Annotated in this window: 51 protein-coding genes (2 of these 51 cut by a window edge); 31 read left to right on the forward strand and 20 right to left on the reverse strand. The window is 46.1% G+C overall.

Annotated features, from left to right (window positions below; genetic code table 11):
• Both bioC and bioD read left to right on the forward strand, forming a co-directional pair.
• Positions 1 to 614 carry the 3' portion of a malonyl-ACP O-methyltransferase BioC gene (bioC, locus tag BMX44_RS08035; protein ID WP_090630950.1) on the forward strand. The gene continues 265 nt to the left of window position 1, outside the view, so the window shows 614 of its 879 coding nt (coding positions 266–879); the start codon falls outside the window, past its left edge; it ends in the stop codon at positions 612 to 614.
• Positions 615 to 1,280, forward strand: a complete 666-nt coding sequence (gene bioD, locus BMX44_RS08040; RefSeq protein WP_090630954.1) for a dethiobiotin synthase — start codon at positions 615 to 617, stop codon at positions 1,278 to 1,280.
• A gap of 31 nt (positions 1,281 to 1,311) precedes the next feature.
• Here bioD and nudB read toward each other — a convergent pair whose 3' ends face one another.
• The 5 genes from nudB to wecB all read right to left on the reverse strand — a co-directional run bounded on the left by nudB (position 1,312) and on the right by wecB (position 7,000).
• The gene (gene nudB, locus BMX44_RS08045; RefSeq protein ID WP_090630957.1) at positions 1,312 to 1,779 is read right to left on the reverse strand and encodes a dihydroneopterin triphosphate diphosphatase; all 468 of its coding nucleotides are present in this window, start codon (positions 1,777 to 1,779) and stop codon (positions 1,312 to 1,314) included.
• Between the two features lie 40 nt (positions 1,780 to 1,819).
• Positions 1,820 to 3,601, reverse strand: a complete 1,782-nt coding sequence (aspS, locus tag BMX44_RS08050; protein ID WP_090630960.1) for an aspartate--tRNA ligase — start codon at positions 3,599 to 3,601, stop codon at positions 1,820 to 1,822.
• An 80-nt stretch (positions 3,602 to 3,681) separates the two neighbouring features.
• Positions 3,682 to 4,020, reverse strand: coding sequence for an FmdB family zinc ribbon protein (locus tag BMX44_RS08055; RefSeq protein WP_090630963.1), 339 nt, complete (start codon positions 4,018 to 4,020; stop codon positions 3,682 to 3,684).
• A gap of 313 nt (positions 4,021 to 4,333) precedes the next feature.
• Positions 4,334 to 5,785 (reverse strand): mannose-1-phosphate guanylyltransferase/mannose-6-phosphate isomerase, encoded by a 1,452-nt coding sequence (locus BMX44_RS08060; RefSeq protein WP_090630966.1) that lies wholly within the window; start codon positions 5,783 to 5,785, stop codon positions 4,334 to 4,336.
• A gap of 45 nt (positions 5,786 to 5,830) precedes the next feature.
• Positions 5,831 to 7,000: a non-hydrolyzing UDP-N-acetylglucosamine 2-epimerase gene (gene wecB / locus BMX44_RS08065; protein ID WP_090630969.1), complete on the reverse strand. Its 1,170-nt coding sequence runs from the start codon at positions 6,998 to 7,000 to the stop codon at positions 5,831 to 5,833.
• Between the two features lie 307 nt (positions 7,001 to 7,307).
• Between wecB and BMX44_RS08070 the strand changes: the two genes are divergently transcribed.
• From BMX44_RS08070 to BMX44_RS08105, 6 genes are all read left to right on the forward strand, one after another.
• The gene (locus BMX44_RS08070; RefSeq protein ID WP_090630972.1) at positions 7,308 to 7,610 is read left to right on the forward strand and encodes a bacterioferritin-associated ferredoxin; all 303 of its coding nucleotides are present in this window, start codon (positions 7,308 to 7,310) and stop codon (positions 7,608 to 7,610) included.
• Positions 7,558 to 8,022 carry a bacterioferritin gene (bfr, locus tag BMX44_RS08075; protein ID WP_090630975.1) on the forward strand — a complete coding sequence of 155 codons (465 nt, stop codon included), beginning with the start codon at positions 7,558 to 7,560 and terminating at the stop codon, positions 8,020 to 8,022. Before BMX44_RS08070 ends, bfr begins: the two co-directional genes overlap by 53 nt.
• 400 nt (positions 8,023 to 8,422) lie before the next feature.
• A complete protein-coding gene (locus BMX44_RS08080) occupies positions 8,423 to 10,765 on the forward strand; it encodes a TonB-dependent siderophore receptor (protein ID WP_245738871.1) in 2,343 nt (780 codons plus the stop codon).
• A 161-nt stretch (positions 10,766 to 10,926) separates the two neighbouring features.
• Positions 10,927 to 13,194, forward strand: coding sequence for a hypothetical protein (locus tag BMX44_RS08085; RefSeq protein ID WP_090630981.1), 2,268 nt, complete (start codon positions 10,927 to 10,929; stop codon positions 13,192 to 13,194).
• Positions 13,195 to 14,298: 1,104 nt separating this feature from the next.
• Entirely contained in the window at positions 14,299 to 16,359 is a 2,061-nt protein-coding gene (locus BMX44_RS08100) for a TonB-dependent receptor (RefSeq protein WP_090630987.1), read from the forward strand.
• Between the two features lie 786 nt (positions 16,360 to 17,145).
• Positions 17,146 to 18,072, forward strand: a complete 927-nt coding sequence (locus BMX44_RS08105; RefSeq protein ID WP_245738872.1) for a sensor domain-containing protein — start codon at positions 17,146 to 17,148, stop codon at positions 18,070 to 18,072.
• A gap of 121 nt (positions 18,073 to 18,193) precedes the next feature.
• Here BMX44_RS08105 and sugE read toward each other — a convergent pair whose 3' ends face one another.
• The 5 genes from sugE to BMX44_RS08130 all read right to left on the reverse strand — a co-directional run bounded on the left by sugE (position 18,194) and on the right by BMX44_RS08130 (position 21,171).
• Positions 18,194 to 18,520: a quaternary ammonium compound efflux SMR transporter SugE gene (gene sugE, locus BMX44_RS08110; RefSeq protein WP_090630994.1), complete on the reverse strand. Its 327-nt coding sequence runs from the start codon at positions 18,518 to 18,520 to the stop codon at positions 18,194 to 18,196.
• 162 nt (positions 18,521 to 18,682) lie between these two features.
• On the reverse strand, positions 18,683 to 19,123 hold the full coding sequence (locus tag BMX44_RS08115) for a hypothetical protein (RefSeq protein WP_090630996.1): 441 nt from the start codon (positions 19,121 to 19,123) through the stop codon (positions 18,683 to 18,685).
• Between the two features lie 110 nt (positions 19,124 to 19,233).
• Positions 19,234 to 19,656: a DoxX family protein gene (locus tag BMX44_RS08120; RefSeq protein WP_090631113.1), complete on the reverse strand. Its 423-nt coding sequence runs from the start codon at positions 19,654 to 19,656 to the stop codon at positions 19,234 to 19,236.
• A gap of 203 nt (positions 19,657 to 19,859) precedes the next feature.
• A complete protein-coding gene (locus BMX44_RS08125; RefSeq protein WP_090630999.1) occupies positions 19,860 to 20,699 on the reverse strand; it encodes a sulfite exporter TauE/SafE family protein in 840 nt (279 codons plus the stop codon).
• 10 nt (positions 20,700 to 20,709) lie between these two features.
• On the reverse strand, positions 20,710 to 21,171 hold the full coding sequence (locus BMX44_RS08130; protein ID WP_090631002.1) for an EVE domain-containing protein: 462 nt from the start codon (positions 21,169 to 21,171) through the stop codon (positions 20,710 to 20,712).
• Between the two features lie 215 nt (positions 21,172 to 21,386).
• Here BMX44_RS08130 and BMX44_RS08135 point away from each other — a divergent pair, with 215 nt between their 5' ends.
• The 8 genes from BMX44_RS08135 (at position 21,387) to BMX44_RS08170 (ending at position 31,522) form a co-directional block, all read left to right on the forward strand.
• Entirely contained in the window at positions 21,387 to 22,337 is a 951-nt protein-coding gene (locus BMX44_RS08135; RefSeq protein ID WP_090631004.1) for a S49 family peptidase, read from the forward strand.
• 419 nt (positions 22,338 to 22,756) lie between these two features.
• Positions 22,757 to 23,215 (forward strand): type II 3-dehydroquinate dehydratase, encoded by a 459-nt coding sequence (gene aroQ / locus BMX44_RS08140; RefSeq protein WP_245738873.1) that lies wholly within the window; start codon positions 22,757 to 22,759, stop codon positions 23,213 to 23,215.
• A gap of 192 nt (positions 23,216 to 23,407) precedes the next feature.
• The gene (gene accB, locus BMX44_RS08145; protein WP_090631116.1) at positions 23,408 to 23,899 is read left to right on the forward strand and encodes an acetyl-CoA carboxylase biotin carboxyl carrier protein; all 492 of its coding nucleotides are present in this window, start codon (positions 23,408 to 23,410) and stop codon (positions 23,897 to 23,899) included.
• Positions 23,900 to 23,971: 72 nt separating this feature from the next.
• On the forward strand, positions 23,972 to 25,330 hold the full coding sequence (gene accC, locus BMX44_RS08150) for an acetyl-CoA carboxylase biotin carboxylase subunit (protein ID WP_090631010.1): 1,359 nt from the start codon (positions 23,972 to 23,974) through the stop codon (positions 25,328 to 25,330).
• 56 nt (positions 25,331 to 25,386) lie between these two features.
• Entirely contained in the window at positions 25,387 to 26,313 is a 927-nt protein-coding gene (prmA, locus tag BMX44_RS08155) for a 50S ribosomal protein L11 methyltransferase (protein ID WP_090631013.1), read from the forward strand.
• 91 nt (positions 26,314 to 26,404) lie between these two features.
• On the forward strand, positions 26,405 to 27,319 hold the full coding sequence (locus BMX44_RS08160; protein ID WP_090631016.1) for a zinc-ribbon and DUF3426 domain-containing protein: 915 nt from the start codon (positions 26,405 to 26,407) through the stop codon (positions 27,317 to 27,319).
• 116 nt (positions 27,320 to 27,435) lie between these two features.
• The gene (gene metH / locus BMX44_RS08165; RefSeq protein ID WP_090631019.1) at positions 27,436 to 31,146 is read left to right on the forward strand and encodes a methionine synthase; all 3,711 of its coding nucleotides are present in this window, start codon (positions 27,436 to 27,438) and stop codon (positions 31,144 to 31,146) included.
• A gap of 85 nt (positions 31,147 to 31,231) precedes the next feature.
• On the forward strand, positions 31,232 to 31,522 hold the full coding sequence (locus BMX44_RS08170; RefSeq protein WP_090631022.1) for a hypothetical protein: 291 nt from the start codon (positions 31,232 to 31,234) through the stop codon (positions 31,520 to 31,522).
• 187 nt (positions 31,523 to 31,709) lie between these two features.
• On the opposite strand, the gene trpC is transcribed toward BMX44_RS08170, so the two are convergent.
• From trpC to BMX44_RS08185, 3 genes are read right to left on the reverse strand one after another with little or no spacing between them, the layout of a single operon-like run.
• Positions 31,710 to 32,585: an indole-3-glycerol phosphate synthase TrpC gene (gene trpC / locus BMX44_RS08175; RefSeq protein WP_090631025.1), complete on the reverse strand. Its 876-nt coding sequence runs from the start codon at positions 32,583 to 32,585 to the stop codon at positions 31,710 to 31,712.
• Between the two features lie 18 nt (positions 32,586 to 32,603).
• Positions 32,604 to 33,629 carry an anthranilate phosphoribosyltransferase gene (gene trpD / locus BMX44_RS08180; RefSeq protein WP_090631119.1) on the reverse strand — a complete coding sequence of 342 codons (1,026 nt, stop codon included), beginning with the start codon at positions 33,627 to 33,629 and terminating at the stop codon, positions 32,604 to 32,606.
• A gap of 11 nt (positions 33,630 to 33,640) precedes the next feature.
• Positions 33,641 to 34,213, reverse strand: a complete 573-nt coding sequence (locus BMX44_RS08185) for an anthranilate synthase component II (protein ID WP_090631029.1) — start codon at positions 34,211 to 34,213, stop codon at positions 33,641 to 33,643.
• A gap of 377 nt (positions 34,214 to 34,590) precedes the next feature.
• On the opposite strand from BMX44_RS08185, the gene rpsF reads away from it, so the two are divergent.
• The 8 genes from rpsF (at position 34,591) to flhC (ending at position 42,528) form a co-directional block, all read left to right on the forward strand.
• Positions 34,591 to 35,064 carry a 30S ribosomal protein S6 gene (gene rpsF / locus BMX44_RS08190; RefSeq protein ID WP_090631122.1) on the forward strand — a complete coding sequence of 158 codons (474 nt, stop codon included), beginning with the start codon at positions 34,591 to 34,593 and terminating at the stop codon, positions 35,062 to 35,064.
• Between the two features lie 7 nt (positions 35,065 to 35,071).
• Entirely contained in the window at positions 35,072 to 35,368 is a 297-nt protein-coding gene (gene priB, locus BMX44_RS08195) for a primosomal replication protein N (RefSeq protein ID WP_090631032.1), read from the forward strand.
• Positions 35,369 to 35,386: 18 nt separating this feature from the next.
• A complete protein-coding gene (gene rpsR / locus BMX44_RS08200) occupies positions 35,387 to 35,668 on the forward strand; it encodes a 30S ribosomal protein S18 (protein ID WP_090631035.1) in 282 nt (93 codons plus the stop codon).
• Positions 35,669 to 35,680: 12 nt separating this feature from the next.
• Positions 35,681 to 36,136, forward strand: coding sequence for a 50S ribosomal protein L9 (gene rplI, locus BMX44_RS08205; RefSeq protein WP_090631039.1), 456 nt, complete (start codon positions 35,681 to 35,683; stop codon positions 36,134 to 36,136).
• Positions 36,137 to 36,314: 178 nt separating this feature from the next.
• Complete coding sequence (putA, locus tag BMX44_RS08210) at positions 36,315 to 39,497, forward strand: bifunctional proline dehydrogenase/L-glutamate gamma-semialdehyde dehydrogenase PutA (protein WP_090631042.1); 3,183 nt, start codon at positions 36,315 to 36,317, stop codon at positions 39,495 to 39,497.
• A gap of 128 nt (positions 39,498 to 39,625) precedes the next feature.
• Positions 39,626 to 41,344: a putative bifunctional diguanylate cyclase/phosphodiesterase gene (locus tag BMX44_RS08215; RefSeq protein ID WP_090631045.1), complete on the forward strand. Its 1,719-nt coding sequence runs from the start codon at positions 39,626 to 39,628 to the stop codon at positions 41,342 to 41,344.
• A 289-nt stretch (positions 41,345 to 41,633) separates the two neighbouring features.
• Positions 41,634 to 41,957, forward strand: coding sequence for a flagellar transcriptional regulator FlhD (gene flhD, locus BMX44_RS08220; protein WP_090631047.1), 324 nt, complete (start codon positions 41,634 to 41,636; stop codon positions 41,955 to 41,957).
• 31 nt (positions 41,958 to 41,988) lie between these two features.
• The gene (gene flhC / locus BMX44_RS08225) at positions 41,989 to 42,528 is read left to right on the forward strand and encodes a flagellar transcriptional regulator FlhC (protein ID WP_090631050.1); all 540 of its coding nucleotides are present in this window, start codon (positions 41,989 to 41,991) and stop codon (positions 42,526 to 42,528) included.
• Positions 42,529 to 42,539: 11 nt separating this feature from the next.
• Here the strand turns inward: flhC and BMX44_RS08230 are convergent, their stop codons facing one another.
• Entirely contained in the window at positions 42,540 to 43,736 is a 1,197-nt protein-coding gene (locus BMX44_RS08230; RefSeq protein ID WP_090631053.1) for a pyridoxal phosphate-dependent aminotransferase, read from the reverse strand.
• A gap of 83 nt (positions 43,737 to 43,819) precedes the next feature.
• Here BMX44_RS08230 and uvrB point away from each other — a divergent pair, with 83 nt between their 5' ends.
• The gene (gene uvrB / locus BMX44_RS08235; RefSeq protein ID WP_090631056.1) at positions 43,820 to 45,850 is read left to right on the forward strand and encodes an excinuclease ABC subunit UvrB; all 2,031 of its coding nucleotides are present in this window, start codon (positions 43,820 to 43,822) and stop codon (positions 45,848 to 45,850) included.
• Positions 45,851 to 45,852: 2 nt separating this feature from the next.
• On the opposite strand, the gene BMX44_RS08240 is transcribed toward uvrB, so the two are convergent.
• The 6 genes from BMX44_RS08240 to BMX44_RS08265 form a co-directional block, all read right to left on the reverse strand.
• Positions 45,853 to 46,200: a hypothetical protein gene (locus tag BMX44_RS08240; protein ID WP_090631058.1), complete on the reverse strand. Its 348-nt coding sequence runs from the start codon at positions 46,198 to 46,200 to the stop codon at positions 45,853 to 45,855.
• A 62-nt stretch (positions 46,201 to 46,262) separates the two neighbouring features.
• Positions 46,263 to 47,084 (reverse strand): TrmH family RNA methyltransferase, encoded by an 822-nt coding sequence (locus tag BMX44_RS08245; protein WP_090631060.1) that lies wholly within the window; start codon positions 47,082 to 47,084, stop codon positions 46,263 to 46,265.
• 66 nt (positions 47,085 to 47,150) lie between these two features.
• Positions 47,151 to 48,452 carry a histidinol dehydrogenase gene (gene hisD / locus BMX44_RS08250; RefSeq protein WP_090631063.1) on the reverse strand — a complete coding sequence of 434 codons (1,302 nt, stop codon included), beginning with the start codon at positions 48,450 to 48,452 and terminating at the stop codon, positions 47,151 to 47,153.
• Between the two features lie 38 nt (positions 48,453 to 48,490).
• The gene (hisG, locus tag BMX44_RS08255) at positions 48,491 to 49,135 is read right to left on the reverse strand and encodes an ATP phosphoribosyltransferase (RefSeq protein ID WP_090631065.1); all 645 of its coding nucleotides are present in this window, start codon (positions 49,133 to 49,135) and stop codon (positions 48,491 to 48,493) included.
• Positions 49,136 to 49,161: 26 nt separating this feature from the next.
• Complete coding sequence (locus tag BMX44_RS08260) at positions 49,162 to 49,800, reverse strand: superoxide dismutase (RefSeq protein WP_090631068.1); 639 nt, start codon at positions 49,798 to 49,800, stop codon at positions 49,162 to 49,164.
• Positions 49,801 to 49,887: 87 nt separating this feature from the next.
• Complete coding sequence (locus BMX44_RS08265) at positions 49,888 to 50,319, reverse strand: ExbD/TolR family protein (RefSeq protein WP_090631072.1); 432 nt, start codon at positions 50,317 to 50,319, stop codon at positions 49,888 to 49,890.
• 174 nt (positions 50,320 to 50,493) lie between these two features.
• On the opposite strand from BMX44_RS08265, the gene purE reads away from it, so the two are divergent.
• The 6 genes from purE to BMX44_RS08295 form a co-directional block, all read left to right on the forward strand.
• Complete coding sequence (purE, locus tag BMX44_RS08270; protein WP_090631075.1) at positions 50,494 to 50,991, forward strand: 5-(carboxyamino)imidazole ribonucleotide mutase; 498 nt, start codon at positions 50,494 to 50,496, stop codon at positions 50,989 to 50,991.
• 27 nt (positions 50,992 to 51,018) lie between these two features.
• On the forward strand, positions 51,019 to 52,149 hold the full coding sequence (locus BMX44_RS08275) for a 5-(carboxyamino)imidazole ribonucleotide synthase (protein ID WP_090631078.1): 1,131 nt from the start codon (positions 51,019 to 51,021) through the stop codon (positions 52,147 to 52,149).
• 4 nt (positions 52,150 to 52,153) lie between these two features.
• Positions 52,154 to 53,062: a phosphoribosylaminoimidazolesuccinocarboxamide synthase gene (locus BMX44_RS08280; protein WP_090631081.1), complete on the forward strand. Its 909-nt coding sequence runs from the start codon at positions 52,154 to 52,156 to the stop codon at positions 53,060 to 53,062.
• Positions 53,063 to 53,176: 114 nt separating this feature from the next.
• Positions 53,177 to 53,500, forward strand: a complete 324-nt coding sequence (gene fdxA / locus BMX44_RS08285) for a ferredoxin FdxA (RefSeq protein WP_090631084.1) — start codon at positions 53,177 to 53,179, stop codon at positions 53,498 to 53,500.
• A 26-nt stretch (positions 53,501 to 53,526) separates the two neighbouring features.
• Positions 53,527 to 56,313, forward strand: a complete 2,787-nt coding sequence (locus BMX44_RS08290; protein WP_090631087.1) for a PD-(D/E)XK nuclease family protein — start codon at positions 53,527 to 53,529, stop codon at positions 56,311 to 56,313.
• A gap of 10 nt (positions 56,314 to 56,323) precedes the next feature.
• Positions 56,324 to 57,671, forward strand: the 5' end (the start) of a protein-coding gene (locus BMX44_RS08295; protein WP_090631090.1) for a UvrD-helicase domain-containing protein. The gene runs 2,207 nt beyond the window's last position; the window shows 1,348 of its 3,555 coding nt (coding positions 1–1,348); its start codon is at positions 56,324 to 56,326; its stop codon lies off the right edge, out of view.

Genomic DNA, 57,671 nt, shown 5'->3' on the forward strand with positions numbered 1-57,671 from the left:
CTGAAACAGGTTGGCGGCAGTATTGGCCATTTAATCGCAGACAAGAGCACTATGTGTGCGCGGATGTTGAACAACTGCCGCTTCGTGAAGACGGTATGGATATGATTTGGTCGAATCTGGCGTTACAATGGTGTAATGATCTGGATCTGACGTTTCGTGAAATGAATCGCGTACTAAAACCGGACGGTTTGTTGATGTTCAGCACATTTGGACCAGATACATTGCAGGAGCTCAGGCAGGCATTTAGTCAGGTAGACGATTTTGTGCATGTCAATCAGTTTATCGATATGCATGATATCGGTGATTTGTTGGTACACAATCGATTTGCAACACCTGTGATGGACATGGAATATATCACCCTGACATATGGGGATGTCGTCAGTGTGATGCGTGACCTCAAAGCGATTGGAGCACATAATGTGGCGCAAGGTAGACGGCAGGGGTTGATGGGAAAAACAAAATGGCAGAAGGTGATCGACAGTTATGAATGCTTGCGTAGGAATGGGAAGTTACCAGCCACTTACGAGGTGGTTTACGGCCATGCCTGGAAGCTGCCGCCCAAGGAAACGGTATTGACGCCAGAAATACGAAAACAAATAATGATGGGTGGATAGGTGCCACCTGGTTTTTTTATTACTGGAACAGATACGGGCGTTGGCAAAACACTGATCAGCTGCATGGTGTTGCATGCATTGTCTATGAACCACAACAAAGTTGTCGGCATGAAACCGATAGCCGCTGGCAAAGAGAGTGGTAAATGGGTAGATGTTGAATTACTTCGAACAGCGGGGAGTGTGCAGGTAGCGGATGAACTGTTAAACCCGTATGCGCTGGAACAGGCAATCGCGCCGCATATTGCGGCACAGTATCAGGGAATCGAGATAAGCATGTCAACCATCGGAAGTGCGTTTCAGGAGCTCAAAGAGGTTGCAGATTATGTGATCGTCGAAGGTGCAGGAGGATTTATGGTGCCTGTCAATACCACTCAGGATACTTCGGATATGGCACGGCTATTTGATTTGCCGGTGATTCTGGTGGTCGGTATGCGTCTGGGATGTATAAACCATGCCTTGTTGACAGTACAGGCAATCCGCAGTGCGGGATTGCGGTTGTTTGGCTGGGTGGCCAATTGTATTGAACCCGAGATGCGGGCGGTTGAAGAAAATATAGCTGCGCTCCGCTTTCGGATCAAGCAGCCGCTGCTGGGAACAGTGCCGTATGATTCCGCACCTGATTTTCGTGCGTTAAGCCGTTTAATCGATTTGTCCCCGGGTAGATAACCAGCGTCGAGCGTCACGCTGAGATGCTTCATTAAGTTGGCGACAGAGAAAAATTGTCTGTCTCGGTCAAATGTCGTGGGAGATTGCGAATCGCTTCGGCGTTACTCCATGAGAAAACTCTGTCTGCAGCCTGGTTCCAGGGCAGCCAGAGATAATTGAGATGTTCCTTTGGGGCAGTGACGATTTGCTTTTTTTCGGGCAGGCAAAGGCTGAAAACATGTTCGGTATTATGAGTGATGTCTGGTGAATAACGCCAGCGCCATTCTTTGAATATCTCGAAACGGTATTCGGTTTCCCAGTCCGATAGCGGATAATCGTAAGGATTCAGACCAGTTTCTTCCTGAATTTCACGCTGCGCCGTTTGTCGTAGCGTTTCACCTTTGTGTTGGCTGCCAGTCACGGATTGCCAGTACCCCGGATGATCTGCACGTTCAAGTAATAAAACATCCAGTACCGATGTATGAATCACAACCAGAACGGATACAGGCAATTTATACATAGTAATAGTAATGTGTTGTTGACAGTGAAATAAACGGCAGCTAGTTTTTTGGTTGATCAACCTTGCGCAGGCGTATGTTTAATTCCCTGAGTTGTTTTTCGTCAACGGTATCCGGTGCGTGTGTTAATAAACACTGTGCACGTTGTGTTTTTGGAAATGCGATTACGTCACGAATTGATTCAGAACCGGCCATCAGCGTAACAATGCGATCTAATCCAAAAGCGATACCGCCATGTGGCGGCGCGCCATATTGTAGTGCTTCCAGCAAAAAGCTGAACTTCTCCCTGGCTTCCTCTTCCGAAATGTTCAATGCCCGGAATACTTTCTTTTGGACATTCTCGCGATGAATACGAACGGAACCCCCACCGATTTCTGAGCCATTCAGAACCATGTCATAGGCTTTTGACAACGCTTGCCCTGGGTTTTCAAGCAGTAGATCTTCATGGCCGTCAGCTGGAGAAGTAAACGGATGGTGCAGCGCCTGCCAGCGGTTTTCTTCCTCGTCCCATTCAAACATGGGAAAATCGACAATCCATACAGGGCACCAGTCTGAAGTTGCTTGGCCATGTTGATGCCCGATTTTCACTCGCAATGCACCAAGTGATTCGTTGACAATGCTGGCTTTGTCCGCGCCAAAGAAAATCAGATCACCATTCTGCGCTCCGGTCCGTTCCAGAATGGTGAACACTGTTTTTTCGGGCAGGAACTTCAAAATCGGTGATTGCAGGCCTTCCAGTCCGTCTTCGCGTTTGTTGATTTTGATATAAGCCAGTCCTTTGGCTCCGTATATACTGACGAATTGTGTGTAATCGTCAATTTCCTTGCGGGTCAGCTGGTTGCCGTTGGGTACCCGCAAAGCAGCGACACGGCCATTGGGTTTGTCTGCCGCGTCTTTGAATACCTTAAATGGGACATCCTGCATAATGTCGGTCAATTCTGTCAGTTCCAGCGTAACACGAAGATCAGGTTTGTCGCTGCCGTATTTGTGCATGGCCTGCGCATAGGTCAATCGCGGAAAAGGATCGGGTAAATCAACATTGCCTGCTGCTTTGAACAAATGACGGATCATTTTCTCCATCAGCGTCATGATTTCTTCCGCAGTAAGGAACGAGGTTTCTATGTCGATCTGGGTAAATTCCGGTTGCCGGTCAGCACGCAAATCCTCGTCACGGAAGCAGCGCGCAATCTGATAATAGCGGTCAAACCCTGACACCATGAGCAACTGTTTGAACAGTTGTGGTGATTGCGGCAGCGCAAAAAAATGGTTGACATTGACGCGCGACGGTACCAGATAATCTCGAGCGCCTTCGGGCGTTGATTTGGTCAGGATAGGTGTTTCGATATCGAGAAAGCCCTGCTGATCGAGAAAAACGCGTACAGCCATGGTAACTTTGTGTCGCAAACGCAGATTGGATTGCATGACCGGCCGACGCAAGTCGAGATAACGATGTTCCAGGCGGACAAATTCGCTGATATGTTCATCATCCATCAAAAATGGTGGTGTTAACGATGTATTCAATATCTCCATGTTAACAACCAGCACTTCAATTTCGCCGCTATGCAGCGATGGATTAACAGTACCCTCGGGGCGTCTCCTGACTTTTCCGACGATCATGAGTACAAATTCGTTACGTATTTTCTCCGCAAGCTCGAATGTTTCAATGTTATCGGGATCGCAGACTATTTGAACCAAACCTTCGCGATCACGCAAATCGATAAAAATTACACCACCATGGTCACGCCTTCTGTGTACCCAGCCATACAGGGTAACGATTTCATCGAGATAATGTGTGTTGATGGCGCCGCAGTAATTTGTTCGCATGGTTCAGAATGTGTTTGACGAATGTCGTGATCAGGATATAGGAATATTAATAACGTGTTGAATATGGTCGGTTCTTCATGTCAGTTGGCAGCTGCAGTCGTGGTTGAACCGGATTTGTCAGAGGTTTGCACGGATGGGGTTTCCGTTTTGGATCCGCTTTCTTTTGCGTTTGTTTGACTGTCTGTTTGTCTTGGTGATGTGTCGTCTTTTTCTTTTTTGGCTGCCGGTTGAGAAGATTTGTTCTTGAAATCCGTTACATACCAGCCGCTTCCTTTCAATTGAAACCCGGCGGCGGAAATCTGTTTGACATAGTTCTCACTGCCGCATTCAGGGCAGGTCTTGATTGGTGCATCGCTCATTTTCTGGATATGCTCTTTTTTTGTGCCACATGAATTGCAAAGATATTCATAAATGGGCATTAAAACCTCCAACAATTCAAAATTTAATAAACCCAATATTATACCTTAACCTGATGATTGCACCAGTATGTTGGCTACCTAAAAAATTAATTCTAAAATGTCTGGATCAAGAATTTGGAAGCGTCTGTTACTTCTCAACCATTTTCAGCATCGTGGGTATCCGGTCGAGGTGATCTATGGGCTGATATCAGTCGATAAAAGTGAGCGGCAAGTATTCTGCAAACGTATTCTGGATGCTTTTTGTACTTGCGGGATAAATTGTTTTAGCGAGTCGGATCTGTTATGTAGTGCACTGGCTGGGATGGCTGTCGGATCAGGATTTGTCCCGCCCGTATACATCTTCAAAACGCACAATGTCATCTTCGCCAAGGTAAGAGCCGGACTGTACCTCAATCATTTCGAGCGGGACACGGCCCGGGTTTTCCAAGCGGTGGCGTGTGCCAACCGGAATGTATGTCGATTCGTTTTCAGTGACCAGAAAGCTTTCATCGTCACGCGTTACACGGGCCGTTCCACGTACAACAATCCAGTGTTCGGCACGGTGATGGTGCATTTGCAGCGACAATGCGGCACCGGGTTTGACGACGATGCGTTTGACCTGGAAGCGTTCACCGGAATCAACGCCGTCATACCAGCCCCATGGACGGAACACCTTGCGGTGCAAATGACTTTCAGATCTACCGGTTTCCTTGAGGCTGTCGACGATTTTTTTTACGTCCTGGGTCTGATCTTTATGTGCAACCAATATGGCATCGGGAGTTTCAACAACTATCGTGTCTTCAATTCCGATGCATGTGACAAGCCGGCTTTCCGAGATGGCCAGGGTGTTTTTGCATTCATGCATGAGAACATCGCCCTGGGTAACGTTGCCGCCGCTATCTTTGGGCAGGACATGCCACAGTGAATCCCACGCGCCGACATCTGACCAGCCGGCAGCAAGCGGAATGACTGCGCCGGCAGGCAATTGCGGATTCTGACCCAGAGCAATGTGTTCCATGACGGCATAATCAATTGACTTGCTGATGCACTGCTCAAATGCTGTTTTCTCGACACGGATGAAATCACCATCGGTACTGCCGCCGTGCCATGCGGTGCGGCATGCAGACAAGATTTTCGGATGACAGAGTTCTATGGCCTGCAGCCAAATCGATGCGTGCATCAAAAAAAGTCCGCTATTCCACAAAAATGATCCGGCCTCGAGATAGGCTTGTGCGGTGGCGGTGTCTGGTTTTTCGACAAAACGCGCGATGTTGTATGCATCGGCACCGGTCAGTTTATCGCCTGTCTGAATATAACCATATCCCGTTTCCGGCTTGTCGGGCGTGACACCAAAGGTAACAATGAAACCTTTGAGTGCGAGCTGAATGCCTTGTTGAACGGATTGCTTGAAGGCGTCCGTGTCGACTATGACATGATCGGAGGGCATGATTAGCAGAATCGGGTCATCGTTTTGATGAAGTGCCGAGAGTGCCGCAATGGTCAGCGCGGGCGCCGTATTTCGCCCGCTGGGTTCCAGCAGTATGGTGCTCTTGCGCCCCATCATGCGCAGTTGTTCGGCAATGACAAAGCGGTATTCTTCGTTACAGACAACGATAGGGTCTGCAATATTGATGTCATCGAGGCCATCCATGCGACGTACTGTAGCCTGAAGCAGTGAATCGTCACTGACCAGTGTCAACAGCTGTTTCGGATGTTTTTCTCGCGAAAGCGGCCACAGGCGCGTGCCTGATCCGCCTGAAAGGATAACAGGTATCAATGTATGCATATCGACTTTCCTTGAGATGTGTAGCGAACGGTGCGTGGCATAGATCTATGATTTTGCTGGTTGAATCCGTTTAGGCGTGGTTTTTTCGCCGTGGTCAGATAAGTTTTCAAGTACCCTCGCCAGAATGGCGACGATTCTCTCGGCAGCTTTGCCGTCCCAGAGTTCAGGTCTGCGGCATACTGCCTGTGGACTGCGCAATACGTCAAGTGTTTCATGAATAATGGTGGCCGGATCAGTCCCCGCCAGCTTATTGGAACCTTCGTCAACGGTGATGGGTCTTTCGGTGTTTTCGCGAATTGTGATGCATGGTACCCCCAGGGCCGTTGTTTCTTCCTGCAAACCGCCACTGTCCGTGAGCACCACTGCAGCATCTTTCCATAAATGAAGAAATGACATATAAGACTGTGGTCCTGTCAAGGTAATATCAGCCCCGAGGTCAATTGCAAATTTCTCCAGATTCTGGCGCGTGCGTGGGTGTACTGGAAAAATGAGCGGTAATTCCTGTGCGATCGTTTTGAGTGCGTGACTGATCTTTGTGAATGTGTCTGCATCATCGACATTGCTTGGGCGGTGCAGTGTGACGACACCATATCGTTTTCCGGCCGCAGCCTGTGCCTTTTTATACGCTGTAGTAGCCAGGTTGCGGGTGTCCATGCGTGAGAGCTTGTCAGCCTGATAGAGCAGATTGTCAACCATTACATGCCCGACGTTAAATATGGCGTCATCGGATTTGCCTTCATGTTGCAAGTGGTGCATGCCGCTGGGTTCGGTCACAAAAAACCAATCGGAAATGCTGTCCGTGACCAGCCGGTTTATTTCTTCAGGCATGCCCATATCGCCGCTACGCAGTCCAGCTTCGACATGAGCCACTGGTATCTGCAGCTTTTTGGCGACAATAGAGCAGGCGAGTGTTGAGTTGACATCACCAACGACGAGAACAGCATCCGGTATGGTTTTTTGACAGTATTCCTCAAAAGCAACCATGATCCGTGCTGTCTGTTGCGCATGTGAGCCACCACCAACACCCATAAAAAAATCGGGTTGAGGAATACCCAGTTCTTCAAAAAATACTGCGTTCATTTCCGGATCGTAGTGTTGGCCTGTGTGAATGATTTTGTAAGTCAGCGTTGGGTGTGCATTTAGCGCACGCACGATTGGCGCGATTTTCATAAAATTGGGTCGCGCACCAGCTACGAGATAAATTACTTTTGGCATAAATTTGTACGAATGGAATGCGGTTCCGATTACGTTCGAAGCAGCGTTAAAAAAGAATAGAGGGGTAACTATTTTAGTTGATTTCATTCAATGGTTAAGTTGAATTTATATTCTTTTTTCGGGTCTTATTTGAAAGATAAGTAATTATGTTGATTATTTTTGTGATAGTACTTGCAATCTTTGTAAACTGGAATATAATTACGAATCATTCTCATTAATGTCATTATTTTTGATCTGATTTGTCTGATTTTATCAGGTGGTTTGCTTAATAGAATATATAAAAACGCTTAAGGTTAAGCCATTCATCATGTATATTTGTGTATGTAAAGGAGTTACGGACGGTGCGATTCGCGAGGCTGTCGATAAAGGTGCCGAGCGTATGCGTGACTTGAAAAACTGTCTGGGTGTTACTGAGCAGTGTGGTGTCTGCGCCTGTCATGCAAAGGAAATTCTTGAACAGGCGCGCCAGCAAAAGGCTCAGGTACAGGCTTCTGTACCGGAAGTGGCATACAAACCGGGTCCTATATATATGAAACAACTGCCTGAGGAGACAGACGATGAAAGGGAATACCGAAATCATTCAGTGGCTGAATCGCCAATTACTGCATGAGTTGACTGCAATTAATCAGTATTTTTTACATGCTCGTATGTACAAGAACTGGGGATTTGACAGTCTTGCGAAGCATGAATACGATGAGTCGATTGAAGAAATGAAGCATGCAGACGATTTGATAGAGCGTATATTATTGCTGGAAGGACTGCCCAATCTACAGGAACTGGGCAAGTTATTGATCGGAGAAAAGGTGGAGGAGTGTGTGGCTTGTGATCTGAAGCTGGAACAGAATTCACATGAAACACTGACGGCAGCCATAGCCGCTTGTGAAGCACAAAAAGATTATGTGTCACGTGAGATTCTGGAGCGTATTCTGGATGACACGGAAGAACATATTGACTGGCTGGAAACGCAGCTGGATGTGATGCAGAAAGTAGGTATTCAGAACTGGCTGCAAAGCCAGATCTAAAAGTGAATTTTTTGCTGTGACTGCCCCAAAAATCATGATGTCGTTACTAGCGGGTGATTTGAAGGCGGAATAAAGTTCCGCGTGAAATTTCAAATCACCCGAAGAAACAGGATTTGTACTCGGAAATTTAGCGTCTGGCTGTAACGATGGATGTTGTTATCATGGGGATGCGACTTACCCGGTATCGCGTCAGCGCATAACGCGAATAAGTCTCAGAATAAGTCTCAAAGTATTTCTTGAAAAACCTATCGTGCATCAATAATGGATCAAGTGGTCGGGATGATTCAGAAAGATACAGAATTTAATAATAAAAATGAGCGGTATATTCAAAAAGAATCAACAAAGATCCAGATTTTGTCTGCATGTATTTTCAAGTTGTTTAGCGTTACTGTGTTGCCTATTGCTGAATCCAGCGACTGCTGAATCCAGCGGAAATCAGCAAACTGCAGCTACGGAGCGTGTCTATAGCATACCATCTGGTTCGTTGCTAGATGCGCTAGAAAAGTTCTCGCTACAGGCCGGTGTCGAGCTGATTTACAATTCCGAGTTGCTGGAAGGTTTAAAAACACAGGGCCTTGACGGTAGATATGATGCAGCGTCAGGGCTAAATTTATTATTAATCGGCACCGGATATCGGTTTGTGCAGCAACCGAGCGGGTTTGAGATAGTAAGCGCTCAACCTTCAGGCGGCCTTGAAGTTTCGGGGTCCAAATCCGATGAGAAAGTTACCGTATTACCCACAATACAAATTTCTGCCAGTAATACAGGAAGTTATGCTGCAACCAGTAGTGTGACCGCGACCAAAACAAATACCTTATTGCGCGATGTGCCGCAGTCCATAACTGTCGTAACCGAAGAGCTAATCAAAGATCAGGCGATTCAAAGTCTTGGCGATGCCGTGCGCTATGTGCCGGGAGTAGGTGTTTCTCAGGGAGAAGGTAATCGCGATGCATTGATTTTTCGCGGTAACCGCTCAACCGGTGATTTTTTCGTTGATGGTGTTCGTGATGACGTCGCTTTTTTTCGTGATTTGTATAATATCGAGCGCGTTGAGGTTCTGAAAGGCGCCAATGGAATGATTTTCGGCCGTGGTGGATCGGGGGGCGTCGTAAACCGTGTGACTAAACAAGCCAACTGGAATCCGGTACGCGAATTCTCATTCCAGGGCGGATCATTCAACCGAAAACGAATGACGGGCGATTTCGGTCATGTATTCAATGATAAAGTAGCTTTTCGGGTGAATGGGCTGTTTGAAGACTCAGACAGTTTTCGTGACGATGTTGTAATGCGGCGGCGCGGTGTATCACCAACCGTTACCATTAAACCCACAAATCGCACCAAGGTTGTGCTGAACATGGAACGTTTTCATGACGACAGGACGGCTGACAGGGGAATTCCATCATTCATGGGCCGGCCTCTGGATGTCAAACGCTCTCAGTTTTTCGGTGATCCGCATCGCAGTCATGCAGACGCCGAAGTGTTGTCTTTTAATGCTTTAATCGAGCATCATTTTGATTTCGGTGGAACCCTGCGCAACCGGACGAACTATGCGCAGTATGATAAGTTTTACCAAAATATATTCGCCAACAGTCCTGTTTTCGCTGACCGCGTATCGCTGGGGGCCTATAATGATACGACTGATCGCGAAAATGTTTTCAATCAAACAGATTTTCTGTACTCAGTTGACACGGGGCCGATCAGTCATACATTGCTGGCGGGTGTTGAAATTGGTCGGCAGATTACCAGCAATGTCCGTCAGACTGGTTTTTTTAATAATGATCCACGAGGCACAAGTTTTCGCGTGCCAGTGAGTAATCCAGTAACAAATGTCCCCATTGCGTTTGTCACGCAGGATACCGATGCGGACAACCGCAGTGTAGTCGATATCACGTCCTTGTATATTCAGGACCAGATTGAACTGCTGCCACAATTGCAGGCCATCGCCGGGGTACGCTATGATTTGTTCGAGGTCGATTTTCGCAAAAGAAATGGTGATGCCGCTCAAATAAGTACCACTGATCATCTGATATCACCGCGTTTTGGCCTGATTTATAAGCCGATAGAGCCGCTGTCAATTTATGCAAGCTACAGCCAGGCGTTTGTGCCCAGGGCTGGTGAACAATTAACAGGGATTATTGTTACCAGGGCGACGCTTAAGCCTGAAAAATTTACCACTTACGAGGCAGGCATTAAATGGGACATTTATCCTGATCTTGCCCTGACCGGTGCTGTATTCAGACTGGACCGTACCAACGTGATTACTGTTGATCCCAACGATTCGACGCGTACGTTTCTTGCCAAAGGTCAGCGCACAGAAGGTATAGAAATCGGTTTGAGCGGAAGAATCACGCAGAACCTGAGTGTTATGGGCGGTTACGCCTACCAGGAAGGAGAGCTCACCAGTACGCAATCGGCTGACGCGCAAAAGGGTGCAACAATAGGCGAATTGCCTCGTAACACCTTTTCGATGTGGAGTCGGTATGATTTCACGCCGCGGATTGGCGCTGCATTTGGTGTTATTTATCGCAGTTCAATGTTTGCAGCAGTGGATAATACAGTGCGAATACCCGATTTTACGCGAGTTGATGCAGCCTTGTTTGCACAATTTACCCGTCAGGTTCGCGGGCAGATTAATATCGAAAATATTTTTGATACCAATTACTTTGCTTCAGTGCATAACAATAACAACATATCACCTGGTTCACCAATTGCTGTACGCGCCACGCTTGTGGCCAATTTTTAGTAAACACATTGTTCGCAAGGTAAGGTCAGAGAAAATAAATATCTTAACAATAACTATTATTATTAATATTTGTGTTCTTTTTATTGAACAATAACTATTATTATTAATATTATCGTAAAAATATTTTTTTTGTCTCAAATAGAAAAAAGGAGAGAGAGAGTATGATTGCAAATACAAAAGCACTGATCCTGGTCGGTGCGGTAATGGCATTAATGAGCGGTTATTTCATTTTTGGCCCCGACAGGATGGTGGTACATGCCGCCACGCTGGAAACTACATCTAATGCCGAAGCGGTTGATACAGCCGTTGCGGCATTTCAGGAGATCGGTGCGCTCAGGCGGGAAGATCCGATTGATGCGAATGCTATTCGTAACGTTTATTTAAATTCGTTGCAGGCGCTGACGCAGCAAGTCGATACGGATAACGGCCTGACACTGGACAGCGACGTGCTTGTGGCGATTGATGAAATCAGTACCGGCAACGAGCCCACACTGGCTGCTCAGGTGATTGATAAAACACTGCAGCGCGTATTTTATTTGACTATTCTGGATCGTATTACAGCCGTCCGCGATGATTTCGAGACCGCATCGACAGAGGCATTGAATGCTACTTGGAATGAGGCTGTAGCAGCATTTGAGGCGATCAAGGGTACGGCTGCACGAGAAAACAAGATCATTTCTGCTGATCGGCAGTCAATAGAAACTGGTGATAATCCTGCGCTGGATGTCCAGGTTGCTCTGGCGTTTGAACGGGGAAGAACAGCATTAAACAAGCAGAACCCGACTGAGGATCTGATTGAGGTCAAGATTGTACGACAAATTATTCGCTTGTCTCTGGTACGCGCATACTATATTGGCGTGCTGCGTGAAGTTGAGGGCGTGGTGTCCAATCGTGACCGCGATATCGAAGAAGCCAGGGAAAAACAGAAGGAAGGCGAAATTTTCTATCGCCTCATTGAAGAGTTTATTACCCGTGAAAATGCGACCGGTAGCGAACTTATCAAAGCCCAGTTTACCGGAAATATTGCATCCGTAGATGCGGATGCAATCGTCAGCGAGTTGAGCAAAGGATTTATCGGCCGTGTGCGCGCAGAACTGGATGCGAATGAAAGCAGCATACTGGATGATCGCGGTCGTGCTATGGAAGTGGCCGAAGAGGCGCTGTTGTATGCCAACACGTTTCTGGCTGACCTTGAAATACGCCTGGATTCGAACGCACGAAGCGAAATTGAAACCGCGTTAAGCAATCTTATAGGCGCCAGTAACGCCTCGGATGCGACCGGTGCCGAACAGGCGCGCCAGGAAATAGACAACGTACTGATGGCATATGAACAAACACTGGCAATTACAGAATATGAGCAGACAGTGGAAACACCATTCGTCGATACAGCAGTCACGGCTTTTCAGACTATCGGTTCACTGCGGCGACAGGATCCGGTCGATGCACAGGCTATCCTGGATGCATATGCCGGCGAACTGCAGCAGTTAACGCAAATTATAGACAGCATTTACCGGTCGTCAATGGACAGCGATGTTCTCGCAGCAATAGACGATATCAGTAATGCCCAGCAGGTACCGCTTGCTGTCCAGGCAATCGACAAAACACTGCAACGAGTTTTTGCGCTGACAATTTATAACCGGTTAACCTACGTACTTGATTTTTTCGATGATCAAACCATAGGTGAGCTTGAACTGGAATGGGATAGAGCGTATTCGGCATTTCAGGCGATAAAAGGCACGGTCGCCAGAGAAAACAAAGTGCTGACCGCGGACCGGCAGTCTATCGAAAGCGGCAGCAATCCGTTTCTTGATAGCCGGGTTACACTGGCGCTAATCGATGGTAAAACGGCAATCGGCAGCTCGGCCTCAAATAGCATGGAACAACTAATCATCGCACGCGAACAGGTGATATTTCCTGTGGTACGTGCGTTTCTGATAGGGGTGTTGCGCGAAGTTGAAGGTATTGTCGAAAACCGGGATCGAGATATTGACGAAGCGCTTGAAAAGCAGGTTGAAGGTATTTATTTCTATCGAATTGTTGAACCTGTGATTGCGGCAGGAAACACCAATAGCAACGCACGGATTAAAGCACAGCTGGCGGGTGATTTGGCGGCAGTCAATGCTGATCAGATTGTCAGTGACATCAGTCGTGGAGTTATTGGCCAGGTCAATAGTAGTTTGGGAGTATATGAGCAGTCGTTCGATTCTGATAGGGCGCAGGCCAGGTGGGCCGCGGAGGTTATAGCGCTGTATACGCAGATTCTGCTTCCCGATCTTGAACTTCGTCTGGATGCAACAAGGCGCGTCAAAATCGAGAATGCTTTACAGGATTTGATTGAAGCTGCTGCGCAAAGTGATTCAACGAAAGCAGAGTCCGCTCAGCAAACAATTACAGGATTTATTCTGGAATACGAGAATGAATTAAACTAATCGTCAATGCGCCCATCAGCAAATTGCTGATGGGCGCTTCTGGCATATTTTCTGTTAGACCTGTATTTGCCACACGTATAATGACAAGTGTCGGGGTTCAATGAAAACCACTAATAACTCGACCAGATCGAAAGAGCGCTGCATTTGTTTCAACCTTCATTTGACATAATCCGTTTTTTTTGACATTGCTTCAAAATAGACGCAACTGCACCCTGTGTAAAATGATGCCTGCTATTTTATTATGTTAAAGCTGGTGTCGATTAAAACCGAAAAGTACAGACTTTAGCACGCCGCACTATATCTTGTGCAGTCAATCAATCCTTAAAATCTGTACAATCTTTCTCTAAAAAGTGTATAGCTGGCGTTGGACGAACTCAAACTGTTCACATACTGCATGTATGACTATTTTGTTCGGTCTGGCCGTGAGCATTGCATCTCTAGAATGAGATTCCGAACTGGGTTAAAGCGTTTCCTGGAAATTGTTTGGAAAAGTTCGTTGCCGCCGATGCAGAACCGATTACAATCCAAAAATGTAACTTAGTTGCGATAATTGTTTTGTATGTATAGCGTATTCGCTATATGTTGATACCAAGCACATATGATGACCGGGTATGGCGGTTTCATGTCAAATCATGATGTCCATAGCATCAGCATGCGCACTATAAATGCACGCGTTGCACCAAGGTTGACTGCCTGTATGATTTGCCATCAAAGCGTCATTTAAACCTGCCGGCAGGGTATCGATTCCAGGCAATGGAATGAACCGTAAAGGGATTATGCGCACAATGTGTTTAAGTTTTTATTGTTTTCCAGTAGAAACGAAGGATTTAACAGAAGTATCAGATTGATTAAAGGCGCTGTAAACCAGTGACAGACATCATCATTGATCTTTCGTGTCTGCGTGTTTCAACACCTGTTATTGGAGGATAATAGCATGTGACGCTCTCGCTGGAGCCGGCTGTTGTTAGGGTCTGCCAATCTGAAGCAGGATTGTTGTTGAAACGAATTAAAATGTGCGTATTTGTTTCCGAGTATGCTATGTAATACAAATGCAGCAAGATTGCCTTATAGCAGCTTCTTTGCCAGTCAATCATTATATTGTCAATGTATTCAGTTACTTTCCCAACAATCAATGCGCAAAAATGCCGTTGTTGTGCGCTTTGGCCGGCAGTATGGGCGATTGCGATTGCCTTATATGATATACCGGCAGCACTGGCGCAAAAGTCTGAAGATGTAGCGGAAATGCCGGGCATAATCGTTACCGCACCTGTCAATCTGGGATCTGAGCCTCACTGGGTTAGGCCGGAAAGAGTGCTGCAGGACGATGAATTACGGCGTAAACGAGAGGCGGGTCTGGGTGATATGCTGTCTCGCGAACTGGGTGTTTCATCGAGCAGTTTCGGTCCGGGTGCTAGCCGTCCGATTATCAGAGGGCAGGACAGTTCCCGTGTCCAGGTTCTGGAAAGCGGTGTCGGCATGGGTGATCTTTCTGTCATCAGTCCGGATCATGCCGTTGCATCAGATACCCTAAATGCTTCCAGAATCGAAATTTTACGCGGGCCGGCGACGCTGCTATACGGCAGCGGCACTTCGGGTGGTGTCGTCAACGTGCTCAGCGATCGAATTCCTGATCGCATGTATAAATCGGTACTGGGCCATTTTGAGGGCCGTTTTAATTCAGCACTGGAGGAACGTTCGGGTGTGTTCAGCGCCTCGGGTGGCCACGGCAAGTTTGCGTGGCATGTCGACGGTGCAAAGCGAAAAACAAATGATGTAAAAATTCCCGGTCGTGCAGACCGAAACGATCCTGGCAGCGAGAAGGGAATGATCAGGAATAGTGCAATCGATTCCAGCAACATATCTGCCGGCGGTTCATACATCGGAGAGCGTGGGTATGTTGGTGTTTCCGTATCTCGACTGGACAATTTTTACGGCATACCTGGGCCGGAGTCTGCAAAAATCGACATGGGTCAGACGCGCTATGGTCTGGCGGGTGAACTGGACAGTCCTGTAAGTGGCTTTCAGAAATTAAAAATGCGCGTCAACTATAATGATTACCGGCACGATGAGCTCGAAGACACTGGCGAGATTGGAACACGGATGAATAATAACGAAGTGGATGGCCGTTTTGAACTCATGCATTTGCCGGTGGCAAGTTGGCAGGGCGTGCTCGGTATGCAGTTTCAGCATCAGGATTTTACTGCCCGCGGCGAGGAGGCATTCCTTCCTTCAACACACTCTCACTCTGTGGGTGTTTTCGTGCTGGAGCAGTATCAATGGCGGCGCTGGCTATTCGAAATCGGCGGCCGGGTCGAGCATGCAAACCGGAATCCGGCCGATGTTTCGCTTTCAGCAAAGGACTTTAATCTTTACAGCGTATCGGCTGGCAGTGCATGGAAGTTCGTGGACGGTTATCAGATCGATCTGACGGCGACCCGAGGCCAGCGTGCGCCGATTATCAATGCCCTGTATGCCAATGGCGTTCATGTGGCAACCAATACCTTTGATGTCGGCGATTCTAACTTGTCCAAGGAAACTTCCAACAATATCGATCTTTCGCTACAAAAAACGGACGGTGCAGTGACCGGGCGTGTCAATTTGTTTTATAACCTTATCCATGACTATATTTTTCAGCGTGCGCGTGACAGCAATGGGGATGGACTGGCCGATTTTGTCAACGATGAAGGCGAGCTTGATCTGAACGGCACCTTTCTGGTCCAGGATTTCGCGCAGACGCGTGCGCATTTTTACGGCCTGGAAGCAGAAACTCGCGTTGCAGTGCTGCCAGACAGGCTCAATATGCGCCTGTTTACCGATATTGTTTACGGTAAACTGAAAAACGACGGCAATATTCCACGCCTGACGCCTTTTCGTTTCGGTCTGGTGTTCGATTATTTTCAGGGAAACTGGCAGGGTAATTTCAATGTTACCCGAGTGACGCGACAGGAGCGCACCGCTGCACTGGAAACGGGAACACCGGGTTACACACTGATGAATGCCGAACTTGGCTATCGTTTCAAACGCGGCGAGTTATCCTATCATACGTTGTTTCTGCAGGGACGCAATCTGCTCAACGAGGATATGCGCGTGCATACATCGTTCTTGAAAGATGTTGCACCGCTGCCGGGCAGGGCGGTTGTTGTCGGTATCAGGGGAACATTCTAATTGACCGATGATTGAAATGAGGCGGCTAAGACGCCATCTGCCAGTTATCCGGTTTTTTATGTGAATGTTTGTCTGTGCAGTCAGTTGTTCAAATCGTGTAGTTCATGTTTTATGCTCACGCCGATTATTTACCCGAGAGAGAGGCTTTGTTTATGACGCTAAGTTATTTTATAACTTTTATTTTTTTGCCGTTGTTATATGAAAAGACAATCGCAGGAAATATTGCAGCACCAGGACAAGGCAAAGGCTGTCCAGAATGACGCCGGAGGAATTTGATGGGTAAATCTTCAAACAATGGATAATGTCGATATGGGATAAAAATAATAGGTTACAGACAAGTTGATATCTGGTTATGGATTCGAAACAGGAAAAATGTAGTTGACTGGTCTTGTTTGGGGCGATAATTGATTGGAGAAGAGATGGGACCGCTGTTGATCCAGCTTCGAGGAAACGAAGTGGTTATTGTAAGTGAAATTCAAAGCCATATTCATCCAAAAAACTGTTCACATAGAACCGGAATATGCATTTGTTTTTACATTATCCAATTCAATTGCCCAAGCGGGCTACTGCATCCAAGATTGTGTACGTTATATATTGCGTGAATAAATTTGTTTTTCGAAAATTCTTTGCCGAGCAGCATTCTGGAGTTATTCTATTAAGTGGACAGAAAATGTATCACTACAGTGTGAACAATTGATATCAGCTACCGACAGGTCTTAAATCATTCTTTGTCAGTATAAAAGTAGTGACAACATAAGCTGCTATTTTTTAACAAGTGTTATGGCTATGAATTTACATTTTCTTCTTCTTGAGGATGCACTTAAATTTCAGAAATTCATTGATATACTGCCTTTGGCTGTTTTCATAAAAGATGCCGAGAGTAAAATTCTGGCAATGAATAAAGCATGTGAATTACAGTGGGGGCTTTGTTTTGAAGATCTGTATGGAACTGATGCCCATCAGTATTTCCCGCTCGAGCAGATGAAAATTTTTCTTGCCAAGGATCGGGAAGTATTTGCAAATGGCAGTCAAATTGATTTTGAGGAAACGGTCTGGAATAGTTCACTGAAAGAGAATCGAATTGTGCATACGTTCAAAAAGCCTTTTTGTGATTGTTCTGGAAAACCGTTGTATCTGGTTGGCATGTCCATTGATATTACTGAGCGTAAAAAAGCGGAACAGCATATCATAGAGATAGCGACTCACGATTTGTTGACTGGTTTACCAAATCGGATATTATTGAATGACCGGATAGAACTAGCGCTTGAGCACGCTCGTCGCAATCAGCAAAAAGCAGCCGTGCTGTTTATCGATCTGGATAATTTTAAAGTAATCAATGACTCTATGGGGCACGACGTAGGTGACCTGCTGCTACAAAAAGTAGCGGAAAGATTTGAGGCGGCCGTGCGTAGTGAAGACACTGTTGCACGCCATGGTGGAGATGAATTTATTGTGCTGTTATCGAGTCTTTCCTATGCGCAGGATGCGCAGAAAGTGGCCCAAAAAATACTTGATTCATTATTGTCACCCTTTTGTATCAATGAGACAAAGCTTCATCTTGGTTGCAGTATTGGCATTTCACTGTTCCCTGACGATGGAGAAGAGGCTCAGGAATTGCTGAAAAAAAGTGATGCAGCCATGTATTGCGCAAAAAGCAGAGGCGGTAACAATTGGCAACTCTTTAAATCGCACAAGAGCAAACCGGCAAACTGAACCGGTTGGGTGGCTTGATGTGAAGTAAATGGCAGTCCCTCCTCGAAATAATTAAAATTGCTCGATAGTATTCAGTTCTGGTTTGATAGTTTGCTGTGAGAGTCACAAGATTTAATCCACTTTAAGTGGATATTCCAAACTTGAGTCCAATAACACCTGCTACGATCAAACCAAGACAAAGCAGCCGATAGATATTGGCTGGCTCGTCAAATAAAACGATGCCAAATATTGCTGTACCAACTATACCTACGCCAACCCAGACCGCATAGGCAGTTCCCACGGGCAATGATTTCATTGCAACACCAAGCAGGCTGACACTGATGACAATGGCTAGAACTGTCCAGACTGTCGGCCACAATCGGGTAAAGCCATCGGTATACTTGAGTCCGATTGCCCATCCTATTTCGAATAACCCTGCCAATATTAGAATCGTCCAATTAGTACTCATTGAAACCTCTCTGATTTTATGAGGCCGTCCCCGTTCGAATAGAGAGGTGGGGCCGTCCCCACTTCGAATAAAATCAATGGATGATAACCGGCTTGCCCTGCCTGTTGTTAGTATCTAAACAGTAATACATTCCGTTTTTTACGCTGGTCTGATTGTTGAAATTTATTCCGCCTGTTCCTTAAGCCGCCTGCCTTCAGTCTCAAGCGTTTTTCTTTCTTTTTCCAGTTCAGCAATGGCTTTTGTGATTGCTTCTTTATCCATGACGTCTGGATTGGCGTCGATTAATTGTTGCAGCTCATGCTTTTTCTGGTCCCATTCGTTCTTTTTTTGATTCCAGTTATCAATTTCTTCGAGTAATTCATCGCCTTGTTCATTAAGCATACCCAATAAATGACTGATATTGTCAAGCGCCTGATCATACTTGCCATCCTGATATTTTTGATATTCCGATTTCAACAGATCAGCGCCAGCTCCGACAACTTCTGTACCCTTGGTGAAAATTTCCTGTGCCTGTTTTTTTTCTTCGGCGGTACCAAAGAAGTAGTTATAACTCAGCAGTGCAATCACCACAAAGAACGCGGTAGTAATAATGAATCTGATCATGATAAAGACGTATCAGGTAAAAAAGTTGACAGTAATTTTTTAGTCGTATTGACCGTTGCTGACGTGTGAGCAGGCGTGACGAGCCTGTTTAAGGCCGAATATTGCTGTTTCTAGTCCGGTTTCATTGCGATTTTGCCGCTGCCAAGTAAGAAAACCGCAAGTCCGGTCAGCAAAAAGAACAGTTGAAGCTCCAGCGTCAGACCGCCGTGATCGGTTAGCGAGAAAAATTGATTGCGATGCGCCAGTACGATCGCAAATATCATGTTGCCGAAAATCAGCAGGCCACCCAGTCGCGCAAATATGCCAAAAATAACCATTAATGGCGCAGCAATTTCACCCAGATAAACCCCGTATGCCAGCGCCTGGGGCAAATCAGTTTCGGCAAGCTGTTTGCTGATAAACTCAAGTGAACCCGGGTTGATTGCCTTGTGAATACCATGAAGCAACATCAGCACACCAACGGTTAGCCGCAGCACCAGTTTACCCGTAGCGTCACTTTGAAAAGGAAGATTCAACGCGGTTTCTCCTAACATATCAACTGAAACCTGAAAATATACCATTAAAGTCGTCTAGAATTGTAAAAAATGAGCATGCCTCATCGCGACCGGGAACCGGGCAATATACACCTGTTTTCTTATTCGGCATATGAACAGGTGTGGGCACCGATCACTCAAAAACTGTTCAACCAAGGTGTACACTTTAAGGGAATTTATGAAAAATCGTTTGTCTGATGCGATTATACGAACAGGTCGTACAGCATTTTTCCGGCCAGACCATACAGCAAGACGATAAATAGCTTTTTTAGTGTTGCTGTACGTGTTGAATGGGTGGTTCTGGCACCAAGCGGTGCCGTGAGCATACTGCCCAGTATCAACCAGCCTAGGGCGGGCAGGTAGACGTAACCCAGACTATGGAGCGGCAGATGCTGCGTTTGTGCAATACCGTTTGCTATATAACCGATTGTTCCTGCCAGTGCAATCGGAAAACCGATGGCTGCAGCTGTACCGATGGCGTGCTGAAGTCTGATTTGGCGGAGTGTCAGGAAAGGTACTGTCAATATTCCGCCGCCGATGGCTACCAGGCTGGATATAGTGCCAATAATGCCACCGACGGTGAAAAAAACGGTTTTTTTGGGAAGTGGATAAAAATTCTGGTTTGAATCTGCGCATAGCTTCGTGCCGGATTTGGGGCTGGAAATGAGTTTTAGCAACATACTGGTTGCTGCATAGCAGATAAACAGCGTAAAAATAATGCGCAGAATCGAGGATGATAGTGTTCCGGCCAATACGGTTCCTGCAAGCGTGCCAATAACAATGGCGGGCGTCATGTACCTGAAAATAATCCAGTTAACAGCAGCATGTCTGTGGTGGGTATACAGGCTGGCAGCTGATGTGAAAATAATGGTTGCCATTGTAGTGCCCAGCGCAAGGTGCAGAATTCGGTCGGGTGGAAAATCCTGGGCAGTAAACATGAACGTAAGCGCCGGTACGACAAGTAATCCGCCACCAATGCCCAGCAGTCCGGCAAAAAAACCGACCACGGCACCAAGTATCAGATACATCAACCACCATTCCATTGTTTCAGAACTATACCTTCAGGAGGTGCAGAATAAAATGCCATTCATACGGATCAACCGGTGTGATGGATAAACGGTTGCCGGTCTGCAGCACGCGCATACGACTGAGTTCCTGATACTGGCGTAATTCTCTGATAGGCAAAAGTCGCGTTTTCTCCTTTAAGGTAATTTCAACGTTATACCAGCGTGGATTTTCATGAGAGGCTTTGGGATCATAATACCTGCTTTGGGGGTCAAACTGAGTAGCGTCCGGATACGCAGGTGTGGAGATTTCAGCGATACCGGTAATGCCAGGGTCGGTGCAGCATGAATGGTAAAAAAATGTCTGGTCTCCTACGCACATCTGTTTCCACATGAAGTTGCGTGCCTGATAATTGCGCACGCCATCCCAGGCAGTTGTTTGGCCGGGCGAGGCGGCCAGGTCATCTATACTGAATTTATAGGGTTCGGATTTCATCAACCAATAGCGCATTTGAATTATATTGTCTGACAGTGAGATAACTCGGACGAAATAGGGTCATAGATGATTGTAATGGCAGGTGTTAAAACATTTGCGAGCAAAATAAAATGCAATCACCAGCCAAAAAAGAAATTTAAATTGTTTGTTCATTTTTTATAATAGTGCCTTAGCGGCATTTAAGCTAACTGGATTTTAGTAACTGATTGACAATAAATGGAAGAGATTATATGACTGAAGAGGAAAAAAAACCTGTAAATCCCGGATGGGAACGACAGTTAATAGAAGGACTTGCGTTTGCAGCGGTGCGAGAGCAAAGGCGAAACCGCATTTGGGGAATTTTTTTTAAATCACTTACGTTTATTTACCTATTTTTGCTGCTTTTTGCTTTCACAGACTGGTTTGACGATTCAACTGCGCGAATTTCGGATAAACATACCGCTTTGGTTGAACTGGATGGCATGATTATGCCAGACACAATCAATAACGCCGATAATATCAACGCGAGCCTGAGGTCCGCATTCAAGGACAAAGGTACGCAGGGTGTGATATTGCGGATCAACAGTCCGGGAGGCAGTCCTGTTCAGGCAGGGTATGTCAATGATGAAATACGCCGTTTGCGTGCTGTGTATCCTGACATACCGCTATATGCAGTAATTGGTGATATATGTGCTTCAGGCGGTTATTACGTCGCGTCTGCGGCTGACAAGATTTTTGTCGATAAGGCAAGTCTGATCGGTTCAATCGGAGTGTTGATGGACGGTTTTGGTTTTGCGGGTACTTTGGAGAAACTGGGTATAGAGCGCCGATTGCTGACTGCTGGGGAGCATAAGGGTTTCCTGGACCCTTTTACACCCTTGGATCCGAAACAGCGTGAACATGCAACTGGATTGTTGAAAGAAATTCACGAGCAGTTTAAACATGTTGTTCAGATGGGCAGAGGGGAACGTCTGAAAGACATACCGGAGATTTTCAGCGGCGTGATATGGACGGGTCAGAAGAGCATTGAGCTTGGTCTGGCCGATGGCATAGGTAGCGCCGAGTACGTTGCGCGTGAAATAATAGAAGCCGAAGATATTGTTAATTTTTCAACACGCGAAAACCTGATCGATCTGTTCGCCAAACGCGTCAGTACATTGATGCTGGGAATACTGACAAATAGCATTTGGGGATTTAGATAGACAATACAACAATTGCCACTAGCGACAGCGTTGATGAAGCCTGTTATTAATAATCAAGGCCAAATTTCAGACTGATTGTTAACAGACCGTTCTGGATCTCGAGAATGATAAAAACGGTACGAACGATGAAATGTATACATCATTACTGATTTTTCGGGATTATCAGCACTGAGGTGCCAGTTCGGGCTGTTGGGGTTATTCTGGCGGTCTGTTAGTCCGTATCAAGCATTATCTGCTAAAACATTTGAAAATAGACAAGACAATGCCGGTTTGTGCCAGAAAATCAGTAGAATCAATTTGTTATGGCATAATTATTCAGGTGGCTCCTGATCGTTGTTTTTTTGTATTGGACTGTTGTTAAGTTCTGTTAAATTCGCTAATAAACTGTACTTTTGGACAATAAAATGCAATAATTCTTCATGAGTACGGAAAACATGGTCGCTGATAGAATCCTGGTTATTCATGGACCGAATCTGAATCTTCTTGGAATGCGCGAACCGGATATTTATGGTAATGAAACGCTGCTGGATATTAACAGGAAGTTAGCCGGGATTGCGAAAAAAGAGGCAGCAGATATAACTTTTTTTCAGAGTAATGCTGAATCAAGACTAGTTGACAGAATTCAGGAGGCCATGACTGATGGCACTAGTTTTATTATCATTAATCCGGCTGCTTATACACACACCAGTATTGCCATGCGTGATGCGCTGGCAGCAACACGTTTACCATTCATAGAGATACATTTGTCCAATATTTTTTCTCGTGAAACTTTTCGTCACCATTCCTATTTCTCAGACATGGCTTTGGGTGTAATCAGTGGTCTGGGCTCCAAAGGTTATGAATTGGCCTTGGAATATGCCTTAACGGTGCGTCGATAAATTATGATTGATTACTTGGTTTGTGCCTAAAGCAAACTATTGCCAGACTAGCCACAAGTACGATTGATCAGTCGAAAGCATCAATTTGAAAATCGTTTACGGGCTGATTAATTAGTTTGCCATTGGGTCTACATGTTGAAGTAATTTGTTTTTCAATGGCCCCGGATTGTTGGGGTGATGTCAGGGGGTGTTATGGATTTAAGAAAGCTTAAAAAGCTCATCGAGTTGGTTGAAGAATCTGGTATCACTGAGTTGGAAATTACTGAAGGTGAAGAAAAGGTTCGTATCAGTAAATCAGGGGCGCCGGTGCCTGGATATGCTTGGCCACCGCCCATGCATCAGTCCGTTGTCCCTATACAGCAGGGCCAGGCTCATCAATCGGAACAGAATGCTGCATCCGGCAACACAATAACAGCTGACACCGAATCTAAAACAGATGCGCAACCCGATGGACATGTAGTTAAGTCTCCGATGGTCGGCACTTTTTACCGTTCGCCGTCACCGGGTGCCGGTCCTTTTGTAGAAGTTGGCCAGACTGTGAAAGCAGGTGATACATTGTGTATTATCGAAGCAATGAAACTGCTGAATGAGATTGAAGCTGATAAGGATGGTGTGATCAAGTCAATACTCGTCGAAAACGGCCAGCCTGTTGAATATGGTGAACATTTGTTTATCATTCAGTAATGTATGAATGATCGCCGGATAACTGTATGCCTGTTGATTTCAGAAGGTCAAGCTAATCTCTTGTGAGTAAATATGTTTGAAAAAATTCTTATCGCTAACCGGGGCGAAATAGCCTTACGTGTTCAAAGAGCCTGTCGCGCTATGGGGATAAAGACTGTGATTGTATATTCTGAGGCGGACTCTGAAGCCAAGTACGTCAAACTGGCCGATGAATCAGTATGTATTGGTCCCGCGCCTGTTCCACAGAGTTATTTAAATATACCGGCAATAATCAGCGCCGCAGAAGTGACAGATGCTGAGGCGATTCATCCTGGCTATGGGTTTCTTTCGGAGAATGCCGATTTTGCTGAACGTGTGGAAAAAAGTGGTTTTGTTTTTATCGGCCCACGTCCTGAGACGATTCGTTTGATGGGTGACAAAGTCAGTGCAAAGAACGCCATGAAAGCGGCTGGTGTTCCTTGTGTGCCGGGCTCGGATGGTGCGTTGCCTGAAGATATCGATGCGATAAAGACAGTGGTCAGGGAAATCGGATATCCAGTAATTATTAAAGCTGCTGGTGGCGGGGGTGGACGCGGTATGCGCGTGGTACATACCGAGGCTGCATTACCAAACGCAGTAATTATGACGCGTAATGAAGCGCAGGCCGCTTTCGGAAACCCTGTGGTGTATGCCGAGAAGTATCTGGAGAATCCTCGCCACATTGAATTTCAATTACTGGTTGACGAGCAGGGTAATGCTGTTCATTTGGGTGAGCGTGATTGCTCGTTGCAGCGCAGACACCAGAAAATTCTTGAAGAGGCGCCCGCTCCGGGTATTTCCGAAGCATTACGCAATAAAATCGGTGAGCGGTGTGCAGAAGCATGCCGTCAGATCAGGTACCGCGGCGTTGGTACATTTGAATTTCTTTTTGAAAAAAATGAATTTTACTTCATTGAAATGAATACGCGGCTGCAGGTTGAACATCCCGTGACAGAAGCTGTTACTGGTATTGATCTGGTACAGGCGCAGATCAATGTAGCGGCAGGTGGTGCGCTGCCAATCAAACAAAAGGATGTCGTCATTAAGGGCCATGCGATAGAGTGCCGTATTAACGCCGAGGATGCGTATAAATTAACACCTTCTGCAGGACGCATCACCCAATACCATGCGCCAGGCGGTCCGGGAGTCCGCGTTGATACGCATGCGTATCATAATTATATGGTGCCTCCTTTTTACGATTCCATGATCGGTAAAATTATTACTTATGGCGATACCCGCGAGCAGGCGATAGCGCGTATGCGTATCGCTTTGTCTGAAACGGTGGTTCAGGGCATCAAGACAAATATTCCACTACATCTCGATTTGCTTACAGACGCTACTTTCCTGAACGGACAGTTTTCAATTCATTACCTGGAACAAAAGCTTGCGCTGCATAATCAGCAGACAGACTGATTGAATTCCTGCAGATTATCTGCCAGCGCGGCAAGACATCGTGTACAGTTGTCGATATGTCCTGGAAAACGATCATTATTCAAATTGATAGCGCATCAGTTGAGACGCTGAGTGAAGCGTTGATGGAGCTGGGGGCGCTGTCGGTGGATATTCATGATGCTGCAGCAGGTACTGATCAGGAGCAGCCATTATATGGCGAACCCGGTCTGCCTGCTGGAGAAGTATGGAGAAAAGCCGAAGTCAGCGGAATATTCGAACACGATGCCGATTTGGATGCCGTGATGCAATTGATTACAGAAGCCCTGCGATTAAAGGATATCCCATCTTACCGAAAGGAAACAATCGAAGCACAGGACTGGGTCCGATTGACACAATCGCAGTTTAATCCGATTTGTATCTCATCACGATTGTGGATAGTCCCGACATGGCATCAGCCTCCCGATCCGTCTGCGATAAACCTGGTTCTTGATCCGGGGCTGGCATTCGGTACTGGCAGTCATCCGACGACGCAGCTATGTCTTGCTTGGCTGGATCAGAATCTACAACAGGAAGAAACGCTTCTGGATTATGGCTGCGGCTCAGGGATTCTTGCCATTGCAGCTCTCAAGCTGGGCGCGAGGCATGTTACCGGTATCGATATTGATCCGCATGCGGTCAAAGCAAGTTATGCCAATGCGCTTCTGAATGCGTGTGAATCGTCAAGTTGCTCGTTTGCGTCACACTATCCGATCCTGACAGCGGATAGTGATGATGTTGAACAGGTCGATGTAGTTGTGGCAAACATTTTATCCAATCCTTTAATCATGCTGGCACCGATTCTTACCCGTGCGGTTCGCGCAGGTGGACGGATTGCGTTGTCAGGTATTCTGGCATCGCAGGCGGATGAAGTAATGTCAATCTACAGTCCGTGGTTTGACATGCACATTCATGCTGAGCAGGAGGACTGGGTATTACTGACGGGTACCAAAACCATGGATGTGTGATTGTGTCGTCAGCCCAAACCACACAAATTGCCACCGACGGTGATGCAATGGTCTAATCTAAAGCCTGACAGACGAATGAACGGAGAAACCGATGGCGCTGGTAACATTGTGCCCGGATTGCGGCACGACATACAAAATTTATCCTGAACAGTTACAGGTAAAAAATGGTCTGGTTCGTTGTGGAAAATGTCAGGTTATTTTTAACGGGTTCTCCACATTGATCACAATTGATGAGTCCGAAATAGAATACTTGTCAGTTTCCGCTGACCCAGGTGGCGTTCTGGGAGAAACTTCGGAGCATCAAGAGATTACCGGCAGGTCTGCCGGATTGCGTATCGTGGCAAACGAGCAGCTGATGCAGGCAAGCGCCACAAACATTTTTGAGAACAAACCTGAAACGCCGGTGGAACAGACCGAAGCTTCAGCCGCTGATGTTGCTTCGGCGTTGGAAAATTGCTCAGAAAATACAGATCTCGACAGATCTGCAAGTGATTTTCTGTCCGATGCAGTGTCTGAGTCTTCTTCCCGGTACCGGTTTTGGAAGGCCGGCAATCTGGTATTGTTTTTTTTGCTGATTGGACAGGCTGTTATTACATACCGAGCGGATCTGGCGACAGAATTGCCACAAACCAGACCATATTTGGAACAGTTTTGTAAAATATTGAGCTGTTCAGTGCCCCTGCCAGCAGATATCCATCTGCTGAGCATCGTATCGTCGGATCTGCAAGTGAACGACCCCGAAAATCAACCGGACATGGCAACACTGACTGCGATTATCCGCAATCATGCGAAGCGGCCACAAGCGTTACCTGCGTTGAAATTGCTTTTAACGGATGTGCACGATCAGTTGCTTGCCAGCAGAATTTTTACCTCGGCAGACTACCTGCCTCCGGATATGCGGAAAAAAATATCAATTTTGCCGAATCATGAAATTACTGTTCGGCTTTATATGGATAACAGCCAGATTAAACCAACCGGATATCGGCTTCAGATACTATATATCTAGCTTTTTCAGTATGTTATAAGTGTAAATATGCGTTTTGGTTGATTGATTTTAGGTTTGAGATGGCTGGTAAGGTATAATCAATTGCTTTATTTTAAATTCAAAAAGCATACAAAGTAATGAAAAAAAATCTTCGAACGACTCTGTTGGAAAACTTAATTGCCCAGAGAATTGCGATCCTGGATGGTGCAATGGGCACAATGATTCAAACATTTAAACTGGAAGAAGCCGATTTTCGTGGCGAGCGGTTTGCCGATTTTCCGCATGACCTTAAAGGCAATAATGATCTGTTGACGCTGACGCGCCCGGACGTGATTCGCTCTATTCATGCCGATTATCTTGAAGCCGGTGCAGACATCATCGAAACCAATACATTTAATGCCAACGCGGTTTCGATGGCTGATTATCATATGGAAGATCTGGTATATGAGCTCAATGCCACTGCAGCAAAGCTGGCCTGCGAAGCGGCACGCGAAATGGAAACAAAAACACCGGATAAACCCCGTTTTGTCGCTGGCGTTATTGGACCAACAACAAAAACGGCTTCCATCTCGCCGGATGTGAATGATCCCGGTTTCAGGAATATTAGCTTTGATCAACTGGTAGACGCCTATACAGAATCCATACGCGGACTGGTAGACGGTGGTGCGGATATACTGATGGTTGAAACAATATTCGATACGCTGAATGCCAAAGCAGCGTTGTTTGCTATCGATCAATTTTTAGAGGTGAACGCGCTCAGTTTGCCAATCATGATTTCAGTGACAATTACGGATGCCTCTGGCCGTACGCTCTCGGGGCAGACGCCTGAAGCGTTCTGGAACTCGGTGCACCATGCAAAACCATTATCAGTAGGTATTAACTGTGCGCTGGGTGCTGAACTGATGCGGCCATATATCGAGGAGTTGTCCGAAATTGCGGATGTCTATGTCAGCGTGCATCCTAATGCTGGATTGCCGAATCCGCTGTCTGAAACCGGTTATGACGAAACACCCGAGTATACGGCACGTCAATTAAAAGATTTTGCGCAGTCCGGTTTTGTCAATATTGTCGGTGGATGCTGCGGTACCACACCTGCACACATCAAAGCCATAGCCGAAGCCGTGGAGTCACTTCCTCCAAGAAAAGTGCCAGAATTGTCCAAAAAGCTCCGTTTGTCAGGATTGGAGCCGCTGAATATCGGTGACGACTCGCTTTTTGTGAACGTTGGTGAGCGGACTAATGTGACAGGTTCTCGAGCTTTTGCGCGTCTGATTCTGGGAGATCAGTATGCTGAAGCGCTGGATGTCGCGCGCAGTCAGGTCGAAAACGGTGCGCAGATCATCGATATCAATATGGACGAAGCCATGCTGGATTCTTTAAAGGCAATGGTGAAATTTTTGAATCTGATCGCTACTGAGCCAGATATCTGTCGCGTACCGATTATGCTTGATTCCAGTAAATGGACGGTGATAGAGGCAGGGTTGAAATGCATACAGGGTAAATCCATTATCAATTCCATCAGTCTCAAGGAAGGTGAGGCAGAATTTATTGAGCAGGCCAAACTGGCGCGCCGCTACGGAGCGGCAGTGATCGTGATGGCGTTCGATGAAACAGGTCAAGCGGACACACTGGCGCGCAAGGTGGAGATCTGTACCCGCAGTTACCGCGTGCTGGTGGATAAAGTGGGTTTTCCACCTGAAGACATTATTTTCGATCCGAATATTTTTGCCATCGCAACCGGAATTGATGAACACAATAATTACGGTGTGGATTACATTAAAGCCACACGCGAGATTAAAAGAACGCTGCCATATGCAAAAATCAGCGGCGGCGTATCCAATGTATCGTTTTCATTTCGCGGTAATGAGCCCATTCGCGAAGCAATTCATACTGCATTTCTTTATCATGCCATCAAGGCTGGCATGACCATGGGTATTGTTAATGCCGGGCAATTGGGCGTGTATTCGGATATTCCTGCCGATGTGCTTGAATATATTGAAGACGTTATCCTGAACCGCCGTGATGACTCCACGGAGCGTCTGGTTGATTTTGCAGAAAACTTCAAAGGAAAGAAAAAAGAGCAGGTTGAAGATTTAAGCTGGCGCGAAGAACCGCTGCAGTCTCGCCTGACGCATGCGTTGGTCAAGGGTATCTCCACCTATATAGTAGAAGATACTGAAGAGGCGCGGCAGGAAATCAAAGCGCAAGGGGGGCGGCCGATTCAGGTTATCGAAGGCCCGTTGATGGAAGGGATGGGCGTTGTCGGTGATTTGTTCGGTGCCGGAAAAATGTTTCTGCCGCAGGTCGTCAAATCGGCACGCGTCATGAAGCAGGCGGTAGCGCACCTGCTGCCTTTTATCGAGGAGGAAAAGAGGCTGCTCGGCGATTCAAAGCCGAAAGGAAAAATCGTGGTGGCGACTGTCAAAGGTGACGTGCATGACATTGGTAAAAATATTGTAGCGGTGGTGCTGCAGTGCAACAACTATGAAGTGATCAACATGGGTGTCATGGTGCCCAGCACGCAGATTCTGGACATGGCAAGAAAAGAAAATGCCGATATCATTGGATTGTCAGGACTGATTACACCTTCGCTTGAAGAAATGACCCATGTGGCCAAAGAAATGCAGCGTGAGGGTTTCAACATACCTTTACTGATCGGTGGCGCAACTACATCCCGTGTGCATACTGCCGTCAAAATTGCGCCGCATTATGAAGGACCGGTGGTGTGGGTGCCGGATGCCAGCCGTGCCGTAGGTGTGTGCAGCAGCTTAATGTCTGAAGACCTGAAGACGGATTATGTGCAGAAGATTCAAAATGAATATGACAGGGTGCGCACGCAGCATAAAAACAAGAAAGGTCCGTCCAAGCTTATGTCGATTGAAAGCGCACGTGCCAACGCTTTTAAGCCGGACTGGGCCGCTTATCAGCCGCCGCAACCGGAATTACTGGGCATTCGTACCTTGAATAATTATCCACTGGAAAAAATCGTGCCGTTTATCGACTGGACACCTTTTTTCCAGGCCTGGGAGTTGGCCGGGCGTTATCCGGCCATCCTGGAAGACGAAGTTGTAGGTGAAACCGCAAGCAATCTGTTTCGTGATGCGCAAACGATGCTGAAAAAAATCGTGGACCAGAAATGGCTGTCCGCAAACGCTGTGTTCGGATTGTTTCCGGCCAATTCAGTTGGTGATGACATTGAGATCTACATTGACGAGAAACGGGATAATATTGCCATGACCTGGCATTGCTTGCGTCAACAAACCGAAAAACCGTCCGGAAAACCTAATCGCTGCCTGTCTGACTTTATTGCACCGAAGGAGACCGGTCTCAAGGATTATATTGGTTTATTTGCTGTTGGTGCGGGTTTTGGTATTGATGAACGTATCAAGGCATTTGAAGATGTTAACGACGATTACAGCGCAATTGTACTCAAAGCGCTGGCCGACCGTTTGGCCGAGGCGTTTGCGGAACATATGCATATGCGCATCCGACGTGAATTCTGGGGCTATGCTAGTGATGAGACTTTGAATAACGAACAGTTGATTAAAGAAGAATATCTCGGCATTCGTCCAGCACCGGGTTATCCCGCATGTCCGGATCACACTGAAAAAGGGCCATTGTTTGAATTACTTGGCGCCACCGAGAAAGCAGGCATAATTATCACAGAATCTTTTGCAATGGTGCCCACTGCCGCGGTATCCGGATTTTGTATTGCACACCCGGAATCGACATTCTTCGCGGTTGGAAAAATCGGCAAGGATCAAGTGGAAGATTATGCGCGACGTAAAGGATGGGCGGTTGAAAAAACGGAACAGTGGTTGGCTCCTGTGCTGGCCTATGAACGTTAATTGCTATTGCATTTTGCCGTGTTCGAAACGGAATTAAACAGCCTATCAAGGCGTCTATATCCAATATTTTCTGGGAAGATTGAAAATGAGTATTCTGGACAAGGCAAAGGAACTGTCAAATCGTATGGCCGACAAGACTGTTGAATTCAGCAGCGATGAAGTAATCGCCAGTACGATTATCAAAGCCGTGGAGAAACAGGAGAAAGTCAATGCTATTCTGAAAGCTCGCGGCTCGAACTATCGCATTGGCAGCCTGAATCTCGGCATGGGCATTCCACCAAGCGTGACGTTTGGCATCTGGCGGTTATCGGATATTGGAGCGGAAGAAACAGGTGAAGCGGCAGCAATGGTTAATAAAGGGCCGATTGCTGAATAATGCGTGGATGGATCAGTCAGAATAAGCCCGATGCGTTTTGCATAATGTGGGCTTATTTTGATGGAGTTGATGGTCTTTACCCAACAAAAACTGAGTGAATATGGTTACAGCGTTTAGACCGGAGCACCTCGTTAAGAAATGTACGAATTGATCATCGTACAGTTAACGATTTGTTTGTTATTCCCTGTTAATTTGAACTGCTAAACAACCGTGCCAGTTCAACGCCCGGATCGTCTGCACGCATGAATGCCTCGCCGACCAAAAATGCATTGACGTTGTGCTGGCGCATCAATGCCACATCATCCGGTGTGTGAATGCCACTTTCGGTGACGATTACACGGTCATTGGGTATCTGCGCCAAGAGTTTCAACGTGGTATTCAGATGGGTTTCAAACGTGCGCAGGTTACGGTTATTGATACCGACGAGTGGGGTTCTGAGTTGTAATGCGAGCGACAGTTCTTCGTCATTGTGCACTTCAACGAGAACAGACATACCGAGTTCATGCGCGAGTGCTTCCAGCTTGGACATCTGGCCCAGCGCGTTTTGGTCGAATTTGTCCAATTTTTCAGCGCCGAAATCATTCTCCATGGTAAACGCCGCGACGATGAGCAGGATGCAGTCCGCGCCCATGGCACGCGCTTCCGCAATCTGGTATTCCTCAAGGATGAAGTCCTTGCGCAGTACTGGCAGTTGACAGGCGGCGCGGGCCTGCTGCAGATATTCGGGGCCACCCATGAAAAACTGGCGGTCTGTTAGGATGGACAGGCAGGCCGCACCGTGTCTTTCGTATGTTGTTGCAATCTCTGCGGGGTTAAAGCTCAAATGCGGCGCGTGTGCCGATTTGGGACCCCGCAATACGCCTTTGCTAGGGCTGGCCTGCTTGATTTCGGCAATCACGGCGGATTGACCAACGGTGATTTTGTTTTGAATGGCTGCGAAGAAATTACGCGCAGGTGTGGTGGATTTGGCCGCTGCCATTATTTTGGTTAATGGTGTTTTTGCTTTGGCCGCAACGACTTCTGCAACCTTGGTAGCAAGAATTTTTTTGAGAATATCTGACATGATGTTTTTTAATGAGGCTCAGGCCGAATGCCGGTTGGAAAATGCAACCAGTTCATGCAGTTTTTGCAACGCTGCGCCGCTTTCAATGGCACGCTGAGCCAGATGTATACCCTGTACGAGAGAATCGGCGACACCTGAGACATAAATGGCCGCTCCGGCGTTCAATAAGACAATGTCTCTTGCCGGTCCTTTTTTATTTTCCAGCACGGACAGCAGCATTGCCTTCGCCTGATTACCGTCTTTCACCTGTATCGATGTGATAGGTGCTGAGTGCAGCCCGAAATCTTCAGGCCGGATTGAGTATTCAGTGATTGTCCCTTGTTTGAGTTCGCCGACACGAGTTTCACCGCTGATGGTGATTTCATCCAGTCCGTCTGCGCCATTGACAACCATCACATGCACACTGCCGAGCTGCTGCAGTACTTGTACGAGAATCGAAACCAGCTGTGCATCAAATACGCCGAGTATCTGATTCTTTGCGCCTGCGGGGTTAGTCAGCGGCCCTAGAATGTTGAAAATAGTTTTAATGCCGAGCTCTCGACGTACCGGTGCGGCATGTTTCATGGCGCTGTGATAATTGGGCGCGAACATGAAACCGACCCCGATTTCACTGATGCTTTCGGCAACCTGATCAGGAGTCTGATTCAGATTAATCCCCAGCGCCTCCAGCACATCTGCGCTGCCCGATTTGCTGGAAACAGACCGTCCGCCATGTTTCGCTACCTGAACGCCTGCGGCCGCGCTGACGAAAGCCGCAGCAGTGGAGATATTGAAGGTGTGCGCTGCGTCTCCGCCGGTACCGCAGGTGTCAATTAAGTGCTGGATACCAGTAATGTTGACAGGTGTGGCAAATTCGCGCATGACCTTGGCGGCAGCGGCGATCTCGCCGACTGTTTCCTTTTTGACGCGCAAACCGGTAATTATGGCGGAAATCAGAACAGGCGAAACATCTCCTCGCATAATCTGGCGCATGAGTGACAGCATGTCGTCATGCCTGATTTCCTGATGACCGGTGATTTGATGCAGAGCTTCCTGTGGATTCATACTGTCGTTTGTCAATGGTGAGTTTGCAAAAGAAAATTTTTCAGCATGTCATGTCCGTATTCGCTGAGAATCGATTCCGGATGGAATTGTATTCCTTCGATATTCAGCGTTCTGTGTCTGATGCCCATGATTTCACCATCTTCCGTCCATGCAGTGATTTCCAGACACTCGGGAAGTGTGGCGCGTTGGATGACCAGGGAATGGTAGCGTGTTGCGATAAGCGGATTAGGCAGGCCGCGAAAAATACCTTTGTCATGATGAAAAATTGGTGATGTTTTGCCGTGCATCAGCTGTTTGGCGTGTATGATGTTGCCACCAAACGCCTGTCCAATACTTTGGTGGCCAAGACAGACTCCCAGCACTGGAATATTATTACTGAAGTGCTTGATGACTGACAGGGATATGCCTGCTTCATTGGGTGTACAGGGACCGGGGGAAATCACAATTCTTTCCGGAGCCAGTTTCACAATCGTGTCAAGATTGATTTCATCATTACGGTGTACGACGACATCCTCACCCAGCTCGCCAAAATACTGTACCAGGTTATAGGTAAAGGAATCGTAATTGTCGATCATCAATAACATGTTTCTAATTATTTTATAATGCTGTTCAACAGCAATCCTTATCTTCAGCCATCTCTGGTGATCTGCGGCGCTAGAGCCGCTCCGATTTTGATTGCAGCTAAAATTAAGGATTTTAACAGTTCATGCAGTGCTTTGGGTGCAGATACATTTGATTGGCAGAAAAATATTTAATCGGTGGTTCGAATCAGCCGGGTATTGTGAACAACTGCATGCTCTAAGATAACCATTTAATACGTTTGCTGTCAGAAAACAGTGAAGTTTATTTGATGTTGTCACTGGAATTCAGTAAAATTCAACCTTTTTAACCCCTTGTCTTACCATATATTTATGGAAGTTATGGAAGGCTTTACCCAAAAGAGGAATAGCAAACAGCAATGATGCGACATTATGAAATTGTATTTATAGTTCATCCTGATCAAAGCGAGCAGGTGCCGGCGATGATAGAACGTTACCGCGGCATAGTTGCAGCTAAAAACGGCAAGGTACACCGGTTGGAAGACTGGGGCAGGCGACAGCTTGCTTACCTGATTCAGAAAGTGCACAAGGCGCATTATGTATTAATGAATATCGAATGCGATCAGGAAACGTTGAATGAACTTGATTATGCGTTTAAGTTTAGCGATGCCATTTTGCGTCATTTAACGATCAGAATGGATGGGCCGGTAACAGATCCTTCGCCCATGATGCAACAAAAAGAGAAAGATGATGCTGTACCGCGTCCGGCTGATGATAGTGAAAAACCGGATGAAAAGGACAAAGCAGACAACAAAGCTGAGTCGTCTGGTGAAGCCGAAGAAACTGGCGAATCAAAAAATACTGAAAATTCTGAGGCAGTGAATACGGCATCATAAATATCAAGTGGAATGCAACCGGACGGTTATCTGTGGTGAAATTATCCGGCTTGGCGCACTACGTTTTACTCCGGCGGGATTGCCTGTGATCGATTTTGTTATACAGCACCAGTCACGCCGAAGGGAAGCAAATATTACTCGAAAGATACAGTGTGAATTGCAGGCGGTGGCGCTGGGCGAGACTGCGAAAGCGATCACCGAATTGAATACATTCGAAAGCGTCAAGATTTCCGGGTTTCTCAGTAGAAAAAGCCACACTAATCAGCAGCTGGTATTGCATGTAGAGCACATCGTTCAAATTTAATTGAAAACAGGAAAACATATGTCACGTATAAACAGACGAAATGACGGAAAAGACAAAGAAAAGGAAAGGAGAGCCAACCGTCCTTTGTTCAAACGCAAGAAGTTTTGTCGCTTCACTGCGGAAGGTGTAAAAACAATCGACTATAAAGATACCGATGTATTGAGAGATTTTATCAGTGAAAACGGAAAAATCATTCCAGCCCGAATCACAGGGACAAGAGCCTATTATCAAAGGCAATTGGGCACAGCGATAGAACGTGCGCGTTTTCTTGCGCTACTTCCGTACACAGACCGTCACTGAGGAGTAATACACATGCAAGTTATATTGATGGAGACTGTTGCTAAGCTGGGACGCTTGGGCGAGATTGTGAATGTGAAAAGCGGTTATGCAAGAAACTATCTGATCCCTCAGGGAAAAGCGCAACGCGCTACCGAGCAGACCATAGCAGAGTTCGAAACGCGACGTGCTGAACTGGAACAAAAACAGGCTGATGTTCAGGCGGCGGCACAGGCGATCGCTGAAAGACTGGAAGGTTTGATGCTGCAAATCTCACAAAAAACCAGCAGCGATGGCAAGCTGTTTGGTTCTGTAACAAATGCCAATATTGCCGAGGCCCTGAATGAGCAGGGTTTTGCTATCGAAAAATCGATGATACGCATGCCGCATGGTCAATTAAAACAGGTTGGTGATTATCCGATCAAAGTGGTATTGCATGGGGATATCTCGGCGCAGATTACCGTATCTGTACTGGGCGAGGCGACCATCTAGCAGCATCACACTGTCAAACATTGAAAAAGGACTCTTGTGAGTCCTTTTTTTTGTCTAAAAAACTCGAAGGAATTAAATAGTGCGTTAATCTGGTTGTTAAATTGTGCCTTCAACATCACAAGTTCACGTTAAACTGTAATCACCCATTTTAACTTTGATCAACACAGTGGTGATTTCTATGAGCTCAGATCATCTCTATTCGATTCGTCAGGCGATGAGTGCCGCCTATTTAGCCGATGAAACTACTCTGGTTAAAGATTTGCTGAAGCAGCTTTCCGGTTATGATGCAGTCACGGCCGTGAATCATGCGCGTGATTTGCTTAGTCAGTTACGTGGGAAAATGGCTTCTTCTTGGTTACAGACCAGACAGTCGGTAGTACAAGCATTTCTGCAGGAGTATCAGCTTAATAGCGAAGAAGGCATTGTGCTCATGAGCATTGCAGAAGCGCTGTTGCGCATACCTGACCGTGCTACCCAGGATCGTTTTCTGGCCGATCGATTAAATTCGGCCGATTGGCGTCAGCATGCTCACCACAGTGAGTCACGGCTGGTCAATCTGGCTACTGGCGCATTGATGTTTTCCAGATTGCTGGAACAACAGCAGACGTTACTGCACGCAGACCAGCATTCGCGCATTCAGACTGTTCTGGATTCGCTGGTTGTGCGTTTGGGTCAGCCAGTTATCCGCACCGCATTGAAACAGGCAATGCATTTATTGGCCGAGCAGTTTGTCATGGCGGAAACAATTGAGCAGGCGATCGGGAAATCAAGCAGTGCGCCGAATGTGTTGGCAGATTCGGCTGTGCGCTATTCGTTCGATATGCTTGGAGAAGCGGCGATTACCGCGATAGATGCTGAACGGTTCTTCCAGGCATATAGTCATGCGATAATACAGTTGGGAATGGATTTCCAGACCACTGCTATCGATAAACCTGATTTGCTATACGCAAGACCAAGTGTTTCAGTAAAGCTTTCTGCCTTGTATCCACGATATGAACCTTTCCAACTTCGCTATGCCGTACCGGCGCTCACTTCCAAATTGTTAAATCTTGCTATACTGGCACGTAATGCTGGCATTACGCTCACTGTTGATGCCGAGGAAAGTGACCGCTTGGATCTCTCACTGGATGTTTTTGCCGCTGTATTTAACAGCGCGGAACTGGATGGCTGGCCGGGCCTGGGTATCGCCGTTCAGGCATATCAGAAACGGGCGACATATGTTATTCGCTGGCTCGCAGCGCTTGCGCGTGGTCAGCGGCGAAAAATTCCTGTCAGATTGGTCAAGGGAGCTTATTGGGACAGCGAAATCAAACGGGCCCAGGAAGACGGGCTTGTCGGCTATCCGGTATTTTCACGAAAATCGTCAACAGACATCAGCTACCTGGCTTGTGCCCGGTTGCTGATAGATTGCTCCGATTGTTTTTACCCTCAGTTTGCCACCCATAATGCGCATACGGTTTCTGTCGTTATGCAAATGGCATGCAAGTATGAACAATATGAATTCCAGCGTTTGCATGGCATGGGGGAGGTGCTTTACCAGGTAATTCAAACGAACCATCCCGGAATCGTGTGTCGCGTATATGCACCAGTAGGTGAATATCAGGACCTGCTGCCGTATCTGGTTCGGCGATTGCTGGAAAATGGCGCCAATACTTCGTTTGTCCATGATATGGAAAATACGCATATCGCAGTGGATGAGATTGTTACCGACCCTGTTACTGTCTGGCAAAATGGTACGCAATCGGAGTTGGCGCTTCCTGCAGCACTTTATGGTAAACAGCGCTGCAATTCAACCGGACTCAATTTGGCAGATCCGCAGGTACTTGAGCAGGTGAGACAAAGTCTAAACAAACAAGCTCACAAGCAGTATCAAAGTTTTCCATTGGTTAACGGCAAGGCTCGTACGGGTCAGGCGAACTCAGTGAATGCACCTCATGATGGCAGTCATATAGTTGGTGAGGTAATTTATGCGAATAAAACAGATGTATCCGATGCATTCGATGCCGCAGAAACCGCTTTCTGTGACTGGCGTCTGTGTACTGTGAGAGAGCGTGCAGATAACCTACTTAAAGCAGCTGATCTTATAGAACAACAGCGTATGGAGTTGGTCGATCTGTGCATGCGCGAAGGTGGCCGAACGATAAAAGATGCGCTCGCTGAAGTACGTGAGGCAGTCGATTTTTGTCGTTACTACGCAGCCAGTGCACTCAAATTATTTGAACACCCAGCCGATCTGCCCGGACCAACCGGAGAAGAAAATACGCTGAAATACTACGGACGTGGTGTGTTTGTCTGCATTAGCCCATGGAATTTTCCGATTGCAATTTTCACTGGTCAGGTCGCTGCAGCGCTGGTAGCAGGGAATACGGTAATAGCCAAGCCGGCTGAACGTACAGCACTGACGGCAATGGCATGCGTACGTATTTTGCATCAGGCCGGTGTTCCGGAATCCGTACTGCATTTTTTACCAGGTAAAAGTTCTGAGATTGGTCAGCATTTGCTTGATGATTCCCGTGTGGCTGGTGTGGCATTTACCGGTTCTATTGACTCTGCGCAACATATCAATCGTCAACTTTCGAATCATCCAATGATTGTGCCGTTGATTGCCGAAACCGGTGGACAAAATGTGTTGATAGCCGATACGTCTGCACACAAAGAGCAGCTGGTTCAGGATGCTGTTTTTTCAGCATTTAACAGCGCCGGACAGCGCTGCTCAGCATTACGCGTTCTGCTTGTTCCTGAAGAGACGGCAGATGCGGTTAAGCAAATGTTGATCGGTGCAATGCAGGAATTACGGCTAGGTAAGCCCGATGATGTGACTACAGATGTGGCTGCTGTTATCACCCAGCAAGCCATGCAACAGTTAGGGCAGTATGTCAAAAAAATGAGAGCGGATAACTGCGAGATTTATCAATTGCCACTGGTTTCTCAGGCAGTTGAGCATCGTTCCGGAAATTTTTTTCCGCCAACACTGATTGAAACAAGCGAACTGCAGCAGTTACGTAGTGAAGTGTTTGGTCCTGTATTACATTTTGTTCGTTATCAATCTGGCGATCTTGATGCTGTGATCGACAGTATTAACGCCAGTGGGTATGGATTGACACTTGGCATCCATAGTCGCATTCAGGGCACAATTAAAAAAATCTGCCAACAGGCCAGGGTCGGTAATGTTTACGTTAACCGTAATATGATCGGTGCAGTAGTCGGTGTACAACCCTTCGGTGGTATGGGGTTATCCGGCACTGGTCCTAAAGCGGGTGGGCCTGATTATTTGCGCCGTTTTGCCGTCGAGCAGGCGGTATCCGACAATGTGGCTGCTATGGGTGGAAATCCCACTTTACTTGCACAGAGTCTGCGCTAGAAAGCTGATATTATTCAAATTGATAACAAAAAAACAACCGGTATTTTTTTCTATATCACGGTATTGTCTTAAAGCTCAAAGGTATAAAGACGTAATTAAAACAATGGGAAAACACTTTAAAGCGAATTATGCTACGAAATAACCTAAGATTACTATTTGTCGGATACTCAGATTCAGAAGTCGAACAGTTGCGTGCAGAATTATCAAAAATTAATCTCAAAATAAACTGTAAAGCGATAACTGACGCAAATGATATCCGTCTCGCCTTTTATGAATGTGAATGGCATGTGCTGATCTGTAACTACACAGCGGATTCCGCCAGTTTGAAAGAAGCGCTGGAAATCTGGAAACAAGTGGGCCGTGACATACCCTTCATTATTTATGCAGACGAAATGAGTGATGAAAATGTCATTTCTGCAATACATTACGGCGTACATGACTATGTATACAAAGGGCACACTGGGCGTCTTTTGCTGGTTATTGACAGGGAGCTGAAGAACCTGGAAGTCAAACGTGCAAAACTACAGGCTGAGAGCAAAATTTATCGCTTGACCTACTATGATAACCTCACTGGATTACCTAAACGTAATTTGTTTTGCGAGAAAGTTACAGGCATTTTAACGAAGCAGTCCGATCGAGATAAGCTGGCAGGGGTGTACTTAGTTAAAATCAGTGGACTCTCTGATATCAATAATATATATGGATATCATGTAGGTGATATGCTGATTCAGCAACTTTCGTATCGAATGTCTGTATATACAAACAGTCAATGTTTGTTATCAAGAATTGAAAGTAATAAATTCGCTTTTTTTAACTGCGACGTCAATAATCTGGAAGGTATACGGAAATTTGCTGACAAGATCATGCATATGGTGTCTATACCGGTTGTGATCAATAATCTTGAATTTTATGTAACGCTCAATATTGGAGTTTGTGAGTACCCGACACATGGAGAATCCATTTCATTACTGTTGTCAAATGTAGAGAATATGTTGTCTGATTCTCAGAACAAATGGCAGAACAGTTGCCGCTATTTTTTGAACAAAATGGATGAAGTTTCCGCCAAGCGGTTAATGACGAGGGAAGCACTTAGAAAAGCCATTATCAATAATGAGTTAGAATTATTGTTTCAGCCAATTATCAACCTGGATACAGGTGCTATAAAAGGGGCCGGCGTTGTTTTGCGATGGCATCACCCCGAGGCCGGCCCTTTGACACCCAGTAAGTTTTTTCCTTTCATTCATGAAAGCGGTCTAATTCTGGAAATCGGAAAATGGATGCTTAAACATGTGTGTTTGCAGGCAAAGCTTTGGCACGAAATGGGTTACGATGGATTGACGATCACGCTTGCAGTTGCCGTCACCGGTTATGATCAGACACATTTTATAAGGTATGTACAAAATTTGCTGGCCGAAACCAAACTGCCGCCGCAATTACTTGAGCTGGAATTGCCAGAATCATTTTTGCAGAGCGCGGAATTCAGTATGAATAATTTAAAAGAACTGGGTGATGCCGGGATACAGTTTTCGATCAGTAATTATGGAACTGGCGGAGCTTCGCTCAGATGGTTAAGTATACTGCCTGTCAACAGTATCAAACTGGATCCTGCATTGACCATGAATCCAAAGTCATTCACTGAAAATGCCAGAGTAGTGGCAGCAATCAATGCAATGGCAAAAAATCTGGGAATGGCTATGGTTGCCGAGGGCATTACAACCAAGGAGCAATTGAAATTTTTATATGAAATACAATGTAAATTCGCACAAGGAAATTATTTCAGCCAACCGGTCAATGATGAAAATTTTCTGAAACTGCTTGAGCAGCGTAGAACCGGTACACTCGATTAATATCCTGTCATTCTCAGTTCACTTTCTTTAAACTCTTCGTGTAGTTATCATTTCAGTGAAAAAACAAAGTCTTAAACGAATATAATAATTTGCTGTAATGAACGAATCTAATCATCTAAATTAACGAGTTTTTTTAATTTTGTAGGAAAAATTCTTATAGCATGATAAGAATTTTTCCTAATTTTGTTTTAGGCCTGTTTCCATTTACTTAAATCCACTCAGCATTGAAAATTCATACCTAGTCAGTGTGTTGTTTAGATGATTTAATTTTTAAACAGGAGAGGTTGAAATGGAAACAAAACAGTATTTGGAAGAAATCAGAGAAATCAATTTAGGTTATTTACTTCTTGCACAACAACTGATTCGTGAAGATAAAATGGCCGCAATTTACCGGCTGGGTATTAATCAGGATGTCGCCGAGCTAATTGAAAAACTGACAACCAGTCAGCTTCTAAAAATGGCATCTTCCAATAACCTGTTATGTCGATTCAGATTCAATGATTCCCTGATAGCAGAATTGCTCTCTGGTAATGAAAGGGATAGTAGCAGTGCCGTCTCTCACTCGCATGCTGCCATACTTATGGCCGGACAACCCGCTGAAACAATTTCCTGAGCTTTTGGTATAACCTAAAGGGATATGGCATATGCGCAATCGAAGCATACTTACTGAAGCGAAACAAATACAATTGGCATCTGAGTTGATTAAATTGGGTGCAAGGTTACAGGTACTGGAGGTGAATTCCAACTTGAGTCGGGAGAGACTTGTTAAACTGTACAAAGAAATTAAAGGAGTATCACCACCCAAAGGCATGCTTCCTTACTCTGAAGACTGGTTCATGAGCTGGCAGCCCAATATGCATTCCTCATTATTTGTCAATATCTATAATTATATTACGACGCATGGAGATATCGACGGAATTGATGCATTGATTAAAAGTTACAAGCTCTATCTGGAACATATAGAAGCAAATAAGCTGGATCAAGTGTTGAGTCTTACTCGTGCATGGACATTGATTCGTTTTGTTGAAAGTGAGGTATTGTGTGTGACGCCATGCGTCAAATGTGGTGGAAAATTTTTAGTGCACTCTCTGGATATTCATTCAAACCATGTCTGTGGACTATGTAATATTCCATCCAGAGCGGGAAAAACCAAGAAAGCCGCCGCTGAATCAAAACTGCATTAACTTTGGTCTGGTTATTGATCTAATGCCTGTTTAAGCCGGATAGATGCTTTTTCTAAATTTTCCATGGATGTGGCAAATGACAAGCGCATATAGCCTTCGCTGCCAAATGCTGAGCCAGGAACAACGGCAATACCAGATTTTTCCAGTAAGTATTCGCTGAATGCCAGATCGTTTTTGTGTTGAATTAGGTGCTTATCGTAAAGATTCGCTATCGCCTGCCGTACATCAGCAAATGCGTAGAAAGCACCTTCGGATTTCAGACAGGCGATTCCTTTACATTGATTTAGTTGATCGGTGATAAAATCATTACGTGCAATAAATGCATCGACCATTGGCCTGATACAAGACTGATCACCGTTCAGTGCTATTTCTGCTGCTGCTTGTGAAATTGAACTTGGGTTTGAAGTGCTTTGTGACTGAATATTTTCCATTGCGGTTACAATTTCGGTGGGTCCGCCGCAGTATCCAATGCGCCAACCGGTCATGGAATATGCTTTAGAAACACCGTTCAGAACGACCGTGCGTGAATATAAATCAGGACAAGCATTTAAAATATTAACGAAGTGCTTACCTGATAAAAGTATATGTTCATACATGTCATCCGTAGCAATCAGAATCTGAGGGTATTTACGCAATACCTCACCTAGCGAGTTCAGTTCTTCCAGCGTATAAACCGCACCGGTGGGATTACTGGGGCTGTTTATGACAACCAGCTTTGTTTTTTGTGTTATGGCTTTTTCGAGTTGATTGGCTGTAATCTTGAAATGTTGTTCAATACCCGCAGCAACGAACACTGGCTTGCCCTCCGCAATTTTTACAATATCGGGATAAGACACCCAGAAAGGAGCAGGTATGATGACTTCATCCCCTGGATTAAGTAAGGCCAAGGCAAGATTAAAAAAACTTTGTTTGCCGCCGCAGGAAACAAGAATCTGTGAATTATCGTACTCAATCTCGTTATCACGTCTGAATTTTTCGATAATCGCTTTTTTTAAGCCAGGTGTGCCTCCAACAGCTGTGTATTTGGTTAAACCCTCGTTGATAGCTGCAACCGCTGCACTTTTAATATGTTGAGGTGTGTCAAAATCGGGCTCACCAGCACCTAAACCGATAATATCCTTTCCCTCAGCCTTCAAACTGGCAGCTCGGGCAGTAACAGCAAGGGTAGGGGAAGGCTTGATGCTTTGAACGCGGCTGGATAATTGCACTACGGGCTCCTCACTCTATAATGGACAGATCGGCATGTTAGAATAGACGATCAAACAATTACGCTGATTAATGGATTATACCTGTGATTCAAACCTTCCCCAATAGTTTGTATAAATTGCATCAGTCGTTTAAACCCGCTGGTGATCAGCCACATGCGATCAAAAATCTGGTTGAAGGTATTAACGATGGGCTGGCCTACCAGACGCTGCTGGGTGTTACGGGGTCAGGCAAAACGTTCACCATAGCAAATGTCATTGCGCGTCAGGGGCGGCCCGCAATATTGATTGCACCCAATAAAACACTAGCAGCACAATTATATGCTGAGATGCGGGAATTCTTTCCCGAAAATGCTGTTGAGTATTTTGTCTCTTATTATGACTATTATCAGCCAGAAGCGTATGTGCCTTCTCGTGATTTGTTTATTGAAAAGGACTCGAGCATCAATGCGCATATAGAACAAATGCGTCTATCGGCGACAAAGTCGTTGCTGGAACGTGACGATACAGTGATTGTGGCAACGGTTTCGTGTATCTATGGTATCGGTGACCCTGTTGATTATCACGGCATGATTCTGCATTTGCGGCGAAACGAAAAATATTCGCAGCGCGATATTATTAAACGTTTGACGGAAATGCAGTATGAACGTAATGAAATAGAGTTTGCGCGCGGGATGTTTCGTGTCAGGGGAGATGTGCTCGATGTTTTTCCGGCGGAAAGCTCCGAAGCGGCTGTTCGAATTTCGCTGTTTGATGATGAAATTGACGATTTGTCGCTGTTTGATCCATTGACGGGTCGCGCTTTGCAAAAATTATCACGCTATACAGTGTATCCCTCCAGTCATTATGTGACACCAAGAAGCACGGTTTTACGGGCAATGGAGTCAATCAAGTGTGAGCTGCGTGAACGGCTGGATTATTTTTATCAGGACCATCATCTGGTAGAAGCGCAGCGTCTCGAGCAACGTACTCGATTTGACCTTGAGATGCTCAATGAACTGGGCTTTTGCAAAGGTATTGAAAATTACTCCCGGCATCTTTCGGGAAAAAATCCCGGAGAGCCGCCACCAACACTTATTGATTATTTGCCCAAAAATACCCTGATGTTTATCGACGAAAGCCATGTGACTGTGCCACAGATTGGCGGTATGTATAAAGGCGACCGCTCGCGAAAAGAAAATTTGGTACAGTACGGTTTCCGTTTGCCATCTGCTTTGGATAATCGACCGCTTAAATTTGAAGAATTTGAAAAAATGATGCCACAAACCGTTTTTATCTCCGCGACGCCGGCGGACTACGAGCACAAGCATAGCGGTCAGACTGTCGAGCAAGTTGTCCGGCCGACAGGACTTGTCGATCCGCAGATAGAAGTACGTCCGGTTACATCGCAGGTAGATGATTTGATGTCTGAAGTAACCATCCGTGCTGACAGGAATGAACGCGTTCTGGTGACGACATTAACCAAGCGGATGGCAGAAGACCTGACGGATTATTTTGCGGACCATCAGATCAGAGTGCGTTATCTGCATTCTGATATCGATACTGTAGAACGCGTTGAGATCATTCGTGATTTAAGACTTGGTGAATTTGATGTGCTGGTTGGCATCAACCTTTTACGCGAGGGACTGGATATTCCAGAAGTCTCATTGGTCGCGATACTGGATGCGGACAAGGAGGGGTTTTTACGATCAGAACGTTCTTTAATACAAACCATTGGTAGAGCTGCACGACATATTAACGGAACAGCCATTCTGTATGCCGATCACATTACCCGGTCCATGCGTGCAGCTATGGATGAAACAAACCGACGTCGCGAAAAACAACTGGCTTTTAACCAGATCCATCAAATTACACCGCGATCTGTGCATAAGCGGATAAAGGACATGATCGATGGCGTCTATAGTCTCGAGACGGCACAAAAGAAACTTAAAGCCAGTGATACGCAGGCGGAATATCAAACAATGGATGCAAAACAGATCAGCAAGGAAATCCAGCGGTTGGAAAAGAACATGCTGAATGCTGCCAAGAATCTGGAGTTCGAACAGGCCGCACAGTATCGGGATGAAATTAAACGGTTAAAAAATTTATTGTTTATTGGCGCAGCTGAAATAGAATGACCCTATTTTTTTATCATTGTTGATGACGCGAATATAACGCGCCTGAATGTGCGGTTTAATGTTTTACTGGTAAAGTTTTCCATTGACATACTTTCCACAAATCGAATGTGATCGCCGATCTTGACCTGTGTTGTTGGTGCAGCAATCCAAAATTGCCTGTCACCATTCTCAAGTTGCATATAGGTATACCCCGCGGTGTCCAGAACCTCAATAACTTTCCCCTCATCGTTTGGATATTGCTTTCCAGACGCAACCACGGTGGATTCTTCATGATGCAGTGCTAGCGTGTTTAGTGGATAAAAGAGTAAGCTGATCATAAATAGCGTAATGGTTGCAAATAATAATCTCATGGTACCTCCAAGGTATCTGAATCAAACCTGTTATGATACACCGCGATGATTATTAGTTCCAACTATGCCTTGAATCCAAATTTTTGCTGGCGTACCATTTCGAATAAACAGACAGCAACAGCACTAGCAGCGTTGAGTGATTCTGTTTTGCCTGGCATTGGAACGAAAATTGTTTTATCTGCGGCACGAAGCATTAATTCTGATAATCCCGTGCCTTCATTGCCAAATACAAAAGCAGTGGGTTCGGTTAAGTCTGATTGATATAGTGCCTGATATCCGTTAAGAGCCGTGGCAATTATTTGTCCACGATAATGTTTGGAGATTTCTAATAGATTGCAATCGCTGTGTATGGTTGTCAGGAAGTGGGCGCCCATGGCGGCGCGCAGCGTTTTTGGAGACCAGGCATCGGCGCAATCGCGGGATAAAAAGATGTCGGATATATCTGCAGCCGCTGCAGTACGGATAATTGTGCCCAGGTTACCGGGGTCTTGTATTGATTCAAGCAAAATGCAATTCAACAGTTCGGAAACGGCTATGATCGATTGATCTGTAACCGCCGGAACTGTAATGCAGGCAAGAACACCGGTTGGCGTTTTGACCGAGGAAATTTTTTCGAACACTTGATCGGTAACACGGTAAATGCACGTATCTGGAAATTGCCTGCAAGTATCTAACAAAGAAATGATTTCGCTGTTTTTTTGCCCCGCTTCACTGATTACAATACTCCTTGGCGCTGAATGGCCTGTATCAGCGGAAAGATAGGATTGTATCAGGTGGATTCCATCCAGAATTGTACTGGCTGACTGTTTGCGTAGTTGTGCCGATTTTTGCAGCTTGACCAGATATTTTATATATGGATGCTCACGCGAGGCTATGCGTTGCATTTGATTTTTTCGCTGAAATACTGAAGCAACCGAAAGGCAGGCCGTTGAGCATGCCGGGTAGCGGAATTATGCTTTAATACGATATTCTGCAGAGCGAGCATGTGCCTGCAGGCCTTCACAGTTTGCCAGTATTGATGCAACCTCACCAAGCTTTGCGGCACCCCGTTCGGAAACCTGTATCAAGCTGCTGCGTTTCTGAAAATCATAAACCCCCAGTGGGGATGAGAATCGCGCCGTTCGCGAAGTAGGCAGCACATGATTGGGACCAGCACAGTAATCACCCAACGCTTCACAGGTATGTCGTCCCATAAAAATAGCACCGGCATGCCTGATTTTATCAACCCAGTGTTCCGGGCTATCAACAGAGAGTTCCAGATGTTCAGGAGAAATTGAATTTGCGATTGTACATGCTTCTTCCAGATCCCGAACTCTGATTAATGCGCCGCGGTTTTCCAGCGCCGCGCAAATAACATTTTTTCGGGGCATGGTCTCTATTAACTGATCGATACTTTGTGCGACTTTGTCTAAAAAACCGGCGTCAGGTGATAGTAAAATCGATTGTGCAAGCTCGTCATGTTCAGCCTGGGAAAACAAATCCATGGCAATCCAATCAGGATCTGTTTTGCCATCGCAAATGACCAGAATTTCTGAAGGTCCCGCGACCATATCGATGCCGACAACCCCGAAAACGCGACGCTTGGCGGCCGCAACATACGCATTGCCAGGACCGACAATTTTATCAACCTGGGGTATGGTTTCAGTGCCGTAAGCCAGAGCGCCAATAGCTTGGGCACCACCAATGGTAAATACGCGGTCTACATCACTGATCGCCGCTGCCGCCAATACCATGTCATTTTTTTCGCCGTGTGGTGTTGGTACAACCATAAAAAGCTCTTTGACGCCGGCAACTTTAGCGGGTATTGCATTCATAAGAACTGACGATGGGTACGAAGCCTTGCCACCGGGCACGTAGAGTCCAACGCGGTCCAGTGGCGAGACTTTCTGACCAAGCATGGTATCGTCAGCTTCCTGATAATGCCATGAACTGGCAACCTGCTTTTCATGATAACTTCTGATGCGGCTGGCTGCATGCTCGAGCGCTTGCCGCTGCTTAACCGGTAATGTTGACAATGATTGCTGTAATTCTCTTCGGGTTAATTCCAGAGCGTTCATTGAACTGGCACGTACATGGTCAAAACGTTGTGTATACTCAACCACCGCTGCATTTCCCCGTGCTTTGATATCGGTGAGAATCTGTGCGACGATGGCGTCAACCGATTCATCCATGATTGTGTCAAAAGACAGCAGTTGTTGCAGAGTCTGATTGAAATTACTGTCGGTTGAATTGAGTTTTTTGATTTGAACCATGTTAGTTGTCCAGGTGATAAGCAAAAAATGTCTGGTTGTTAATTGTTTACGGCACGCGAAAATGCATTCAGGATAGGCACTATGGTTGCTCTCTTCAGTTTTAATGCCGCTTGATTGACAATCAATCTGGAAGATATTGGCATGATTTCTTCGACTGCACGCAGGTTATTGGCTTTTAGTGTACTGCCAGTAGAGACCAGATCGACGATTGCGTCAGCTAGCCCGACCAGTGGTGCCAATTCCATTGAGCCATACAGCTTGATCAGGTCGACGTGTACTCCCTTGTCGGCGAAATGCTCGCGTGTGGTTTGCAAGTATTTGGTGGCGATTCGTAATCGTGCTCCTTGCCGTACTGCCGAGTCGTAATCAAATCCTTCTGGTGCTGCAACCATCATACGGCAGCGCGCAATGTTTAAATCAAGTGGCTGATACAGTCCGTTGCCACCATGCTCCAGCAAGACGTCTTTCCCGGCAATACCAAGATCAGCCGCGCCGTATTGTACATAGGTTGGGACGTCGGAGGCACGCACAATGACCAGTCGTACATTTGTACGGTTGGTCAATAAAATCAGTTTGCGTGATGATTCGGGATTGTCCCGGGAGACGATACCGGCAGCTTCTAATAAGGGCGCGGTATCGTCAAATATTCGCCCTTTTGACAGGGCGATAGTGATATCAGTCATACAATCAATATGCTGGTTAATCAGATTTACGCCAGATTCGATTGCGCAAATTCCCAGTTAATCAATTTGTCCAGAATGGTATTAACATAATCGACGCGGCGGTTCTGATAATCCAGGTAGTATGCATGCTCCCAGACATCAATCGTCATCAACGGGCGAAGATTTTGTGTGATAGGAGACTCCGCATTACTGGTTTTTGCAACAGCGATCTTGTCTCCGTCCTGAACCAGCCAGGCCCAGCCGCTGCCAAACTGCGTCATGGCCGCGTTGGCAAATTCCTTTTTACAGGCATCAATACTACCAAATGACTGTTCGATTTTCTGTTTGAGCGCTGAAGATGGTTCTCCACCTCCATTAGGGCTAAGGCTATGCCAGTAGAACATATGATTCCACACCTGCGCGGCGTTATTAAAAACACCCGCCTTATCCGCTTTACCTGCAACTGCCCGAATGATTTGTTCAAGAGACTGACCTTCAAGCTCAGTGCCTGCAACCATTTTGTTCAGATTGTCAACATAGGTCTTGTGATGTTTGCCATAGTGAAAGCTGAGTGTATTTGCGGAAATTACAGGCTCCAATGCATTATCCGCATATGGTAAGGGCGCTAAAACGTACTGATTGCCTGATAATGCTTCACTGGAAAAATTGTCAAGATTTAATGACATGCAAGCCTCCTTTCTTAATAAAATAGTTGAATAAATGAGTGAAGAAAATTTTCGTAGTTACAGTTTTTTTATGAATTGATTTCAGATTTAATTTTCGGGTTTTATTTCAGCGACGAATGTGATCTTGTTGTACCCCGCGAGACGCGCAGCCTCCATTATTCTGATGACGGATTGATAAGAAGCGTTCTCATCGCCGTTAATAATAATTAAGGGATCCTCCTGATCCCCGGCAGCATTTCGTAGAGCATCGCGCAGATATTCAATACTAGTCGATTTGACCGGCACCGTATCGATTGTATATTCTCCCATTGCCGTGACTGCTATATCTATTGATTTGGGTCGCTCTACTTTTTTATCAATCTCTGTACTATTGGCTTCAGGCAATGTGATTTCCAGTTCGGCAAACTTCGAATAGGTTGTGGTAACTACCAGAAAAATCAGGATCACCAGCAAAACATCTATCATGGGAACCAGATTGATTTCGGGTTCCTCTTTCGGTCTGCCACGTTGAAAATTCATAGAAATACGCTTTCAGTTCGAGTTATGGTTTAAAATTATATAACGCGTATCGACTATTATAAACAGACAAAACCGCGTTACACCTGAAGCACGCTTTGCAGTGCGCATAATACGACATGTATATTTATGACTTTATTCACAAATGTAATTTCCTGAATCTGCTGAACATATATTATGAAAGTTAAAGAGCCATTAGTCAGTGTCGTCATGGGCAGCAACAGCGATTGGAGTGTTATGCAGCACACAGTGGCGATTCTGAAGGATTTTGATCTTCCGTATGAAGTACGCGTGGTTTCGGCACATCGTACGCCCGATGTAATGTTTGAGTTTGCTGAAGCTGCAAGCCAGCGAGGCATCCAATGTATAATTGCCGGTGCTGGCGGCGCTGCGCATCTGCCAGGCATGATTGCCGCCAAAACGACAGTACCTGTTCTGGGAGTGCCTGTCAATTCGCGTTATCTGAATGGGTTGGATTCATTACTGTCCATTGTTCAGATGCCTAAGGGCGTACCCGTTGCATCTTTTGCTATCGGTGAGGCAGGTGCTTCGAATGCAGGGCTTTTTGCTGTGGCTATGTTGGCAAACAGCGATGACCGGATTCGAAATCAATTAATCGAGTTTCGAAAAAAACAAGCGGAAAGTGTCGCTGCAATGCAGTTACCTGAAGTATAAAAAATTTTGCTTCGTGAAGAAATCTGAATGAAACCAATTCTGCCGGGTGCAATGCTGGGTTTGCTGGGAGGGGGCCAGTTGGGCCGAATGTTTACCATGGCGGCGCATCGTATGGGGTATCAGGTAACCGTGCTGGATCCGGACGCTGACAGTCCTGCCGGGCGAATAGCCGAGCAGTTTATTTGTAAAGAATATACCGATCAGGCCGCTCTGCAACAGTTGGGCGCACAGTGCACTGCAATTACAACCGAGTTTGAAAACATACCGGCAGATGTGCTTTCTGCATTGGCGTCATTCAGTACAGTTAGCCCGGATGCCCGGAGTGTGGCAATTGCCCAAAACAGAATTGCTGAAAAATGTTTTTTGCAGACACATGGTTTTTCCGTGGCACCGTTTGCCGCGATTGAACATGTTGATTGTGCTGATAATGTGAAGAATTTATTCCCGGGTATATTGAAAGTCAGTCAGTTCGGATATGATGGCAAGGGTCAACGGTATGTGAACAGTGAGACCGAACTGGTGGATGCTTTTGTCGAGATGAATTCAGTACCATGTGTTCTGGAAAAAAAACTGCCATTGAAATCTGAAATTTCCGTTATATTGGCAAGAGGGTGCGATGGGTCGACAGCGATATTTCCAGTTACTGAAAACCGGCATGTCAACGGTATTCTCGATATCAGTATCGCGCCAGCCAGGATTCCAGCCATGCTGGCTGAACAGGCCTGTGATACTGCAGAAAAACTGGTTCACATTCTGCAATACCAAGGCGTGCTTTGTGTTGAATTTTTCGTGCTGGACGATAACCGGTTGGTGATTAACGAAATTGCACCGCGTCCACACAATAGCGGGCATTACACTATCGATGCGTGCATCACTTCGCAGTTTGAGCAGCAATTGCGCGCTCTGTGCGGCTTGCCGCTGGGTAACGCAGCGTTACATCATCCTTGCGTAATGGTTAATCTACTGGGTGATTTATGGCAGAAAGGTACACCGGACTGGTACTATCTATTCGGCCAGACATTTGCAAAACTACATTTGTACGATAAGAAAGTAGCGCGGCCGGGACGCAAAATGGGACATTTTACCGTTCTTGGCGCGACGGTTGATGAAGCACTGAAAAACGCGCTCCTGATTCAGCAGCATCTTGGATCCAGTTAATTGTATGATAAACGAGTCTGCACTATATGAAACGCATATCGAAAGCCTGCCACTGGTGCATCGCGGCAAGGTGCGCGATATTTATGCGGTAGGCGGTGATAATTTGTTGATTGTTCAGACTGATCGAATTTCTGCCTATGATGTGATATTGCCCAATCCCGTGCCGGGAAAAGGGAAGTTGTTGACACGATTATCAGCATTCTGGTTTGAAAAGCTGGCGCATATCCTTCCCAACCATCTGACTGAAACAACACCCGAATCGGTCGTTGCGACGCATGAGCGTTCGCAGGTGAAGGAACGGGCATTTGTTATTCGTAAATTCGATCCGCTGCCTGTCGAAGCTATAGTACGCGGTTTTGTAGCCGGTTCCGGCTGGAAAGAATATCAGCAAACCGGCACTATTTGCGGTATCTCCTTGCCATCAGGACTAAGACAGGCGGAGAAAATACCGGGCGGGGCTATTTTTACACCGTCAACAAAAGCCCAGGCGGGCGGGCATGACGAAAATATTTCATTGGCTGAGACTGAACGTCTGATTGGAAAGGTGTTGACTGAGAAGGTCAGGGAAAAGGCAATCCGGCTTTATACTGAGGCGGCTGATTATGCTGCCAGAAAAGGCATTATTATTGCAGACACCAAATTCGAATTCGGACTTGATAAATTCGGCGAGCTGTATTTAATTGACGAGGTGCTGACACCCGATTCTTCACGTTTCTGGCCTGCTGAACAGTACCAGACAGGTATCAGTCCGCCAAGCTACGATAAGCAGTTCGTGCGCGATTGGCTCGATACGCAGGTATGGAACAAAGAACCTCCTGCACCAGAATTGCCGGAAGAAGTAATATGCCTGACGATGAGAAAGTATGAAGAAGCGCTTAAGCTGCTTGTTACACCGCCGCGAGAAAGCGCCTGAATCAGTTTGTCTTCGCTATAACCTGTTAAAGATTACTTAATTTGAAATTGGCGATAATAATCAAATTTCTGCTAAAATATCGGATTCTATTAGTGTCACGCAAGGAATAGTTTAATGGCTTATGTAGTAACCGAGAATTGTATAAAGTGTAAATACACTGATTGTGTGGATGTATGTCCGGTAGATTGTTTTCGTGAAGGTCCCAATTTTCTGGTAATCGATCCGGATGAATGTATTGACTGTACACTGTGTGTCGCTGAATGTCCGGTTGAAGCGATATATGCAGAAGATGATGTGCCCGAAACACAACTGGATTTTATCGCATTGAATGCGGAACTATCTAAAGAGTGGCAGCCCATTATTGAAAAGAAAGAGCCGCTCCCTGAGGCTGATGATTGGGCCAGCATAAACGAAAAGCGTGATCAGTTACAACGCTAATCTGAACTGCGGTAACTTAGTACCGCATGAAAAAATCCCTTCTATTAAAGCAGCTTTCATTTCAAGAATTTTTTAGGCACCTGAATAGCGAGAATGCGGCTGCAGTTTCGGTGGTGACGCCGAATCGCAGACTCGCTCAGGTGCTGAAAGACTGCTTTAGCCGCGAACAATCCAATCGTCAGAATGCGGCTTGGCGAACCCCAGATATCCTGCCAATCAATGCGTTTACCGAACGCATTTATCAAGAAGCGGTTTATTCTATACATTCTGTAGAAATTCCGTTGTTGCTGACAGTGACCCAGGCACATGCGCTGTGGCAAACAATTATTCAGACTTCTGAAACCGGCAGCAAACTGCTGAATACCATGCAAACAGCCCAGTCGGCATATGAAGCCTGGCAGATCGTTCATGCTTGGCGATTAACATCGGACATGCACGCATATTACCTAAATGACGACTGCAGTGCTTTTCAGGAATGGATGGAGCAATATCAGTCTGTCCTGAGAGAAAATCAATATATAGATCCGGCATGTCTGGTTGATTTGATTGTAGAACTTTGTACGCAGATAGAATTCAACCGACCCGATAACTTGTATTGCTACGGTTTCGAATTACTGACGCCGCAGCAGTGTTTTTTGTTGAGCAAACTACAGGCCCTGGGCAGCAAAATTCATTGCGTTATTCCACCCTATCTTAATCACCAAGAAACTGGAAACGCTAACATTGCGCGTGTAAGTTGCAGAAATACTCAAGAAGAGATTTACCAGGCTGCAACATGGGCGCGGTCGAGATTAGAAGCGGATTGTTCTGTATCAATCGGTGTCGTTGTGCCCGCCCTTACAAATTGCCGAAGCACCGTTCAGCGGATTTTCCAGGAGGTCATGCAACCTGATGTGCGCGATGCATTGCCGCAGGCGCAGTCGCAGCAAAAAGATCGACCGTTCAATATTTCATTGGGGCTGCCGCTGACAGCTTATCCTGTGGTTGATCTTGCACTGTCGGTGTTGGCGTTGGTTCAACGTGGCCTGACATTTGATCGTGCTAGCAATTTATTGCGTTCACCGTACATCAAGGGTGGGGATAATGAGATGCATCAACGTGCAATGCTTTGTATGCAAATGCGCCAAAAAGCGGAACCTTTTGTAACGTTAGAGCAATTAGTATCACTCTTGAATGTGATATCTCAACAAAGTGAGCAAAATACCGGCAATTGCCAAATACAAAATCCGGTACTCCTTGAAATCTTTACCGCATTGCTTTCGTTCAGCCAGACAGACATACCGCATAGATCTCATCATGCGACCTATGCAAGGTTATTTTTACAAATGCTGCAAATCGTGGGGTTTCCTGGAGAACGTGCGCTGAATTCGACAGAATATCAGACAGCCATAAAATGGCAGGAAGTCGTGGCCGATTTCGCGACGCTGGATTGTGTACAGGAGTCGACCTCATGTGCTGCTGCAGTTGAAAAGCTTAATGCTGTTGTGGCCAATACCTTGTTTCAACCTCAAACGCCACATACCCCTATTCAGATACTGGGTGTGATGGAGGCTGCCGGTATGGTGTTCGATCACTTGTGGGTTTTGGGGTTGTCTGAAGAACATTGGCCGATGCCTTCTCGTCCTAATCCTTTTCTGCCATACGAGCTACAGAAAAAAGCGGGTATTCCAATGAAGTCAACGGATGAAGCCCTGAATTATTCGCGCCAACTGCAAAAAAACTGGTTGCGTGGTGCCAAAGAGGTGGTGTTAAGTCATCCAGTCTTTTCAGATGGAGCAGATGCACAAGCGATTGCTCCGAGCTCATTAATCCGAGGAATACCCGAACGGACCGCTGCCGAGCAGCACTATAAATTACATCGTGACCTGATTGTTGATGCAGCACGTGTCGAACGTATCATTGACCATCATGTGAATTTATCAAAAGTGCCGAAGGTGACCGGTGGTACTGCTGTAATAAAGGATTATGCAGCATGTCCTTTTCGTGCATGGGCCAAGCATCGTTTGCGTGTTATGGATAAAGACAGGCCACATGTAGGGTTTAATGCTCGAGAACGCGGTTTGCTTGTGCATCGTGTGCTACATCTGCTTTGGCAGGAGCTAAAGTCTAAAGAAACGCTTGATACTGTTTTACAGACAGACCTTGAAAAGATACTGTGCAGTGTAGCAAGCCGTGCAATAGAGGAGATTGGGCAGTGGCGCCCTTGTGTGCTGTCGAAACGGTATAGAGCGTTAGAGCACCAACGTTTGATTCATTTGATGCGTGAGTGGCTGGATATTGAAAAAAAACGCGACTCATTTAGTATTGCAGCAACAGAAAAGAAATATCAACTGCAACTTGGCGATTTGGCATTACAGGTACGTGTAGATAGAGTAGACAGGCTGGCTAACGGCCAGTTTCTGATTATAGATTACAAAACCCGGTCATATAGTATAAGTTCGATGCTCGGAGAACGTCTCGATGAACCGCAGCTGCCATTATATCTTGTGATGACCGAATCCGATGGGCCAGCTGTTGCTGGTATTGCTTTCGCTGCAATAAATCCTGGGCAAATGGGTTTCTCGGCTATTGTCAATGAAACAGGCTTGTTACCGGGTGTCAAGGCGTTCAGCGAACTTGCTGCATGCGCACAGTTTTCAACCTGGCATGAACTGACGACAAAATGGAAGCAGGATTTAACTGACCTTGCCAATGGTTTTATCAGCGGAGATGCCCGTGTATTACCTAAACGCTTTCCTTTGACCTGTCAGTATTGTGATCTGCAGGCACTTTGCCGCATACACGAACGGTTCAAGAACCCAGACGAAGAATGAGAAGTTAATCATGATTAAATCCAGAGATCCGTCCGATGCAGCTGAACGTCTGCGTGCTATTGATCCTGGTTGCTCATTTATTGTTCAGGCTCCAGCAGGATCAGGAAAGACAGGTCTGTTGATACAGCGCTATCTTCGACTTCTGGTCTGTGTCAACGAACCTGAAGAAATTGTGGCTATAACGTTTACCCGCAAAGCTGCAGCAGAAATGCGTGAACGAATTGTCAAAGCGCTGGACGCGGCGAATGGAGCAGGCCATCCTGGGAATGCCTTTGATAAATTGACGTACGAACTTGCAACTGCGGTCATGCTGCATGATCAGAGATCCGGCTGGAAGCTGGTTGAAAATCCCATGCGATTGCGTATACAGACAATAGATGCATTGTGTGCTTCATTGACCCGTCAAATGCCTGTGTTGTCAAAATTCGGATCACAGCCTGAGGTATCGGGTAATGTGCAAAAGTTATATCGAGAGGCGGCACGTGCGACTATAGCGCTGCTTGATCAGGATCCTGGCGTGGCCGATGATATTGCCATACTGCTGGAACATCTGGATAACGATATTGCACGTATTGAGAGCCTGTTGGCATCTATGCTGGCACGACGCGACCATTGGCTGCGGCATATTCATGGAAAAAGAAGAACACGCGACGAACTGGAATCATCTCTCGGAAACATACGTAACAAGAAGGTCGCTCAGTTACATCGCTTATTGCCAGATGAGGTGCATCAGGAGTTATTGGCACTTTTACGATATGCAGCTGCAAACTTAACGGCGGAGAAAAAAACTTCTGTATTGGCTTTGTGTGACGGTCTGGATTGTCTGCCGAATAATGTCGATCAATGTTGTGGGATTGCTGAATTGTTGCTGAAGACAGATGGTCAATGGCGTGACAGAGTAGATGCAAGGCAGGGCTTCCCGGCAGGAAAAACGAAAATCGAAAAGGAAACAGCTGGCGTCTGGAAAGAACGCTTCTTGAAGCTCTTGGACCGGCTCAAATCAAATCAGCCACTGCAGCGTCTGTTATGCGATATCCGATCTCTGCCGCCTCCCGCATACAATGAGGAGCAATGGAAAATTCTGGGTACGATCACGCGTTTGCTGCCACTCGCTGTGGTGCAACTAAAAATCATATTTCAAATGACAGGGCAGGTGGATTTTACTGAGATCATGCAAAGTGCTCTTGCTGCGCTGGGTGAATCTGAAAAACCCACAGATCTGGCGCTGGCGCTGGATTACCGCATCAAACATATACTTGTCGACGAATTTCAGGATACATCCATCAGTCAGTATCGATTGATAGAGAAATTAATTGCTGGATGGGAACCTGGTGATGGTCGCAGTTTGTTTGCCGTTG

Source organism: Nitrosomonas marina (genome assembly GCF_900110145.1).
Lineage (GTDB): Bacteria > Pseudomonadota > Gammaproteobacteria > Burkholderiales > Nitrosomonadaceae > Nitrosomonas > Nitrosomonas marina.

Bases quoted from the DNA above. Each gene is read 5' to 3' on its own strand.
- nudB (WP_090630957.1), bottom strand. From the start codon at position 1,779: ATGTATAAATTGCCTGTATCCGTTCTGGTTGTGATTCATACATCGGTA.
- aspS (WP_090630960.1), bottom strand. From the start codon at position 3,601: ATGCGAACAAATTACTGCGGCGCCATCAACACACATTATCTCGATGAA.
- BMX44_RS08055 (WP_090630963.1), bottom strand. From the start codon at position 4,020: ATGCCCATTTATGAATATCTTTGCAATTCATGTGGCACAAAAAAAGAG.
- BMX44_RS08060 (WP_090630966.1), bottom strand. From the start codon at position 5,785: ATGCATACATTGATACCTGTTATCCTTTCAGGCGGATCAGGCACGCGC.
- wecB (WP_090630969.1), bottom strand. From the start codon at position 7,000: ATGCCAAAAGTAATTTATCTCGTAGCTGGTGCGCGACCCAATTTTATG.
- BMX44_RS08070 (WP_090630972.1), top strand. From the start codon at position 7,308: ATGTATATTTGTGTATGTAAAGGAGTTACGGACGGTGCGATTCGCGAG.
- bfr (WP_090630975.1), top strand. From the start codon at position 7,558: ATGAAAGGGAATACCGAAATCATTCAGTGGCTGAATCGCCAATTACTG.
- BMX44_RS08085 (WP_090630981.1), top strand. From the start codon at position 10,927: ATGATTGCAAATACAAAAGCACTGATCCTGGTCGGTGCGGTAATGGCA.
- BMX44_RS08100 (WP_090630987.1), top strand. From the start codon at position 14,299: ATGTATTCAGTTACTTTCCCAACAATCAATGCGCAAAAATGCCGTTGT.
- BMX44_RS08105 (WP_245738872.1), top strand. From the start codon at position 17,146: ATGAATTTACATTTTCTTCTTCTTGAGGATGCACTTAAATTTCAGAAA.
- sugE (WP_090630994.1), bottom strand. From the start codon at position 18,520: ATGAGTACTAATTGGACGATTCTAATATTGGCAGGGTTATTCGAAATA.
- BMX44_RS08115 (WP_090630996.1), bottom strand. From the start codon at position 19,123: ATGATCAGATTCATTATTACTACCGCGTTCTTTGTGGTGATTGCACTG.
- BMX44_RS08120 (WP_090631113.1), bottom strand. From the start codon at position 19,656: ATGTTAGGAGAAACCGCGTTGAATCTTCCTTTTCAAAGTGACGCTACG.
- BMX44_RS08125 (WP_090630999.1), bottom strand. From the start codon at position 20,699: ATGGAATGGTGGTTGATGTATCTGATACTTGGTGCCGTGGTCGGTTTT.
- BMX44_RS08130 (WP_090631002.1), bottom strand. From the start codon at position 21,171: ATGCGCTATTGGTTGATGAAATCCGAACCCTATAAATTCAGTATAGAT.
- BMX44_RS08135 (WP_090631004.1), top strand. From the start codon at position 21,387: ATGACTGAAGAGGAAAAAAAACCTGTAAATCCCGGATGGGAACGACAG.
- aroQ (WP_245738873.1), top strand. From the start codon at position 22,757: ATGAGTACGGAAAACATGGTCGCTGATAGAATCCTGGTTATTCATGGA.
- accB (WP_090631116.1), top strand. From the start codon at position 23,408: ATGGATTTAAGAAAGCTTAAAAAGCTCATCGAGTTGGTTGAAGAATCT.
- accC (WP_090631010.1), top strand. From the start codon at position 23,972: ATGTTTGAAAAAATTCTTATCGCTAACCGGGGCGAAATAGCCTTACGT.
- prmA (WP_090631013.1), top strand. From the start codon at position 25,387: ATGTCCTGGAAAACGATCATTATTCAAATTGATAGCGCATCAGTTGAG.
- BMX44_RS08160 (WP_090631016.1), top strand. From the start codon at position 26,405: ATGGCGCTGGTAACATTGTGCCCGGATTGCGGCACGACATACAAAATT.
- metH (WP_090631019.1), top strand. From the start codon at position 27,436: ATGAAAAAAAATCTTCGAACGACTCTGTTGGAAAACTTAATTGCCCAG.
- BMX44_RS08170 (WP_090631022.1), top strand. From the start codon at position 31,232: ATGAGTATTCTGGACAAGGCAAAGGAACTGTCAAATCGTATGGCCGAC.
- trpC (WP_090631025.1), bottom strand. From the start codon at position 32,585: ATGTCAGATATTCTCAAAAAAATTCTTGCTACCAAGGTTGCAGAAGTC.
- trpD (WP_090631119.1), bottom strand. From the start codon at position 33,629: ATGAATCCACAGGAAGCTCTGCATCAAATCACCGGTCATCAGGAAATC.
- BMX44_RS08185 (WP_090631029.1), bottom strand. From the start codon at position 34,213: ATGTTATTGATGATCGACAATTACGATTCCTTTACCTATAACCTGGTA.
- rpsF (WP_090631122.1), top strand. From the start codon at position 34,591: ATGCGACATTATGAAATTGTATTTATAGTTCATCCTGATCAAAGCGAG.
- rpsR (WP_090631035.1), top strand. From the start codon at position 35,387: ATGTCACGTATAAACAGACGAAATGACGGAAAAGACAAAGAAAAGGAA.
- rplI (WP_090631039.1), top strand. From the start codon at position 35,681: ATGCAAGTTATATTGATGGAGACTGTTGCTAAGCTGGGACGCTTGGGC.
- putA (WP_090631042.1), top strand. From the start codon at position 36,315: ATGAGCTCAGATCATCTCTATTCGATTCGTCAGGCGATGAGTGCCGCC.
- BMX44_RS08215 (WP_090631045.1), top strand. From the start codon at position 39,626: ATGCTACGAAATAACCTAAGATTACTATTTGTCGGATACTCAGATTCA.
- flhD (WP_090631047.1), top strand. From the start codon at position 41,634: ATGGAAACAAAACAGTATTTGGAAGAAATCAGAGAAATCAATTTAGGT.
- flhC (WP_090631050.1), top strand. From the start codon at position 41,989: ATGCGCAATCGAAGCATACTTACTGAAGCGAAACAAATACAATTGGCA.
- BMX44_RS08240 (WP_090631058.1), bottom strand. From the start codon at position 46,200: ATGAGATTATTATTTGCAACCATTACGCTATTTATGATCAGCTTACTC.
- BMX44_RS08245 (WP_090631060.1), bottom strand. From the start codon at position 47,084: ATGCAACGCATAGCCTCGCGTGAGCATCCATATATAAAATATCTGGTC.
- hisD (WP_090631063.1), bottom strand. From the start codon at position 48,452: ATGGTTCAAATCAAAAAACTCAATTCAACCGACAGTAATTTCAATCAG.
- hisG (WP_090631065.1), bottom strand. From the start codon at position 49,135: ATGACTGATATCACTATCGCCCTGTCAAAAGGGCGAATATTTGACGAT.
- BMX44_RS08260 (WP_090631068.1), bottom strand. From the start codon at position 49,800: ATGTCATTAAATCTTGACAATTTTTCCAGTGAAGCATTATCAGGCAAT.
- BMX44_RS08265 (WP_090631072.1), bottom strand. From the start codon at position 50,319: ATGAATTTTCAACGTGGCAGACCGAAAGAGGAACCCGAAATCAATCTG.
- purE (WP_090631075.1), top strand. From the start codon at position 50,494: ATGAAAGTTAAAGAGCCATTAGTCAGTGTCGTCATGGGCAGCAACAGC.
- BMX44_RS08275 (WP_090631078.1), top strand. From the start codon at position 51,019: ATGAAACCAATTCTGCCGGGTGCAATGCTGGGTTTGCTGGGAGGGGGC.
- BMX44_RS08280 (WP_090631081.1), top strand. From the start codon at position 52,154: ATGATAAACGAGTCTGCACTATATGAAACGCATATCGAAAGCCTGCCA.
- fdxA (WP_090631084.1), top strand. From the start codon at position 53,177: ATGGCTTATGTAGTAACCGAGAATTGTATAAAGTGTAAATACACTGAT.
- BMX44_RS08290 (WP_090631087.1), top strand. From the start codon at position 53,527: ATGAAAAAATCCCTTCTATTAAAGCAGCTTTCATTTCAAGAATTTTTT.